Raw genomic sequence first — 57671 nt, 5'->3', positions numbered from 1 at the left:
ACGCGCAGGCCGCTCGCTGCTCAAGAGACGTTTGGCCTGGACAAGGTCATGCACGTAGAAGCTGTTGAGGATCACCAATTCATCAGCAGGCGCCATCGGCTCAGGGCTGTCAGTTGATACGTCGTCAGGCTGAACCGAAACCGCACCGTTGCGAGGCTTGGCGATCGGCCAAATATCCATGTAGGCCAGGTCGGTCTGTGGCAGGGCCCATCCGGCCCATTGCTCCAGGTGCTTGAGCACTTGGGGCAACTGTTCCGCACCCAGGCGCTTGTCTGCCCATTGCGACTGCTCATCAGCCAGGACACGTTTGAGTTCACGTACGCTCTCATCGAAAGTCACGGCACACAAGGCACCGATATCGCCGCTGGCCAACCGGCCTAGCGCCCACGGCAAGGCCGAAACACTCAGGCTCTCAAAGTTGGGTTCACCGGTGGGCCCCAGGGTCAATTGGGCGTAACAGGTAAGGCCGGTTGCCGCCATCTCGCCATCGCGCACCTTGGCCACTTCACTGATCGAAGGGCTGTCGACATAGTCTTCGATCATTCGCGTGACATGAGTGACATCGAAGGGCAGCCAATAGAGCACGCGACGGTGCCCCAGGTATTTATCCCAGAGCCCACTGGCCAACCAGGTCTCGGTCAGCCGCTCGACACTGCGTGATTTACGCGCATCGTCCAGGGGCTTATCCAGGTCGTATGCATTGAAGAATTCGACGCTGTGCCAGAAGTCCAGCACCTGCTCGTGATCGGTCATCGTCATGATGAGAAAGAAATCCTTTAGAAATTCCAGCTCGAAAATACAGTGATGGCAAAGCGCTGTCTAACGCAGCCGCCGGCTCCAGTGAACCCGACACAGTTATCTGATTACGCCGCCTCAACATCAAAAACGACGCCCTGTTGCCCCAGGCAGTTGACGCGCCACGCCCATCTCTATTTATTACTATTTATCCGCATTAATACGATAAATAGCCGCCCATGCTGAAACGCCCCGTTCGCCGCAAACGCCAGAAGCTTTCCGACGTGATTGTCGAGTCGGTGAAGCGTTCCATCGTCACCGATGCCCTACGCCCCGGTGACCGCTTGCCCACCGAGAAGGAGTTGATGGAAAGCTTCCAATGCTCCAAGGGCTCGGCCCGGGAGGCGCTCAAGGCGCTGGAGGTGGAAGGCCTGGTCAATACCCGCACCGGGCCCAACGGCGGCGCCTACCTGAACCAGGCCGGCACCGAGCCGGCCAGCCGCGCGCTGCGCAACTACCTGCACTTCCAGCACATGGACGGCGAGCAGGTCTATCAGTTGCGCAAGGTGATCGAGGTGGAGCTGGCGGTGTCGGTGATCGGGCGTTTGAGCGAGGCGGATTTCAAGGCCCTGCAGGACAATATCGACTTCTGCAGCCACCCCGAGGACAGCGAGGCTGGCCAGCGCGAGCAGCGCATCGCCGAACTGGAGTTCCACAACCTGCTGGGGCGAGCCTGCCCCAACCCGCTGCTGAGTTTCATGGCGCAGTTTCTCAACGATTTGCTGCGCGACCTGGTGGTGCTGAAGAAGGCCTACAAGCCCAAGCGCAAGCAGTTCGACGCCGCCAACCTGGATTACCACAAACGCTTGCTGCTGGCCTTGCGCGCCGAAGATGAACGCGCAGTGCGCCAGTTGATGCACGAACACATGTGCGACGCCGAGCACCACATGACCGCCCTGGAAGGCGAAGTCACCCAGCACTTCCTGCTGGAGTTCGACCACCACCGATAGCGCCCGCCGTCCACCGCTTTGCCAATAACAAGCCTGAACACAGGCTGCTACGTCGATTCGCCATTGCCACTCCTGCCAATAACTAAACCAAGGAGTTACCCCATGCAGCGTCGTACGTTGTTGAAAGCCGGTCTGGCCGTTAGCGGTGCCCTCAGCCTCGGGCTGGGGGTGCGCAACGCCTTTGCCGCCGAACCCTTTACCTTTTACGGTTTGAAGTCGATGTCCGGCGCCTTTGCCAGCTACGGCAAGTTCGCCGACATGGGCTCGCGCCTGGCGGCGGAGCAGTACCCGACCCTGCTGGGGCGACCGCTGCACTACAAGGTGATCGACACCGAGGGCAACGCCGGCAAGGCGGTGCGCCGGGTCCAGGAGGCGATTGCCCAGGACGGCGCGCGGTTCTTCCAGGGCTGCACCCTGTCGTCTTCGGCGCTGGCGGTGGCCAAGGAGGTGGGCAAGGTCGGCGGGGTGTTCATGACCCCGGTGGGCGCCGATGAGGTCACCGGCAAGGACTGCAATGCCTCGACCTTTCGCTGGTCGGTGCCAACCTACGGCGCCATCCGTGAAACCATGGTGCCGCTGATCAAGTTGCTGCCCGAGGCCAAGCGCTGGTACACCATCACCCCGCAATACGTGTTCGGCGAAGCCTTGCTGGAAGGGGCGAAGCAGGTGTGTGCCGAACACGGCATCGAGCACATCGGCAACAGCTACCATTCCTTGCAGGAGCAGGAGTTCTCCGGCTACCTGACCAACGCCATCGCCGCGCGTCCCGATGTGCTGGTGCTGTTGAACTTCGGCAGCCAGTCATCCAACGCCCTGCGCCAGGCGGTGAACTTCGGCATCAAGGAACGCATGAAGGTGCTGCTGGTGTGGTCCGCCGGGCTCGACCAGTTCCAGGAGCTGGGCAGCGACGTGCTGGAAGGCGTCTACCTCGGCGCGCAGTACTGGCATCAGGTGGACACTCCGCTCAATCGCGAACTGGTGAAGCTGACCCAGGCCAAATACGGCATCAACCCCACCTACCCGCTGGCCGCCGACTACATCGGCAGCAAGATCATCCTGGACACCATTGCCGCCACCGGCAGCTTTGACGGCGCTACCGTGGCCAAGGCCATGCAGGGCCTGACCTACCAGGGCCCCACCGGAGAGGAGAGCATCCGCGCCGGCGACCATCAGGTGATCAAGGATTACTACCTGCTGGTGGGCAAAGCCGCCGCCACGATGCGCGACAAGGACGACCTGGCCGAAGTGCTCAGCGCCGGTCGCTCGTTCCCGGATGTCAGCGCCACCGGCTGCGCCCTGGCCTGACGCTCGACACTTCTATCGCTGGCTACAGGCAGCGGGCTCCGTCCAAGGGCTCCCTGCCGAGGGTTCCTGCATGCTTAATGTGTACCTGTTCCAGATCCTCAACGGCCTCGGGCTGGGGATGATCTACTTCCTGATCGCGGTGGGCCTGACGATCATTTTCGGCCTGCTGAACTTCGTCAACTTCGCCCATGGCGCGTTCTTCGTGCTCGGCGCCTACATCTGCTACACCGCCGTCAGCCTGACCGGCAACTTCTGGCTGGCCCTGGTGCTCGCGCCCCTGGTGGTGGCGGCCCTGGCCTGGATCATCGAGCGCCTGTTGATCCAGCGCATCTACCACTTGCCGCACATGTTCCAGATCCTGGTGACCCTGGGCATCGCGCTGATCATCCAGGAAGCCAGCGTGATGATCTGGGGCCCGGTGGGCAAGGCCGTGGCGGTGCCGGAACTGCTGCGCGGGGTGCTGGTGATCGGCGACTTCGTCTACCCCTACTACCGCCTGTTCCTGATCCTGTTCTCGGCCCTGGTGGGGCTGGGCCTGTGGCTGCTGCTGGAGCGCACGCGCTTCGGTGCCCTGGTGCGGGCCGGCAGTGAAAGCACCGAGACCGTGTCGCTGCTGGGCACCAATATCTTTCGCCTGTTTTCCATGACCTTCGCCCTCGGCGTGGCCCTGGCCGGGATCGCCGGGGTGCTGTTCGCGCCCTTGCGCGGCGCCCAGCCCTTTGTCGGCCCGGAGATTCTCGGGGTGGCCTTCGTGGTGGTGGTGATCGGCGGCATGGGCTCGTTCGGCGGCGCCCTGGTGGGCGGTCTGCTGGTGGGGGTGGTGCAAAGCCTGATGACCAGCCTCTGGCCCCAGGGCGCCAGCCTGATGATCTACGGCGCCATGGCGGCAGTCATTCTGGTGCGTCCATACGGCCTGTTCGGGAGAGCATGATCATGAGCGAGAAAAACCCTCTGTCCTTTGCCAAGACTCAATCGCGCGGCCTGCTGTGGCTGGTGATCGCGGTGCTGATCGGCCTGCCCCTGGTGCTGCCGTCGGCGACCCTGGCCAGCGAGATCCTGATCTTCGCCCTAGCCGCACTGGCCTGTAACCTGCTGCTGGGCTACACCGGGCTGCTGTCGTTCGGCCAGGGCATCTTCTTCGGTGCCGGTGCCTACTGCGCCGCCCTGTTGATGATCCATCTGCAACTGGGGCTGTTCAGTGCCCTGCTCGGCGCGGCGCTGGTGGGAGCCTTGCTGGCACTGCTGGTGGGCGCCCTGGCGATCCGCCGCACCGGCATCTACTTCGTCATGCTGACCCTGGCCTTCAGTCAGATGGCCTACTTCATTGCCTACACCCTCAGCGACTGGACCGGCGGCGACAACGGCCTGCTCAGCGTGCCGCGCCCGGAGATTCGTATCGGTGACACGGTGCTGCTGTCCCTGGCCGACGCGCGCTATTTCTACGGGTTTGTCGCGGTGCTGTTCCTGCTGATCTTCATCGGTGCCCGGCGGGTGATCGCCTCGCCGTTCGGCAGCACCCTGATGGCCATCCGCGAGAACGAAACCCGCGCCGCCGCCATCGGCTACGACACCCGGCATTTCAAGATCCTGGTGTTCATGCTCTCCGGCGCGGTCACCGGGATTGCCGGGGCCCTGTACGCCATGCTCCTGCACTTCGTGCCGCTGTCGAACATCGACCTGGCGATGTCGGAAAACATCCTGATCATGACCATCGTCGGCGGCACCGGCTCGCTGTTCGGCTCCCTGCTCGGCGCCGGCGCCATCGTGCTGCTGGGCGAATTCCTCTCCGAGCTGTGGCCACGCTGGCTGATTCTGCTGGGGGTGATCCTGATCCTGGTGGTGGTGTTCATGCGTGGCGGTTTGTGGGGCGGTTTGTCGAGCCTGGTGGAACGACTCAAAGGCTCACGCAAGATGGCCTTGCTGGCCGAGGAGAAACGCTCATGAGCACGCCTGCGCAGTACCTGCTGGAAACCCAGAACCTGGAGCTGGCCTACGGTGCCTTCCACGCGGTCAACGGGGTCAACCTCAAGGTCGAGGCCGGCACCATCCACACCATCATCGGCCCCAACGGCGCCGGCAAGACCAGCCTGTTCCACTGCCTGACCGGCGAACGCCAGGCCACCGCTGGAGCCATCCGCTTCAACGGCCAGAACATCATCAAGAAACCCGCCCACGGCCGGGTCGGCCTGGGCATGGCGCGCTCCTTCCAGCTCACCAGCCTGTTCCAGAACCTCAGCGTGCGGGAGAACCTGCGCCTGGCCGCCCAGGGCCGCGACGGCCTGGGGGCGCTGAACTTCTGGCGCCACGTGGACAGCCGCCGCGAGCACCTGGAGGTGGCCGATCAAGTGCTGGAACGCCTGCAACTCACGGCCCGGGCCCAGACCCTGGCTGGCGAGCTGTCCCACGGCCAGCAACGGGTGCTGGAAGTGGGCATGTCGATCTGTTCGAAACCGCAATTGCTGATGCTCGACGAGCCCACCTCGGGCATGGGCATCGACGACATTCCGATCATGACCCAACTGATCAGCGACCTGGGCCGCGACCACACGGTGCTGCTGATCGAACACAACATGAGCATCGTCATGTCCATCAGCCAGCGCATCACCGTGATGAGCCACGGCCAGATCCTGGTCGAGGGCACGCCGGATGTGGTGCGCGCCGATGAGCGTGTGCGTGTCGCCTACCTGGGAGAAGCCGCCTGATGCTGACTGTCGAGAACATCCATTCCTACTACGACAAGAGCCACGTGCTCGAAGGCGTCTCGCTCAAGGTGGAGGCCGGTGAACTGGTGACGCTGCTGGGGCGCAATGGCGCGGGCAAGACCACCACCTTGCGCAGCATTCTGGGGATCATCTGCCCGCGCCAGGGCCAGATCCACTTCAACGGCCAGCAGCTGGTGGGCCAGAAGATCTTCGAGATCGCCCGCCAGGGCCTGGCCCTGGTGCCGGAACACCGGGGCATCTTTCGCCTGCTCAGCGTCGAGGAAAACCTGCGCATCGCCCAACGCAAGACCAGCCGCTGGCAACTGGACAACGTCTACCGAATGTTTCCGCGGCTCAAGGAGCGCCGCAAGAACGCCGGCCACGCCCTGTCCGGCGGCGAACAGCAGATGCTGGCCATCGCCCGTGCCCTGCTCAATGACCCCAAGCTGCTGATCCTCGACGAACCCACCGAGGGCCTGGCGCCGGTGATCGTCGACGAGCTGGTGAAGATCCTGCGCACCCTCAAGGAAGACGGCCTGCCGGTGCTGCTGGTGGAACAGAACCTGATGGTCTGCGACAAGCTCGCCGACCGTCACTACGTGCTCGAACAGGGCCGTGTGGTCTACCAGGGCAGCGCCGCCGAGTTTCGCGCCGACCCGACCATCAAGAACCGCTACCTGGCCCTGAGCGCCTGACGGGAGAAATGCCATGAACAGTCGACTGGACCCACTGCAGTCCTTGCACAGCAATGCCTCGCTGATCAACCGCGAGCGCCTCTGGCAGTCCTTGATGGACCTGGCCCGACTGGGCGCCACCGCCAAGGGCGGCGTGTGCCGCCTGGCCCTCACCGACCTCGACCGTCAGGCCCGCGACCTGTTCGTGCGCTGGTGCGAAGAGGCCGGCTGCAGCGTCAGCGTGGACGGCATCGGCAATATCTTCGCCCGCCGCGCCGGGCGTGACCCGAACCGAGCCCCGGTGATGACCGGCAGCCATATCGACACCCAGCCCACCGGCGGCAAGTTCGACGGCTGCTACGGGGTGATGGCCGGGCTGGAGGTGATCCGCACCCTGAACGACCTGGGCCTGGAAACCCAGGCGCCGATCGAAGTGGTGGTCTGGACCAACGAGGAAGGCTCACGCTTCCCGCCGTGCATGATGGGTTCGGGGGTGTTCGCCGGCAAGTTCGACCTCGCCGAGACCCTGGCCAAGCAGGATGAACAGGGCCTGTCGGTGGGCGCCGAGTTGCAGCGCATCGGCTATGCCGGTCCGCGTGCGGTACTCGGCCATCCGGTAGGCGCCTATTTCGAAGCGCATATCGAGCAAGGGCCGGTGCTGGAAGACCGCCAGACCACCATTGGCGTGGTCATGGGCTGCCTGGGCCAGAAGTGGTTCGACCTGACCCTGAGCGGGGTCGAGGCCCACGCCGGGCCGACGCCGATGCACCTGCGCAAGGACGCCCTGGTGGGCGCGGCGCAAGTGGTCAGCGCGGTCAATCGCATCGCCCATGCCCATCAGCCCCATGCCTGCGGCACCGTGGGCTGCCTGAGCCTGCACCCGGGCTCGCGCAACGTGATCCCCGGACAGGTGCAGATGACCCTCGACCTGCGCCACCTGCACGCCGACCGCTTGCAAGCCATGGTCGATGAAGTGCGCCAGGTGATCGAAGACAGCTGTCGCCAGCACGGCCTGAGCTTCGAGCTGACCGCCACCGCCGACTTCCCGCCCCTGGACTTCGATCCCGCCTGCGTGGCCGCCGTGCGCCAGGGCGCCGAGCACCTGGGGCTGAGCCACATGGACATCGTCAGCGGCGCCGGGCACGACGCGATCTTTATCGCCGAGCTGGGCCCGGCAGGGATGATCTTCGTGCCCTGCGAGGGCGGCATCAGCCACAACGAAATTGAAAACGCCGCGCCCCAGGACCTGGCCGACGGCTGCGCGGTCCTGCTGCGGGCCATGGTCAATGCCGCTCAAGGAGCTCAATCGCTATGAAGCAAGCCACTGACATCGCCGCCTTGAGCGGCGTCGAACTGCTGCGCCATTACCGTGAAAAGCGCCTGTCACCGGTGGAAGTCACCGAAGACGCCCTGGCGCGTATCGAGCGCTTCAATCCCCTGGTCAACGCCTACTGCCATATCGATCACCAAGGGGCCCTGGACGCGGCACGGGCCTCCGAACAGCGCTGGCTCAAGGGCCAGCCCTGCGGCGCCCTGGACGGCTTGCCAGCGTCGATCAAGGACCTGACCCTGACCCGCGGCATGCCCACCCGCAAGGGCTCGAAAACCACTGCGGCCGCCGGCCCCTGGGAGGTCGACGCGCCCTTCTCCGGCTTCATGCGCGCGGCCGGCGCGGTGCTACTGGGCAAGACCACCACTCCGGAATTCGGCTGGAAAGGCGTGACCGACAACCCGTTGTACGGCATCACCCGCAACCCCTGGGACACCCGCCTGACGGCCGGCGGTTCTTCCGGTGGCGCAGCGGCAGCGGCCTCGCTGAACCTCGGCGTGTTGCATCAGGGCAGCGATGCCGGGGGCTCGATCCGTATTCCCTGCGCCTTCACCGGCACCTTCGGCATCAAGCCGACCTTCGGCTACGTGCCGCAGTGGCCGGCCAGTGCGATGAACATCCTCTCGCACCTGGGGCCGATGACCCGCAGCGTCGATGACGCCGTGCTGATGCTGCAGACCGTGGCCCGTCCGGATGCCCGTGACGGCCTGCTCGGCGCCCCGCGCAGCACGCCCTGGTTACCGGAAAATGCCAGCCTCAAGGGCCTGCGCATCGCCTACAGCCCGGACTTCGGCTACGTCAAGGTCGACCCGCAAGTGGCGCGAGTGGTGGCCCGGGCCGTGGAGCGCCTGGCGCAACTGGGGGCGCAGATCGAGCAGGTCGATCCCGGTTTCAGTGATCCCCTGGAGCTGTTCAATACCCTGTGGTTCTCCGGGGCGGCGCGCCTGACCGCAGCCCTCAGCCCCGCCCAGCGCGCCTTGCTGGACCCGGGCCTGCTGCGCATCGCCGAACAGGGCGAAGGCATCAGCCTCAGCGACTACAGCGCCGCCCTGGAGGCTCGCGCCGCCCTGGTGGCCCACATGGCCGCTTTCCATGAGCGCTACCACCTGCTGCTCTCGCCCATGCTACCCCTGACCGCGTTCGCCGCCGGACACAACGTCCCACCGGGCTCGGGCCTGGGGGAATGGATGGAATGGACGCCCTTCAGCTACCCCTTCAACCTGACCCAGCAACCGGCGGCGTCACTGCCCTGCGGCTTTGCCGACGACGGCCTGCCCGTGGGCTTGCACGTAGTCGGCGCACGCTTTGCCGATGAGCAAGTGCTGCGCTTGTGCCGGGCCTATGAACAAGCGTTCCCCAGCCCCCACCCCCAAGCCCCCGTCCTGCGACACTGACCCGCACAAAACCCCGTAGGAGCCGGCTTGCCGGCGAAGAGGCCCGCGAGCCTTGTGCAAACCCTGAGGCCGCCTTCGCGGGCAAGCCCGCTCCTACAGAACGTCTCGATTGGGTGGGGCCGCCTTCAATCAGGCTGAGGGATACGCCGCTGCCGTGCTCACAAAAACGCAACACCCGGCTGCGTCCTTTGTGGGGGTTGGGCCAGGCGGGAGGCGCTACAGTCGGGTCATCAGCAACCCGACTGACGCCCGACACAAGGATGCGTTCGATGACTGATCTGCACGATCTGTCCACCACCCAGCTGCTGGCGCAATTCGCCAGCCGCCAGCTCTCGCCACTGGACTACTACGAACATTTGCCGACCCATATCCGGCGCTGGGAGCCGCATATCCGTGCGCTCTATGCCTTCGATCCGGAGCAGGTACGCCAGCAGGCCCTTGTTCCACCGAACGTTGGAACAAAGACGCGCCCAATGGCCTGCTGGACGGGATTGCGGTGACGGTCAAGGAACTGATCGCCACCCAGGGCACGCCCATTCCCCTGGGCAGCGCGGCCACCACCCTGAAGCCGGCCCTGCAGGATGCGACGCCCGCCGCGCGGATGCGTGAGGCTGGGGCAATCATCCTGGCCAAGACCACGGTGCCGGATTTCGGCATGTTGTCCTCGGGGCTGTCGAGCTTCCACGGCACTACCCGCAATCCCTGGAACACTGCCTGCAATACCGGTGGTTCCAGTTCCGGCGCCGCGGCCACAGCGGCCGCCGGTGACGGGCCGCTGCACATCGGCATCGACATCGGCGGCTCGGTGCGTCTGCCGGCCGCCTGGTGCGGGTTGGTGGGGTTCAAGCCGACCCTGGGACGGATTCCCATCGATCCGTATTACACCGGGCGCTGCGCCGGGCCCATGACCCGCAGTGTCGAGGATACGCTGCTGCTGATGTGCTACCTGGCCAAGCCCGACGCCCGCGATGCCACCAGCCTGCCACCCTTGACCGTTGACTGGAGCAATGAACCGGTGTCGGTCAACGGCTTGAAGATCGGCCTGATGCTGGAGCCCGGCGCCGGGCGCCGAGCTGTCCGTGGTCGAGGCGGTGCAGGGCTTCAACCAGACGTTAGAGAGGCGCCAACGCGCCGCTCAGGTGTTCAGCGAGTTCGACCTGATGCTGTCGCCGACCAAGCAGATCAACCGCTTTCCCGCCCAGTGGCCGTCGCCGAACAACGACCCGCAGCACCCGTTCGAGCACATCGTCTTCCCCCTGCCCTGGAACATGGGCGAACAACCGGCGCTGTCGATCAACTGCGGTTTCGCCGCCGATGGCCTGCCCATCGGCCTGCAGATGATCGCTCCGCGCTTTGCCGATCAATGGCTGCTGCAAGGTGGCCAAGACCTATGAGAGCTGGCGCGGAGCATTCCACAGTTGGCCGAGTCCGCCGTCTCACTGACACACCGAAACTGCCGCCTTCACCCCAGCACCGGGCTTCGCCGCAAGCACCGGCGCCAGCACGCTGGAAACGCTACTTTCCGACACATGGATGCTGACGTTACCCGCTACCTGGCTCTGGCGGCTGGCGGCTGGCGGCTGGCGGCTGGCGGCTGGCGATCACGTCGCGCACCTGATCGAAGCCGCGCAAGGTCGAGCTGACCTGCTCGGCCAGGCACTCGCCTTCCACTGTCAGGCGGCTGCCCCGCGGGCCGCGCTCGATCAGCGCGGTGCCGAAGAAGTGTTCCAGTTGCTCGATCTGCCGGCTCACGGCGATGGGGGTCACGTACAGCCGCTCCGCCGCCTGGCGCAGGGAGGCATAACGGGCCACCTCATGAAAATAACGCAACGCTCGTAACGGCATGATCGCTCGCCCCATCGCTGAACTGATCCATGAAACACGCAATGACTGCGCCCAAGCGTTTGAAGTCCCCCCGTCGCTCGCTTACAAAACATTGATCTGCGCCCCCGCCGTGCCTACCCTGTTAGACAGCCGATTGCGCAATGGCGCACGAACCACTTCCGGCGCCCCTGCCGGCCTGCTGCCAAGGATTTTCCATGAGTACTCTGCCCCGCACTGCACCGCTTGCCCTACTGCTCGCAGCCCTGACGCTGGTGAGCGCCTGCTCCAGCGTCACCCGCAAGATCAACCCTGAACCCACCATTACCTCCGCCGGCATCCTCGCCTTTCGCGACATCTGCTTGAAATCCGCCCCTTCCTTCGCGGGCGCCGAAACCGCCGCCCGCGCCCACGGCATTGCTGAACTGACCGACGCCGGCTTCGCCAAGATGGGCATGAACCAGGACCAGACTCTGGGGCTCCAGGTCAAGGCCAATCAGGAGTGCGCGATCACCACCCCGAACCAGAACGACAGCTCGCTGACCCAGCAGTTCTTGAACACCGCCGCCAAGTTCTCCAGCACCCCAGTGGCGCAGAACGTGCCTGCGCGGATCACCCTCGACGGGCAAACCTTCATCCTCATGCATGATCGACGTGGCGGCGAAGCCTATGTGATGCTGAAGGCACATTAACAGCCGGCCTTCTTTCACACAGTTGCCCGAGCTGACGCCGAGCCGCTTCCTGCACCATCGATCAGCAGAACAAACGGCGCAAACTTCATACTTGAGCCAAGCCATCAAAGACAGTGCGAAACCCACGGCAAGAAGGTTCTTGGAAGATTGCAAGGCCCTTCTTGCGTGAATCCATTGCTCCTTTTTCTGAACTAACATGCCAACCTCGCAAAGCCTCAGCTTTGCGAGGTTGGCATTGTCTCCCCCGACCTTGCCAAAAACCCTGTTCCCCTGAACGAGTCATAAGGCTATGACCTCCCTAACAAAGACAGTGACCGTCGAGTGACCCATTTTCCGCAACGCCCTCAAGCCGCCCTCCCTTGCGAACCGTCCGAGGGAATCATGAAGAACAAGCGTGTACTGATTGTCGACGACCACCCCATTATCCGCGCCGCCGTTGGCGATCTGCTCAAAGAGCATGGCTACGAGCCCGTTGGTGACGCCTCCGACGGCTTTGAGGCCCTGGAGAAGATCCACAAGCTGCGCCCCGATTACATGCTGCTGGATATCACCCTGGACAACCTGGATGGACTCTCGGTCCTGCAGCGCATCGCCACCGACCTGCTGGAAGTCAAGACCCTGGTATTCACCGCCAACCGCGCCAGCACCTACGGCGTGCGCTGCATGCAGGCCGGGGCCATGGGCTTCATCAACAAGAGCGCCGGCCTGCCGGAGCTGGTCAAGGGCCTGAACGCCCTGGCCGACGGCTATCTGTATTTCCCCAAGGAAGTGCTGGAGATGTACCGGGGAACCAGCAACACACCCAACGAGTTGCTGAGTAACCTGACCAACAAGGAACTGGTGATCCTGCAGTTGCTGGCCAACGGCTACAGCAACCTGGAGATCGCCAGCAAGCTCAACCTGAGCAACAAGACCATCAGCGGGCACAAGATCAATGTGCTGAAGAAGCTTGGGGTGCGTACCACCATCGAGCTGGCCACCATCGCCAGGGAGCTGGACCTGCTGTAACGCAAGCGGGCCTGCGCTATCACTCACTCTGGCAGATCAGCCGCAGCGGCAAGCGACCCATGGCCATGACCTGAAACGGTGTGCAACAACGGCAGGGCAAGGGATGGTAGAACAAGGGCGCGCGTCATGGTCTTGCCAATGAAACCTTTCAACGGTCCTCTGGGCATAACCGGGCTCAGACTGCTGGATTGAGGTAAAGCGCTCGATCAGATGCTGTGCACCGGCCTCCCAGCGATCCTGCCACCGACCCTGCGCATCCTCCTGTTCGCACGCCGCCATGATCAGGCGGCAGCGCTCGGACGACAGCCCCTTGAGCTGGCCATTGGCTGGATAAAGGGTCGACGGCTACGCTGCAACTCATAAAAACAACAAGGGACCTGGCCGTGCGAGCAACCACCCAACACTTTCGCGAGCAGTATCGAGCCGCGGTCAGTCCGCGTTACAACCCCTGGCTGCATGGCGGTTTTGTGTTGGGTTACGGGCTGCTGTGCGTCGCCCTGCTGTACAGCACCCTGGAGCGGGTGCGGCCGCTGGAATGGCTGGCGGTGCCGGTGGCGCTGCTGTTGTTCAACCTGTGCATCTACGGAGTACACCGCTGGCTGGGGCATTACAAGCAGCCATTCGGGCGGTTGTTTTACGCCCGTCACACGGGCGATCACCACAGCTTTTTTGCCCCGGGGCTGATGACCTATGAGCAGCCCAAGGATTGGCGGGTGATTCTGTTTCCGGCCTGGTTGATCGTGGTTCACAGCCTGTTGTTCACCCTGCCCCTGTGGGCGTTGCTGCGCCTGTGGAACGGCAACGTGGCGGCGCTGTTCGCCAGTTGCACAGTGATCGGCTACCTGGCCTATGAAACCTTCCATGCCTGTGAGCACTTGCCCGCCAGCCATCCTCTGGCGCGCCTGCCCTGGGTGCGGCAAATGCGCCGTCTGCACGAGCTGCATCACCGCCGCGAGCTGATGCAGACGCGCAATTTCAATATCGTCCTGCCGCTGATGGACTGGCTGTTCGGCACGTTGTACTGGCCGCCGGAGGAATGCTCAGGCTCGGCTCATGGTCCTGTCAGCTCCACGCCCATGACCCGCATGCAGCATCAGATCGACATTCCCCGCAGCATCGCCGCCACCCTGGCCTACGCCGCCAGTCCACGGCGCTGGCCAGAGTGGCATCCGTCGTCGCTCAAGGTGGTCGGTGACGAGGGGCCGCTGTTCGCCGGCCAGGGTTTCGAGGAAGACATTCATGCCGGTGGGCGCCGCGGCCATCTGAGCTGGCGGGTCGAGGAGTATCTGCCGGGATACCGCTGGCGCGCCAAGGCTCGGGGCGATCATGGCCTGGAGTTGCAACTGACCTATGAGTGCCAGCCCCTGGCGGCCGAGCACACGCGTTTTGTCCGCACGTTGGAGTATCGCTTCGATACATGGTTGATGCGCCTGGGCAATCAGTTGTTATTCAAACGGCGGATAGAACAAGAGTCCGCGGCGTCGTTGCTGGCATTGTGCGAACGGGCCAAGCAAGCCATTGTGCGACCGCTCGCCCATCCGGCACGCGGCCCATCTTGAAACCGAACCCGACAGGAGTCGTTGCATGAATCAGACTGCCCCACGGCGCTCTTCCACCAGCCGGATCATTGCACTGCTGGTACTGGCAATACTGGCGTTCTTACTGCTGGCGCCGACCCAGGTCCAGCCGGTGGCCTGGAACCCGGCACCGGCGCCATCGCTGAGCCAGGGCCCGTTTGCCGAGAATCAGAAACTCAAGGCCGCGCAACCGGTAGGTGCCCGGGATATCGATGGGCCGGAAGCCTTGCTGCTCGAGCATGACCAATTGATCAGCGGCCTGCATGACGGTCGGGTGATCCAGACCCGCCTCGACGGCACCTCCCTCAAGGTGCTGGTCAACACCGGCGGCCGCCCCCTGGGGCTGGCCCGGCATCCTGACGGGCGCCTGATCATCGCCGACGCCATCAAAGGCCTGCTGGCCCTGGACGCGCAAGGTCAATTGCAGACCCTGAGCACCGCCGCCAATGGCCTGAAGTTCGGTTTCACCGACGACGTGGCGGTGGACGCCGCCGGGCGCTATGCCTATTTCAGCGACGCCAGCAGCCGCTGGGGCTATGGCCACGATGGCGAGGCGGTGATCGAGCATGGCGGCGACGGACGCCTGCTGCGCTACGACTTCCAGAACGGCAAGACCGACCTGTTGCTGGAGAACCTGGAGTTCGCCAACGGTGTCGCCCTGGGGCCGGACGAGGCCTTTGTCCTGGTCAATGAAACCGGTGCCTACCGCATCAGCCGCTACTGGCTCAAGGGCGACCAGGCCGGCAGCCATGACCTGTTCATCGATAACCTGCCAGGGCTGCCGGACAACCTCAGCTTCAACGGCCGGGAGCGTTTCTGGGTGGCGCTGTATGCACCGCGCAACCCGCTGCTCGATGGCACGGCGCCCTATCCTTGGGTACGCAAGATACTGGTGCGGGCTATGAAGGTATTGCCCAAACCGGTGGAAAAGCGCGGCTTTGTCCTGGGACTGGACACCCAGGGCCGGGTGATTGCCAATCTGCAAGACAGCAGCAGCGGCAGCTATTCGCCGATTACCACGGTGCGTGAGTATGGCGATGCGTTGTACCTGGGGTCATTGACTGCGCGGCATATGGCGCGCTTGCCGTTACAGGATGCGCTGGCGCCTTGATCGAGCGGCTTGGGGGCCGCGCCATGCGGTGGCGTTGAGGATGGCGCCAACACACGGCGCGGGCCTGCTCCCTCGCCACCGCTCGGGACATCAGGAACGGGCGGTGAGTCTTTGGGAGATTTCGTCCTTGATCAACAGGCGTTTTTCCTTGAGTTTTTTCAGCTCGTCATCCGCTGCAGCGGCGGCTTCGGCCTTGAGCACCTGATCATCGATGCTGGTGTATTTGTCGAACAGCGCATTCAGGTGGGGGTCACTGGCTCGACGCTGTTGAATGTCTTCTTTACTGTGGCTCAGGTCCTGATAAAGGTCGTGTGTCACCGGCATGGAGCACCTCCGTGATTAATCGGCAGCAAGGGCGTCGCAACGCTCCTGCCCGTTATCAGAATGGCCTTAGCGCAGCGGGTCTGTCGACCGCCAATCAGATCAGCGGCAACCGTTCGTCGCGGCAAGCGGGTTGAAGAGCCAACACCAGGCGCACCATCGTCCGCGGCGGCCGGCATGCCCCTCCCCTAGCCTCGCAGCCCGGCCCTCAAACCCCGAGCGACAAGCGCACCATGGCGCTCAGGTCCTCGGGGCCGTAAGGCTTGCTCAACAGATGAGTGTCCGGGCTGAGCTGATGATTGCGCGAGATCATGTCGCGGGTATGTCCGGAGGCGAACAGCACCGCAATCGGCGGCACCTGGGTCTTGGCCCAAGTGGCCAGGTCAATGCTCTTGATCCGTCCGGGCATTACCACATCGGTGAAGATCAGGTCGACCTTGAGCCCGTCCATCAGCAGTTGCATGGCCTCATCGCCATTGGCCGCGCTGTACACCCGGTAGCCCTCGTGGCGCAGCATCTCCACCGTTGCGCTGCGCACATCGGCGTTGTCCTCCACCACCAGAATGCGTTCCTGGCCTCCCGGGGCGCGTCTGCCCATGCGCGATGAGGGCGAGGCCTCAGGGCCGACGCTGCGGGCAAAATACATCTGCACCCGGGTGCCCTGCCCCGGATTGCTGAGGATTTCGATATGCCCGCCACTCTGTTTGACGAAGCCAAACACCATGCTCAAGCCCAACCCGGTGCCGTGGCCGTCGCGTTTGGTGGTGAAAAAAGGCTCAAAGGCCTGCTTGATCACCTCGGCTGACATGCCTGCGCCGCTGTCGGCCACCGTCAAGCGCAAGTACTGGCCGGGGGTGATGTCCTTGCCCGCACAAAACGGCCGCTCCAGCACCAGGTTCTCGGCGCTGATGGTGATGCACCCCTCGCCGCCCATGGCATCGCGGGCATTGATCGCCAGGTTGAGCACGGCATTTTCCAACTGATTGCGGTCCAGGTGGATGCACCAGGGCTCGACGGGTAATTGCACGTCGATACGGATGGTTTCGCCCAAGGTCCGTTGCAGCCATTCACCCAGCCCCTGGTTCAGGTGGCACGGGTTGTAAATCGCCGGCGACAACGGCTGGCGTCGGGCAAAGGCGAGCAATTGGCTCGACAGCTTGGCGCCACGCTCCACGGCCACCAGCGCGGCACCGGTACGCCGCTGCACATTGGCGTTGTCGGCTTCGTGGCGAGCCAGCAAGTGCAGGTTGCCGGAGATCACCTGGAGCAGGTTGTTGAAGTCATGAGCGACCCCGCCAGTGAGTCCGCCAATGGCTTCGAGCTTCTGCGCTTGGCGTAACTGCTCTTCGGCGTTCAGGCGCGCATCGACTTCTTCCAGTACCCGCTGTTCAAGGTCGCGGGTCAGCTGGCGCAGATTACCTTCGGCGGCCTGCCGGCGCTGCTCGGAAATCACATGAGCGGTGGTGTCGACCACGATGGCGATGACCCCGGCCGGCGCCTGATCGTCCCCCGCCACCGGGCTGTAATACAGGTCCAGCCAGACGCTCTCCGGCTCACCGTGTCGCAGCAGCACCAGTTCCTTATTGCGATAGGACAAAGTGCCGCCACTGAGGCAGGTCTGCATCACTTCACGGTTGAACTCGGCCACTTCCGGCCAAGCCAGTTCCACAGCGCAACCCAGCAAATAGGGATGACGCCCGCCGGCGAACACCGCGTAGGCATCGTTGTAGATCATGTAGCCCAAGGGCCCCCAGAGCAGGGCCATCGGCACCGGAGAGGCGAGCAGCAGTTGCACCGTGCTGCACAGGCTGGGGCTCCAACGCGGCAAAGCGCCAAGGCTGGTGCGGGACCAGTCGAAGGCGCGGATACGCTCGGCCATTTCACCTTGCCACCCCTGACACCCGTGATGATCTGATAAGAACGACATGAACCGACCCGACGAAAAACGTGATACAGCATGGATTTGCACGAGACCGCCACGCAGCCTGCAGAGTCTTTGAGCATGGCCGGTGCGAATGGTTTCAAGGTTTTGGCACATTGCCAGCAACCGCGGTACACCTAAGGCGCAGCTCACGCACAACCGGGGTAGACAATGGCGGCCGGTTCAGGCGCACGCTCACCCGCGGCGCCTGGCAAAGGGCGGATTGCCCGCCCTCATAGACCTCAGTCGGTGCCGTATTTCGGCGAGCGCGGACCGTACAGCAGGCCGGTGCGTTGCCCGGCCGACAGCAGGCGCTGGCTGGTGATGCCGGCGATCGGGTGCCCGGCGTCGGTGGTGGTGTTGATGATCTGCTTCACCGCGGCGGTGATCAGCATGCCCACCAGGCCACCGCTGTTGCCGCTGTTGCCTTCCTCGCTGGAGGCGCGAGCGCTGCCGGTCCACAGGGTGGTGCCGGTCTTGAGATCGACCAGGGTGGCGCTGGCGGTGACCACGGTCTCGCTGCTGATCAGCATGTAGCTGGTGCCGTATTCCTTGACCGTGATGTACAGCCCGGCGTCGGCGCCGAAGATCTCGTTGAGCTTGGCCGGCGACAGACCATGGATGTCTGCCGGGTTGCTCAGGCCGTTGTGGCGGAAGGTTTCATCCACCACGGCAATCGGCATCACGTAGTAACCGGCTTCGGCCAGGGGAAAGGTCACCTGGGACAGCATGCTGTAGGTGGCCTTGACGTCCGGCGACTCATTGAGCGGCGGCAGCACCAGGATCGACTTCGGCCGGGCCTGCTTGTAGGCCGAGTAGTCCACGGTCTTGGGCGCGGCGCAGCCCACCAGCAGGCTGACGCTCAACAGGCCCAAGAGGTTGCGCAAGGTGGTGAAGTTCATTGGGCGGCTCCCTGCTTGGCGTTCTTCAACAGAAAGTCCATGTACGGCGCCGACTCGGGGAACAGCGCTTTCTCGGTGTTGAACTGCTGCACCATCTGGTCATCCTTGCCCAGGCCCGCATAGAGCATGCCCAGGTGTGCGTGGTAACCCGGCGGTACCGCCTTGCCGGTGGACTTGATCTTCTGCAGGTCGCGCTCCAGCGCCTCGACCTGGGCCTCGCGGGCTTCCTCGCCCTTGAAGTATTCGTAGGTCTGGGCCTGATAGGTTTCCCACTGGTACAGCGTCTTCGGCCCGCTGCAACCGGTCAGCAAAACGCTGGCCAACAAGGCGCCGGCCAGCAGTGGCCGCGCGGTGATGGTCTTGAACATGCTTACGTCTCCCTGTTAGCAGTGCTGATCAGCGGCCGGGTTTCCAGGCGCCAGTGTCGATGGCCTCGACCATGCGGTTGACCGCCTCGCGCATGGCCAGGTCCAGGACCTTGCCGTTGAGAGTCGAGTCGTAGGAAGCGGTGCCGCCAAAGCCGATCACTTCACGGTTGGACAAGGCGTACTCGCCGGCGCCCTGGGTCGAATAGACCACTTCGGAGGTGCTGATATTGACGATGTTCAACGCCACCTTGGCGTAGGCCACCTGGGTCTTGCCGCGGCCGAGAATGCCAAACAGCTGGTGGTCGCCGGTTTCCTTGCGGCCGAACTCGGTGACGTCACCGGTGACCACAAAGTCGGCGCCCTTGAGCTTCTGCGCCTGGCCCTTGATTGCCGCTTCCTGCTGGATCTCACCCATGTTGTCGCGGTCCAGCACGTTGAAACGGTTGGTCTGCTGCAGATGGGTGATGAGGATGGTCTTGGCCTGGCCGCCGAGGCGGTCGACGCCGTCGGAGAAAATCCCGCGCATGTAGCTGGAGCGGTTATCGAACTTGCCCACCGCCATTGGCACCCGGGCTCCGGTCCACACCTGGCTGGCGCTCTGGACCTTTTCCACCGGCAAGGCGCGGGAGCTTTCAGTGGCGCAACCGCTCATGCCCGCCAGCACTGCCAGTGCTGCGCCGGACAACATCAACTTCGAGATCGCTCTCACTCTAGGTTCCTTTTTGAGTATCCATTTAGATGCACCGTCTAGATGCACTTTCGCCCTGCCGTAAGCTTCTGGCCCCAGTCTGTGCGGGCTCGAAAAGCATCGGCGGGACGTTCTGAAACTTGATGCAGGGGGCATCATCGGCGGCGATTATGCCAAAGCGCCATCAGGCCGAAAAGGAATAAAAAATCAATAGCGTCCACCTGTGATCGCTCGCAAAACCCCGGGGCGGGATCTGTGTAGCCGCTGCCGCAGGCTGCGAACGGCTTGGGCGGCATTCCGACGCAGGAGACGCAAAGTCCTGAGACTGCTAGAGACTCGGCGGCAGTCAGCGAAAGTCCCGACTGCGCACGCTGATGCCATCCAGCAACGGGCTCAGATCCGTCAGGCGCCCGGCAATCAGGTGGCGCACTTCACCCACGGTTTCCAGGGTGCCGTCGACCTTGAGCAACTGCGAACCCACCAGTATCCGACGCTGGCGCTCGGCCAGGTCGCGCCAGACCACCACATTGACGTTGCCGAACTCGTCTTCCAGGGTGACGAAGGTCACCCCGCTGGCGGTGCCCGGGCGCTGGCGTCCGGTGACTAGCCCGGCCACGCTCACCGAACGCCCGTGCTCCACCTCCAGCAGTTCCCGGGAACTGCGGCAGCGCCGGGCCTTGAGCTGCGCGCGCAGCAGCGCCAAAGGATGGGGCCCCAGGGTGGTGCCGAGGCTGTGGTAATCGGCCTGCAAGTCTTCGCCGACGCTGGGTCGGGGCAGGTTCACCGGGGCTTCCTCCTGGCGTGGCAGCTCGGCGAACAGCCCCAGTTGCTTCTCCACCCCGGCCACTTCCCAGCGCGCCCGATAGCGATCCCCGGCCAGCGCCCGCAGGGCGCCGGCATCCGCCAGCAGCTCCTGGGCGCGGACATCCAGCCGGGCGCGTTCGGCCAGGTCGGCAATATCGACAAAGGCCCGCTGCCGGCGGGCGCTTTCGATGCGCTGGCCGTCCTCCTGGCGAAAGCCCTTGATCATGCGCAGCCCCAGGCGCAAGGCCGGCTGCCCGGACAGGCCCTTTTCAGCGCGTCCGGGTTGGACAGGAAGCGGCTCCAGGCTGCAGTCCCAGTCACTGGCGCTCACCTCCACCGGCAAAATCTGCAAACCGTGGCGCCGGGCGTCCTGGAGGATCTGGTCCGGGCTGTAGAAGCCCATGGGCCAGCTGTTGATCAGGGCGCAGGCGAAGGCCGCCGGTTCGTGGCACTTGAGCCAGCAACTGGCGTAGGTCAGCAAGGCAAAGCTGGCGGCATGGGATTCGGGAAAGCCGTAGCTGCCAAAGCCCTTGATCTGCTCGAAGATCTGCGCCGCGAACTCATCGCTATAGCCGTTCTTGCGCATGCCCTGGCGCAGCCGTTCGCGGTGCGGCTCCAGGCCGCCGTGGCGCTTCCAGGCGGCCATGGAACGGCGCAACTGGTCAGCCTCGCCCGGGGTGTAGTCGGCGGCGACAATGGCGATCTGCATCACCTGCTCCTGAAACAGCGGCACGCCCAGAGTTCGCTTGAGCACCGCTTCCAACTTCGGCGACGGATAGGTCTCCGGCTCTTCACGGTTACGCCGGCGCAGGTAGGGATGGACCATGCCGCCCTGGATCGGCCCTGGCCGCACGATGGCCACCTCGATCACCAGGTCATAGAAGTTCTGCGGCTTGAGCCGGGGCAGCATCGACATCTGCGCCCGGGACTCGATCTGGAACACGCCGATGGTGTCGGCGCGGCCGATCATCTGGTAAGTGGCCGGGTCTTCGGCCGGAATGCTGGTGAGGCTGTAGCGCTGGCCGCGGTAGCCGTGGATCAGGTCGAAGCAACGGCGGATGGCGCTGAGCATGCCCAGGGCCAGGATGTCCACCTTGAGCAGGCCGACCATGTCCAGGTCGTCCTTGTCCCACTGGATCACCGTGCGCTCGGCCATCGTCGCGTTTTCCACTGGCACCAGATGGTCCAGGGGCTGCTGGGAAATCACGAAGCCGCCGGGGTGCTGGGACAGGTGCCGGGGAAAGCCGATCAACTGCCCGGTCAGGCTCAGGACCCGGCGCAGCACCGGGCTCTCGGGGTCGAAGCCGGCTTCCTGCAGGCGCTCGACACTGGGCGGGGTGTCGCTCCAGTGGCCGCAGCAGTTGGCCAGGGCGTTGACCTGATCCGGCGGCAGGCCCAGGGCCTTGGCCACATCGCGCACCGCCCCGGCGCCGTGGTAGGTGCTGACCACCGCGGTCAGCGCCGCGCGATGCCGGCCGTAACGCTGGAACACGTACTGCAGCACCTCTTCGCGGCGCTCGTGTTCGAAGTCGACGTCGATGTCCGGCGGCTCGTTGCGTTCCCGCGACAGAAAGCGCTCGAACAGCAGGGTCGAGCGATCCGGATCGATCTCGGTGATGCCGAGGACGAAACACACCACCGAGTTGGCCGCCGAACCCCGGCCCTGGCAGAGAATGTGCTGGCGCCGGGCAAAATCGACGATGTCGTGCACGGTAAGAAAGTAGCTCTCGTAGCCCAGGTCGCCAATCAGCGTGAGCTCCTTGTCGATCTGCTGCAGCACCTCGGCCCGAGCCCCGGCCGGCCAGCGCCGCAGAATGCCGCGCTGGGTCAGCACCCGCAGCCAGGACCCGGCGTCGTGCCCCTCGGGCACCAGCTCCCGGGGGTATTGGTAGCGCAGTTGGCCGAGATCGAAAGCGCAACGCCCGGCGATGGTCAGCGACTCGTCGAGCAGGGTCTGGGGATACAGCCCTTGCAGCACTTCGATGGGCCGCAGGTGACGCTCGCCATTGGCGAACAGCCGCTGCCCGGCCTCGGCCACCGGCAGGTGATGGCGGATCGCAGTCATGGTGTCCTGCAGCGCCCGGCGCCCGCGCACATGCATGTGCACATCGCCACAAGCCACGGCCGGCAGCCCCCACTGCGCGGCCAGGGCCAGCCGATCCTGCAGGCGCCGGGCATCGTCCTGGCCGCAATGCAGTTCCAGCGCCAGCCATAGGCGCTCGGGGAATATCTGGCGCAGCCAGTGGCCGTGGTCCGTCGCCAGGCCATCGTCCGCCAGCCACAGGGCCAGCAGCCCCGGCAGCGGTTCGGCAAAGTCTTCGCGCAGCAGGCGATAGCTGCCCTTCTCGGCCCGACGCCGGGCCCGGGTGATCAACCGGCACAGGCCCTGGTAACCCGCCAGGTCTTCCACCAGCAGCACCAGGCGCGGGCCGTCCTCGACCTGCATCTCGCTGCCGATGATCAGCTTGAGGCCAGTATCGCGTGAGGCCTGCCAGGCCCGGACAATCCCCGCCAGGGTGCATTCATCAGTGATCGCCAGGGCCTGATAGTCCAGGGCTTTGGCGCGCTGGAACAGTTCCTGGGCACTGGAAGCACCACGCTGGAAACTGAAGTTGGACAGGCAGTGCAGCTCGGCGTAAGCGCTCATGCGAACCAGCCTTGCAGCAGCAAGGGCCCGGGCTCGCCGACCTGACGATAGGCCCAGCCCTGCTGGCCGGCGCAGGTTTCGATCAGGTAGTAGTCGCGGCGCACATCGGCACCGTCCCACCAGCCGGACTCGATGCGCTCCGGGCCCATGAGAATCCGTACGCTGCCTTCGTTCAGGGCCTGGGGTTCAGTGAACAGCCAGCCAGGACGGCGCAATCCGGGGGTGGCCGGACAGGGTCGCGGATCAGTCTGGGTCTGCCAACTGCGCTCCGGTCGGTGATCGGCGCGGTGCCCCAGGCCCTGCACCGCGTCATCCCCCAGGCGTGCCCGCAGACGTTCGCGCAACTGCTCCCAGGGCAGGTTCTGCTGCGGGCGCTCGTCGAACAGTTCAGTGTGCTGGGGCACGAACAGCGGCAGGTCCTCGGCCACCAGCCGCAGGTTGCGCACCGGCGCCGGCACCTGGATCTGCTCCAGGCGCCCGCGGGCCAGTTCAAACAGCATCGCCGGATCGCGCTCGGCACTGAGCAGCCCCACCGGGATCAGGGTGTCGGCGCCTTCGGCATGCTCCAGGTGCAGGGCGAAACGCTGCACCCCGCTGTCGCGGCCACAGAGAAAAGCCGCCAGGTCGGCGGTCAGCCGGCGCAAGGGGAACAGCAGCGCCTGATGGGACAGCACATCGAAATTCAGCTCGATGCGCAGGTCGAAGCGATCTGGCGGCTGATAGAACGCCAGCCCCAGCGGACGCTCGCCGAGCAAGGTGTCCAGGTGCTTGAGCAAGCGGCCGTCAAAACGCCGGGCCAGGCTGGGCCGGGGCAGATCCCGTAGCTGCTCGAAGCTGCGTACCCCCATGCGCGACAGGGCCGTGGCCTGCTCCGGGGCCAGCCCCAGGCGCTCGATGGGCATCGCTCCCAGAGCCTGAGCCAGGGCCGCGCCGTCGGCCACCGCCAAGCCGTCATAGGCATTGGCCAGGACCCGGGCCGCCGCCGGGTTGGGGGCGGCGACGATGCGATGACGAAAACCCAGGGCCTGCAACTCCCGGCGCAGGCGCGCCTCCAACTGCGGCCAGGGGCCGAACAGGCCCAGGCTGGACTCGATCTCCAGCACCAAGGTACGAGGGTAGGCAACGCTGACCTGGGAGCTGAAACCGTAGGCCCAGGCGGCCAGAAACTGCTGCCAGTGCTCGATCTGCCGGGGGTCGTATTCGGCGCTGGCAAAGGCCTTGGTCAGGGCCTGGGCGGCGGTCAGCGATTGCCCGGGGCGCAGGCCCAGCTCGCGGGCGGCGCCGTTCACCGCCTGAATCACCCGGCGCTGCGGGGTGCCACTGAGCAGCGCCAGGGGCGCCTCGGGTTCGGCGCGCTGACGCAGCACCGCGTCCAGCGCCAATTGCGGGAACAAGATACACACCCAGCGCATGCCAACCTCAGTGCCCGGAATACAGGGCAATCGGCGCCGGATGGGCCAGCCCGCCCCGGCACTTGAGCACCCGCAACTGCGAGGGACGACCTTGCACGGCAATCCTCAGGGCCGCCGGCGACGGGTTGTGCGCGGCGTCCAGGGGGCGGTAGGCGAAGGCCAGGGTCTGGCCGCTTTCCGCCGCCACCTGCAAGCGCCGCAGGGCGCGGTCGTCGACTTGTTGCGGCCAGCACAGCACCGCGCCGCAACTGCCGGAACGCAGGCACTGCTCGGCGGCCCACAAAGCATCGCGCTCCCCGGCCTGAATGATCGACAGCTGGCGCACATCCACCCCGGCGTTCTGCCAGGCCTGGGGATAGGGCACGAACGGTGGCGCCACCAGCACCACCCGCTCCCCCGCCGCGCTCAGCCGCGCCAGGCTCGGCCACAGCAACTGCAGCTCGCCCAGGCCCTGGGCGGCGATGAGGATTTCCGTCAACGCCGCCTCCGGCCAGCCGCCGGTGGGCAGCACCGCATCCAGAGCGGCATGCCCCGTAGGCTGCAGGCTGACCGGCGCAGCCGCCGGGCGGCCTTTCCATACCTGTCCGCCATTGAACAGGGTATCCAGTGCGACCACGGCGCCCATCAGCCTGGCCTCACCAGGCCGCAGAACACGCCTTCGATAAACAGTTCGTGGTCGTCGGTAACCTCGATCGGCTGATAGGCCGGGTTGCGCGGCAGCAGGCGGATGCTCTGGCCCTTGCGCTCGAAACGCTTGATGGTGACCTCGCCGTCGAGACGGGCGATCACCGTCTGGCCGTTGCGCACCTCGCTGCTGCGGCGCACCGCCACCAGATCGCCGTCGAGGATGCCGTCATCGATCATCGAATCGCCCTGGACCCGCAGCAAATAATCCGGAGTGCGGGAGAACATCCCCGGGTCCAGCCACAACTGGCCGTGTATGTCGGCATCGACGCCAATCGGCGCACCGGCGGCCACCCGCCCCAGCACCGGGATCTCCAGCAGCTCCGGGCGCCGCGGCTGATTGAGCAGGCGAATGCCCCGGGCCTGATGGGGGTTGACCTCGATGAACCCGGCCTCGGTCAGCGCCAGCACATGCTTGCGCGCCACGCTGCGCGAGGCGAAACCAAAAGCCTCGCTGATTTCAGCGAGGCTCGGGGGCTGGCCGTGATCGGCGATGCGTTCGCGGATAAAGGTCAGGATGGCACTGCGGCGGGGAGATAAAGTCGTCATGGAGTACATTTGTACTCCTCTCGGATTTATCTGACAAGAACCGCCAATCAGTCCTGCCAGAAAACCAGCGTAGAAGTCGATGAACGCCCGCAGCCACCGGTCGTCAAGCGCCCTTCAAGACTGAATCCGACCGCCAGTTGGCATAATGCCAACGCCCTTCCTCACACGCCCAGCCCAGGAGCACGGCATGCCAACGCGAAACGTTGTCCTCACCGCCCACCAAGAGCAGCTCATCAACAACCTGGTCAAATCCGGTCGCTATCAGAACGCCAGCGAGGTCATGCGCGAAGGTTTGCGTCTGCTGGAACAACGGGTTGCCGAGGACGCAGCGAAAATCGAGGCGTTGCGCCAAGCCACTGCGATCGGTATCGCGAACCAGCAACAAGGACGCTTCAGCCAGGTGCGGGAAGAAAACCTGCAGCAATACCTGGATGAGCTGGGACGGGAAGCGGTCGCCACGGATCAAGAGCAACACTGAGAGGGTCCAGTAGCGGATCTCCCATGCAGCCCGAAGCGACATCGTCGACGCACTGCGGTTTTCCCCAAGACACTTTGGCGAAGCGGCCCGGGCCCGCTATCAGCGCCTTGATCCTGCGAGCCCTGCACGATCTCGCCAACAACCCCGGCACGTTGGCAGCCAAAAGCGTGACGACATCGCACCGGGCCTTCGCAGCTACCACCTGTTTATCCCCGCCAACACTCCCGGCACCCTCAAGCCCAGGTCAAGAAACCACGACATGTCCTGTTTTATCGAGTGATCGATGAGAGCCTGATCGAAGTGGTCAGGTTGCTGCATGACGCCATGGACGTTCAGTTGCACCTGCCGGTCCAATGATCGCCGCCCCCGCAAAGCCGGCTTGCCGGCGAAGCGGCCCGAAAGGCGAACGCCTCGGGATCAGCCGCGCTGCAGAATCTGGTCCATCACCCAATCGGTCTTCAGCGCCTCGCTGGCCAGGGCCGGGTGCCGGATCTGGCCACGGATATGGGCGTTCATGCCCTGCACGTGATGCCACTGGATGTGCACGGGGTTGTCGATGACCAGGCTCAGAGTCTCTTCGGCTTCAAGTTGCAGCGGATGCTCGTCGAACACGGAAAAGCCGATGCGCCCCTGGCTGCCGATGATCTCCACCCGGTCCACCCGGCGGTCGGCGACGAAGTTCCATGCGCCGCTGCCCAGCGCTCCGCAGGCGAAGCGCCAGTTGGCGCTGACCGCGTCCTCGGCGGCATACAACCCGGCCTGGCGAGAGCTGATGCCGGCCACTTCGACGATGTCCCCCAGCAAATACTGGAACAGGTCCAGGCCATGACTGGCCAGGTCGGCGAAATAACCGCCACCGGCAATCCGTGGGTCGGTCCGCCAGTTGTCCGCGCCGCTGCGGTCAGCCTCGGAAGCGGCCTTGCTCAGGCTCCAGTGCAGGTGCCGGACCTCACCGATGCGCCCGTCCGCCAGCCATTGCCGCACCTGCCGGAAACGCGGCAAGGAACGCCGGTAATAAGCCACGAATAGGTGCAGCCCAGCCTGCTCGAAGGCCTGCTGCATGGCCAGGCTTTGCCCGGCATGCAGGGCCATGGGCTTTTCCACGCAGCAATGCTTGCCGGCGGCAGCCACTTGCAAGCTGTAGGCGTAATGGCTGTCGGGGGGCGTGGCGATGTACACCGCGTCCACCTCGGGGTCGTCGATCAGGGCCTGGGCATCGCTGTACCAGCGGGCAATGCCGTGGCGCCGGGCATAGTCGCGCACCGCTTCGGCGCGGCGGCCCATCACCGCCACCAGCGCCGAGCCTGGAACCTTGTAGAAGGCCGGGCCGCTCTTGTGCTCGGTAACGCTGCCGCAACCGATCATGCCCCAGCGCACGGTGCGCAGCGGCCCGGCCTCGGTGTTCATTTCGCCACTTGCAGCGCCCGCAGATCGAGCTGGCCGTTGTGCAGCGGCGGGCACCAGTAGTAGCCGCCAGTAATCGGTCGGCTCATGCGGTACAGGCCATCGGTGATGCCGTCTTCCAGGCCGCTCATGCGCCGCAGCTGGACTTCGAAGGCGTTCAGGCTGTGACCGAAGGCGAGGAACATCAGGCCGCCCTTGTCACCTTCGATCCAGGGCATGGAGCGGCGCACCATGAAGGCCTCCGGGGTGAAGCTTTCCTGGGCGGTGCGCTTGACGTGGGCCGAGGCCGGCGCGTCGTCCAGTTCTTCGTTATCGCTCAGGCGCCGGCCAATGATGTGGTCGCGCTCTTGCTGCTGCATGGCGGCAAAGCCCTTGAAGTCGTGCTGCCACTGCTGGATCGCGGCAAAACTGCCACCGCGCAGGCCGTCTTCACCCTCGGCCAGCGCCGCAGCCACGGCGGCCTCTTCATGAGGGTTCTCGGTGCCATCTTCATAACCGGTGAGGTCGTGTCCGCTCTTATGGCGGAAGGCTTCCTGCATGCCGACCAGACGAAAGGCCGGGGCCAGCGCGGCCTCCAGCTCGTTGCTGCGGTGCATCAGCTCACCGCGCTCGTCACCGTGCAGCCAGACCCACAGCGCGTGCTGGGTCGAGGGGTTGTCGACGCCAACCCCGGCCAGGGCCGGGAAAGCTTTGAGGCCCGTCACGCGCGCACCGAGGGCCTTGACCAGCGACACACCAAAACCGGCCACCGCCAAGGCGCCATCGACCCGCGCCAGCAACTGGTCGAGGGCCTGGGGCAACGCCTCGATGGACTCAAGGGCAAAGAACAGGTGACGGGCCTGGGACGGAACGGGGGCAGCGAGGATGCCGGGTTGGTAGTAACTCATGGGAACTCCTGAATAAAGGCGGGGGGGAGTTTACCGCTCGGCGTCGCTGGCGTCAGCGTTGACGCGCAATGGCCGGGAACCTTTGCCCAAGGTTGGTGGCCCGCCCCAGCCATCAGAACGGATCACAACAGCCCTCCTGCGCCAGGGGCGGACCACCGGGCAGGCCGCCTCGGCGAGCCCCGGTCTTATTGGATCCGGTAGTGAAAGGTGTTGCGCACCGCCGGCACCGTTACCGCCCGGCCGTTGATCAGCCGCGGCTGATACCGAAAGGTCGCCACCGCCGCCAGGGACGGGCGCATGAACAACGGATGGCAGCCGTCGATGACCTTGGGCTTCTCCACCCGGCCCTGGGGGTTGACGCTGTATTCCACGGTGCAGTCGCCTTCCAGGTGCTTGTCCAGGGCCCGCTGCGGGTAGTCCGGAGCCTCCTTGCTCAGGGGCTGGTACTGGCGGCTGTCGGCGGCGGCCTGGGCCGCTTGCTGACGCGCGCGCTCGGCGGCCAGCCGCGCCTGCTCGGCGCGCTGGGCCTGGGCTTGCTCCTGGGCCAGGCGTTGCTCGGCGTCGCGCTGGCGCTGTTCGGCGTCCAGGCGCTCGCGCTGCCGGCGTTGCTGCGCCTGCTCACGCTGCTGGTCTTCCACACGCTTGCGCGCCAGGGCCGCCTGTTCCAGCTTCTGCGCCTGCGCCTGGGGATCCACCCGGGGCTTGGGAGGCTCCAGCGCAGCCGCGGGCGGTGCTGCGGGCACTGGTGGCGCCGGTGGTGCCACTTCGGCCAGTGCTGGCAGCGGTTCCGCGGGGGCCACAGCTGGCGCCAGCATCACCAGTTGAGTGGTCAGCACCGCCGGTGCCTCGACCTTCGGTTTGTCCACCGGCCAGCCCAGCACCAGCGCCGCCAGCACCCCGGCGTGCAGGGCCAGGGCCAGGGTCGCCGCCAGGCTGTTGCGCCAGAAGCCGGACGCCGTCGGTGTCATGGGCATCACTGTGGGGCTGTGGATGATCATTGCCGTCATTGCGGGGCCTCGGTCACCAGCCCCAGGTTGTGCACCCCGCCCTGCTGCAACGCGGCCATGGCCGCCACCACGCTGGCGTAGGCGGCGTCCTGGTCGGCGCGGATGTACACCTGGGTGTCGCCGCGCTGGGCAATCACCTGGGCCACCTTGGCGCGCATCTGCTCCAGGTCCACGGCGCTGTCGGTCTGGTGCCGGGTATCGAGTTCGCTGCCCAGGCTCCAGTAGTAACCGCCCTCGGCTTTCACCGACAAAGTGAGGATCTGCTGGCGGCTGTCGGTGGCCAGGGCCTCGCTGGCGACCTTGGGCAATTCGATCTTCACCCCCTGGGTGAGCATCGGCGCGGTGACCATGAAGATCACCAGCAGCACCAGCATCACGTCGATGTAGGGCACCACGTTCATTTCCGCCTTGGGTCCGTGCTTGCGTTGCGGCCTGACTAACATCGGTTTGCTCCTTCTCTCAGGCCGCCACGGCCAGGTGGCTCGGGGTGCCCTGCAAGGTGCGGTGCAGCCGCACTTGCAGCTCATTGCCAAAGGCGTAGTAGCGGGTCAGCAGGGTCTGGCTGCGGGCCGAGAAACGGTTGTAGGCGATCACCGCGGGAATCGCCGCGAACAGGCCGATGGCGGTGGCGATCAGTGCCTCGGCAATGCCCGGGGCCACGGTGGACAGGGTCGCCTGCTGCACCTGGGACAGGCCGAGGAAGGAATTCATGATCCCCCACACGGTGCCGAACAGACCGATATAGGGACTGACCGAACCCACGGTGGCGAGAAACTGCAGGCCCTTTTCCAGGCGGGTTTCCTGCTCGCTGATGGCCACGTACAGGGCCCGCTCCACGCCCTCCAGCACGCCTTCAGCGGCGCCACCGGCCGCGCCGCGCAGGTGGTCGAATTCCTCATGGCCGGCGACAAAGATCGGTTCCACGCCGCCCTCGCCATCGGCCTTATGGGCCACTTCGCGGTACAGCGGCAGCAGCTCGGGGGCGGCGCGAAAACGCTGGATGAACGCGTTGCAACGACGCTCACGGCCGCGCAGCACGGCGCCGCGCTGGATAATCAGGTACCAGCTGAGCAGGGATGCCAGGAGCAGGGTCAGCATCACCGCCTTGACCAACAGGCTGGCATCGCTGATCAGCCCCCAGATGCTCATGTGTTCGAGTGTGGCTTGCATGGTGAAACTCCTTCTCGGGTGCCCGCCGGGGCCTGAGCCGTGCCGACGGGGTTATTCGATGAAATACCGATGACCGGGTGATGACAGCGCGGCTCAGGGCAGCTTCAGGGCCCGGGTGACCTCCGCCCAGGGCACGAACTTGAAGTTCTGGGTTTGTTCGGGCATGCGCTTGCGCCCGTCCTGGACCACCAGCAGGCCCTGGCTCCAGGGCCCGCCGAGGTTGGCCGAGGTGACTTCCAGGCCGTCGGTTTCCGAGGCGCCGTCGATCCCCGCCGCGGCGTTGAGGCCAATCCGGAAGGCACCGTGGGAAGCGAACGGCGGCTCGGCGTCGAGCACCAGGTAGCTGTCGTTGCCTTGGCTGGAAATCACCAGGTAGTCGCGGGCGTTGCTCTGGTACAAGGCCAGGCCCTCGACATCGGCCTGCAACAGGCCACCGACCTTGATCACCCTGTGCAGGGTCGCCGGTTGTTCGGGGCGGGCGTCCAGGGCCCAGACCCCGACGTCCTCTTCACCCAGGAACAGGCGCTGGCGCTGGTCGTCGGCGACGCAACCCTCGGGCTGGCTGGCCACCTTGAACTGGCGCACCAGTTCGCCCTGGGCACTGCCGGACGGCGCACTCAGGCGGTACTGGACGAAGGTGCCGTCCTTGTCGTTGGCAATCGCATAGATCTCGCCGCTGGCGGGCTGGAACAGGCACAGGCCGTAGATGGCCTTGAGCGGCGTGGGGATCTCCCCCGCCTCGCGCAGCTCGCCGCTGGTACGGTCGATGGCGAACAGACTGAGGCTGTTGCGGTCGCGGTTGCTGGCCACGGCCAGGTCCACGGTCTGCTGGCCGAGCTTGAAGTTGGGGCGCACGTCGACGTTGTTCAGGCGCCCCACCGCCAGTTCCTGCAACAGCTTGCCCTGCAGGTCGTAGGCCAGCAGGCCGTGCTTCTTGTTGGTGCCCAGCACCCGGCTCAGGGACGGCTGCTGCGGGTGGACCCAGATTGCCGGGTCATCGGCGGCATCGCCCTGACGCCCCACCGGTTCGCTCTGCACCATCGCCTGCACATTGGGCAATACCGGCGGCAGCGCCGGCGCGTGGGCCTGCCAGTCCAGCTGGCCCTGGTACAGGCGGCCATCCTCGTCATCGCGCAGCAACACTTGCAGGCCCTTGGCGCTGGCGCGCAGGGCGATGTTTTCCGCCTCCTTGAGGCCGCTCAGGGGCAAGGTGGCCTGGGCCGACCAGCCCTGCTCCTGCTGCTGATAGAGATGCAATTGCGCGGCGTTCGGGTCCAGGCCCAGCACCCCGCCCGGCACCAGGGCCATGGCCCCGGCGCTGTTCTTGATGTCGCCGAAGGGCGCGCGCAGGGCCACCGGCTGGCGCGCGGTGTCGGCTTCGGCATGGGCCGGGTAGGCCCACCAGCCGACATTCTGTTCATTGACCAGCAGTTGCTGGGCGGCGTCGTCCACCTGGCAGAACTTGGCCTCCGGCGGCAGCGGCAGGCCACGCACCCGTCGCGGCTCGGCGCTCAGTTGCGTGCCGTGGCCCACCAGCCACTGCTCGCCCTTGCCCTCCTCGCCCACCAGGAACAGGAACAGGTTGCTGGCCTCGTCGCGGTACAGGCACAAGCCGTTGACCGGGAAGTCGCGAGGCGGCAGGTACAGCGGCTGGCCCCAATGCCGGGCCTTCGGGTCGAGGCTCAGCAGCAGTGCCTGCTGGCGCTGGTTGTCGAGGCTGGCCACCAGCAGTTGCTGGCCGGCGGCGCGGCTGTCCAGGCCGTTGAACGAGCCCTTGAAGCGGGCCAGCTGGCGGCCCCGTTCATCCAGCAGCAACAGGCCTTCGCGCTCGCTGGCCAGCAGCCGGTCGGCGCCTGTGCCGGCGGGCACGAAGCCCAGCCCGGTGACGCCCGGGGTCTGCTCGGCCCAGGGTTCGAGGGTCAGGCCCGGCACGCCGGGGGCGGCCTGGTCAGCGCTGCTGGCCAGGGCGGTGCCACTGGTCAGGACGGCACCACTGGCCAGGCCTATGCACAGCGCCAGCAGGGTAGTTTTCGCGGTCGATACAGTGCTCATCACAATCCTTGGAGGTGCAGTCGGGCAACGGCCCGGTACTTAGAAATGGGTGAAGGTCAGGCCGAGCGTGTAGGTCGGGCCGTATTCCTCGTACTGGGCGTTGTAGGAGCGGTTGCCGGTGTAGACGAAGTACGCCTGGTCGGTGAGGTTCTGCGCCTCGAAGCTCAGTTGCAGGTTCTTGCTCAGGGAATACTTGGCGCTGAAATCGACGAAGGTCTGGGCATCCACGTGCAGGTCGTGGGCCTTGTCACTGATCGAGGCCAGCTCATAGAGGTAAGCCGACTTGTAGTTGGCCGACAGGCGCAGGCTGAGCGTGTCGTCTTCCCAGCCGAGCATCAGGTTGCCCACGGTGTCCGACTGGTTGGGCAGGTCGATGTCGCGCTTGCGGTTGACCCCGGCCTTCTGGTCGAAGCCTTCGATGCTCGCGCTGGAGCGGCTGAAGGTGCTGTTGGCGCCCAGCAGCAGGCCGTTCCACGGCGCCGGCAGCCAGTCGAACTTCTGCGAGTAGGCCAGCTCCAGGCCATACAGCTTGGCGCTGTCGCCGTTGGCGAAGGTGTGCGCCTCGGAGAACCCGCTCCAGGCGCCGGTGCCGGCCAGGTCGGTGTTGTAGACGAAATTCTGGATGTCCTTGTAAAACACGAAGGCCGAGACGCTGCCGGCGCGGCCCATGTAGTGCTCGATGCCCAGATCCAGGTTGCTTGACTCCAGGGGCTTGAGGTTCGGGTTGCCGAAGCTCGCCTCGTCGCCGTCGATGACAAAGCCTGGGGCCAGTTGGCCGAAGGTCGGGCGCACCACGCTCTTGGTCCAGGCCGCGCGCAGCTGGGTGTTCTTGTCCAACTGGTAGCGCGCATGCAGCCCCGGCAGCCAGTGCTGGTAGCGGCGCTGGGTATCGCTGGCGGTGAAGGCGCCGTCGGTGACCCCGGTGCCCTTGGCCTCGAACTCGGTGCCCTCGTAGCGCAGGCCGGCAATGAAGCGCCAGTCGTCGATATCCAGGGTGTTCATGAAGTAGCCGGCGTTGATGTCTTCGCGGATCGTGAAGTCGTTGACCCGGGATTCTTCCTCGTCGTAGAAGGCCGCCGGATTCAGGCCGCCGATCAGTTGCTTGATGGCGCCGCCACTGATGCCCGGGCCGAAGCGGCCCAGGGAATAGTCCACGCTGCCCTTCTGGAACTGCCCAAGGTTGAGCTGCTGGTCGGTGAAGCCCAGGGTATCGAAGTCCTTGTAGACCCAGGCTTCCAGGTCGTTGTCCTTGTTGCGCCGGCTGACTTTGCCGCCGAACTTGAACTGCGCGGCGTAGCCACTGAGGTCATAGTCCCGGGCCAGGTCCAGACGCAGGTTCTTCTCGGTGTCGGTGGTGTTCTGCTGTTCCCAGTCGACCTTGTCCAGGGTGTAGTTGGCCGGGTTGTAGAAGCCCGCCCCCATCACCGGGCGCGGCTTGCCGTTGTCATGGAAACCACTGTCGGAAAAATCGCTGTTGCCCTTGAAGGTGGCCCCGGCGATATGCGCCGGGCTGTCTTCGCTGGAGCGGCTGTAGCCGGTCTGGCCGCTGAGGGTCCACAGGCCCAGCAGGCGCTCGCCGCCGAACACGTAGGACTGGATCTCCTGGGTTTCCTCGCGCTGCTTGAGCTTGCGCTTGGCCTCGGCGGCGCCGCGCTCCCCGGCGGCCAAGGGGTCGGCGAACTCGATGCTGGCGGAGTTGCGCGTCTCGCTGTCCTTGTAGCGGCTGTAGAGGGTGCGCAGGTAGTAACGGCTGCCGTCGTCGGGCTGGTAGTCGAAGTTCAGGCCGCCGCCGGCACGCTCGCGGCTAATGGCATAGTCGCGCTGCTCGAAAGACTGCAACCTGGCGCCCCGCTCGAAGTCCCAGGCGCCGCCGGTCTCGACGTTGTCGGAACCGAAATCGCGCTTCTGCCAACTCAGGGCTGCGGCCACGCCGAAGTTGTCGATGCCGTCGCCGAGGCTGAAGCGGTTGCTCGCCGCGCCGGAGAATTTCGGGCTGGTCTGGCGGGTGTTCTGGTCGTAGCTGGCCTCGCTGCTGCCGCTGTAGAACAGGCCCTTGTGGTCGAAGGCCGAGAGGCTTTTCACATCCACGGTGCCGCCCAGGGAGTTGGCGTCCATGTCCGGGGTCAGGGTCTTGATCACCGACAGCGACTGCACCAGCTCCGAGGGCAATACGTCCAGGGCCACGGCCCGGCGTTTGCTCTCCGGGGACGGCACCAGGGTGCCGTTGATGGTCACGCTGTTGAGGTCCGGGCCCAGGCCGCGGACGCTAACGAAGCGCCCCTCGCCCTGATCGCGTTCGATGCTGATGCCCGGCAGGCGCTGCACCGCTTCGGCCACGTTCTGGTCCGGCAACTGGGCCACGCCGTCGGCGTGCACCACGCTTTCGATGCTGTCCGAACGCCGTTGCTCCTTGAGCGCCTGATCGATGCTGGCGGCCTGCCCCACCACTTGAACGTGCTCGGTGGCAGCCGTTTCGGCGGCGCTCAAGCGTTCACTGGCGATGGCCATGGCCACCGCGGTCAAGGTAAAGCTGACAAGCCCGGGACTGCTGCGCCTGTACATGATGGTCCTCCCCCAAGAGTCCGCTAACGCCGGGCAAGGGGCCCGGCAACTGGGAGGGCACGCTAGGGTCGGCCAATGACGGTTCTGTGACAGGCCTCGGCTGCAGCGGGCACAAACGTGCCCGGGCCAGGGGGTCGAGGCTCGGAATGAGCTGAAATGACCTGCCATGCAAGGCCTTGGCGTAGCGCTAGAACCTGCCTGCGCCTGTTTGCACAGCGGCTACAACCGCTGAATCGCGGGGTGTGTCGCACACCCCGCATGAACCGGTTCGCGCACGCCAGTGCAAGCCCGCCGCCGGGGCGCAACCTCCGGGCTCGCCGGGCCCGGCGCCGCCAGGATCATGGCCGCCCCCGTACCGCGACCGGCTGGAGCACCCAGAAAAAAACCGCCACCGGCGTGAGCTGATTCGACCTCCGGCAGGTTTTTTCCGTCGTCACCCGGCTGTCATCAACATCTGCTGTGCTGGCGCCCTCTCACTCCTGGCAAAAGGATCGCGGCCATGTTCTGCGTGCTCAAACCCCATCGCTGGAAACTCGCCGCGCTGTTGCTGGCGGCCAATGCCGGGCTGTTGCTGCATCTGGCTTGCGGCACGCTGAAACCGGTCAACGAGTGGCAGTGGCTGGACATCATCGGTGAAGGCGGTTCGGCGCTGCTGGCCCTGGTCTGGCTCGCGCTGGTACTCAAGAGCCGCCCCGCCGGACGGGTCACCCACTACCTGGCCCTGGGCCTGAGCTGCATTTTCTTTTCCTGGTGGATCGACAGCCTCGACGAGTTCATCCGCCTGCCCGCCAGCATCACCTGGGACCACTGGCTGGAGTCCGGGCCAATGCCCATCGGCATGATCCTGCTGACCATTGGCATCTACCACTGGCACCGCGAACAGTTGGCCATCAGCGCGCAGATGGAAAAGAAGGAACGGCTGTTTCGCGAGCACCGCCAGTTCGACAAGCTCACGCCGCTGGCCGGCGCCGAGTACCTCAAACGCGAGCTGGCCGTTGGTCTGGAAGACAGCCGCCGTCAGCAACAGCCGCTGTCGCTGCTGGCCCTGGACCTGGACCGCTTTGCGGCGATCAACCAGAACTATGGCCACGCCGAGGGCGATGCGGTATTGCAGGCCCTGAGCCATGTGCTGCTGCTCAACCTGCGGCGCCAGGACCTGCTGTGCCGGCTGGCCGGCGACCGCTTCGTGGTGCTGCTGCCCAACACCGGGGAGCGTCAGGCGCAGCTATTGGCCCTGGAGCTGCAACAAGCCGTGCAGGCCCTGGCCCACAAGACCCGGCAACACGGCGAGCGCCTGCACCTGGCGGCCAGCAGCGCGGTGGTGATGGCCCTGGAGGAAACCCCGGAAGGTCTGCTCAAGCGCCTCAATCTGGCCCTGGCCCGGGCCAAGCAGCCCTTGGCGAAAACCGCCTGAGGCGCCGTCATGACCGTGAAAACCACCTGGTACGAAGCCGATACCCGCTTCATCCCCGGGCACTATCAACCGGCGGCGCTGATCGACCTGGCGTTGTCCCGGAACATCGACAGCCATCGCCTGCTGCGCGGCACCGGGCTGTTCCACGAGGACATCCTCGCCGGCCAGACCCGCCTCAGCCCCCAGCAGTTCCTGGCGCTGATCGGCAACAGCCGACGCCTGCTGGACGCCGACGACAGCAGCTTCCTGTTCGGCCAGCGCCTGCTGCCCGGGCATTACGGCGCCGCCAGTCACGCCCTGCGCCATGCACAGAACCTGCATCAGGCGCTGGATGCCCTGGTGCAGCAACAGGCCCTGCTCAGCCCGCTGGCCAGCCCGCGCCTGGTGCTGGATGAGCACCACGCCTATTGCTACTGGCTGGACAACTGCGGAGCCGGCGAGCACTGGCGCTTTGTGCTGGAGGCCAGCATGACCTCGCTGGCGGCCATGAGTCAGTGGCTCGGCGGCCAGCGGCTGCCCTGGGAATGCAGCTTCAGCCACGCCGAACCGCGTTACGTCGAGCAGTACTGGGTGCACCTGGGCGAGCAGACCCAGTTCAACCGCCCCCTGGACCTGATGCGCCTTCCCCGGGAGTTCCTGACCCGGCCCTGGCCCAGGGCTTCAGCCACCGCCGGCCAGGTAGCGCGCCTGGAAGCCAATGAGCACCTGCGCCAGTTGGGCTTTGCAACGAGCTTTCTCGATGCGCTGTACTGCTACCTGCAAACCCACGTGCGCCGTGCACCAAGCCTGGAGCAGACGGCCCTGGCCTTCGCCATGAGCCCGGCGACCCTCAAACGCAAGTTGAGCAAGCACCGCAGCGGCTATCAGCAACAAGTGGATCAGGTGCGCAAACACGTGGCCCTGTACCTGTACCAGATGCGCGGCTGGAGCAACGAAGCGGTGGCCGACTACCTGAACTTCAATGATCCGGCCAATTTCCGCCGCTCATTCAAACGCTGGACCGGCAGCACACCGTCTCTGATCCGCCAGTTGCTGGGCAGCCGCTGAAACGTTTAACCTCAAACCATGAGCGTTTGCGCGCCGACCGCACAAAGCACTAAAGCCTAGGGCCATTGAGGCGTATAAACCTTGGAGCGATGCCGCAGTCAGTCATCCGCGCCGGAGCCATTTCCAACACGGGGTAGAGTCATGACCACAACCAATGTCCTCAACAACCTGTTTCCCGCTGCCGCCGACATCCCCGAACCCTATCGCCTGCCCGACCCGGTTGAACAAACGGAGTACCTGGTGGACGGTGAACTGCGCACTTGGAGCGGCCCGGTGGCCCAGGTCAGAAGCCCGATCTACCTGAGCGGGGCCGACGGTGAGCAACAAGCGATCCTGGGCAGTACGCCGCTGCTGGACGCCGACACCGCCCTCACCGCCCTGGACGCCGCGGTGTGCGCCTATGACCGGGGCCGGGGCGCCTGGCCAACGATGCGCGTGGCCGAACGCATTCAGCACGTCGAGGCGTTTTTGCAGCGCATGCGCGAACAGCGCTCGGCGGTGGTCAAGCTGCTGATGTGGGAGATCGGCAAAAACCTCAAGGACTCGGAAAAAGAGTTCGACCGCACCTGCGACTACATCGTCGACACCATCGAGGCGCTCAAGGAACTGGACCGGCGCTCCAGCCGCTTCGAACTGGAGCAGGACACCCTCGGCCAGATCCGCCGCGTGCCCCTGGGCGTGGCCCTGTGCATGGGCCCTTACAACTACCCGCTGAACGAAACCTTCACCACCCTGATCCCGGCGCTGATCATGGGCAACACCGTGGTGTTCAAGCCGGCCAAGCTCGGTGTGCTGCTGATCCGCCCGTTGCTGGAAGCCTTCCGCGACAGCTTCCCGGCCGGGGTGATCAACGTCATCTACGGCAGCGGCCGCGAGACCGTCAGTGCGCTGATGGCCAGCGGCAAGATCGACATCTTCGCCTTCATCGGCACCAACAAGGCCGCCAGCGCCCTGAAGAAACTCCACCCCAAGCCGCACCGCCTGCGCTCAGCCCTGGGCCTGGACGCGAAGAACCCCGGGATCGTGCTGCCCGATGCCGACCTGGACAACGCAGTCAGCGAAGCCCTCACCGGTTCGTTGTCATTCAATGGCCAGCGCTGCACCGCGCTGAAGATCCTGTTCGTCCATGAAAGCGTGGTGCAGCGCTTCATCGAGCAGTTCAACGCCAAGCTGCAGAGCCTCAAACCGGGCATGCCCTGGGAGCCTGGGGTGGCCCTGACGCCACTGCCAGAGCACGGCAAGGTCGACTACCTGCACGCCCTGGTGGCCGATGCCCAGGCCCATGGCGCGCGCGTGGTGAACCCTGACGGCGGCACTTCCCGGGCGTCGTTCTTCTACCCGGCGGTGCTGTACCCGGTGACCCCGCAGATGCGCGTCTACCACGAGGAACAGTTCGGCCCGGTGGTGCCCATCGTGCCCTACCGCGACCTGGACACAGTGATCGACTACGTCCTGGAATCGGATTTCGGCCAGCAACTGAGCCTGTTCGGCAGCGACCCGGCGGTGATCGGCCGGCTGGTGGACACCTTCGCCAACCAGGTCGGGCGGATCAACCTCAACGCCCAATGCCAGCGCGGCCCGGACACCTTCCCCTTCAACGGTCGCAAGAACTCCGCCGAGGGCACGCTGTCGGTGCATGATGCGTTGCGCACCTTCTCGATCCGCACCCTGGTAGCGACCAAGTTCCAGGAGCGCAACAAAGAACTGATCAGTGACATCATCCGCAATCGCGACTCCAGCTTCCTGACCACCGACTACATTTTCTGAACCACCATGCCGGGGCTCGCCACGCGCCGAGTCCCGGCCACGCTTTCAGCCACTCATGCCACTGGGAGAAACCAGCCTGGGCCCGTTCAAGTTCCTGCCAAGCATCACCCTGCCCCCCTTGCTGCGCCGCCTGCTGCGTCCCGCGCTGGACCCGTACCGGCGCTAGCGTCACGCCCGGCTGATCCACGCGGTGCGGGTCGCCCTCGGCCTGATCGCCACCATCTTGCTGACCATCGGCCTCAACCTGCCCCACGGCGAATGGGCCTCGATGACCATGCTGGTGGTGATCGGCGGTCTGCAGCATCACGGCAACATCGGCAAAAAAGCCGCCGAGCGGGCCATCGACCCCCTGGAGATCCTCGGCAATACCCGCCGCGACGCCAGTGATCCGCAGACCATGGTGCAGATGCAACTGGCGCTCAAGGCCGAGTACCGGCCGATCCGCGTACTGCTGATCGGCATGGCCCGGGCCCTGCAAACGGGGGTTACCCAGCGCCTGGAAAAACCTATGGAAGGCAGCCCCGAGAACGCCCTGGAAGCGCCGGTGTATTCGGCCCTGGACGGCTACCGGTTGCTGACCCGGCAGTTGGCGGCGACCCTGGGCGAGATGCGCCAGCGCCTGGGCAAGAGCGCCCGGTACTGGCGCATCTCGCCCCGCCATGACAGGACGCAAGCCCTCTCGATCAGCCGCATCAATCGGCCATTCAACACACCTGATTGGACGTACCGGCCAGACAATGAGATGGTTTGCGCCCGCCACTCCACCGTGCCCTGAACCATGCCCGTCACCCGCCCCGTCGCCCCTGCCGCTCAGCCCTGCTCGATCCTGTTGCTGGCGGGCGGGCGCGGGGCACGCATGGGTGGACGGGACAAAGGCTTGCTGCTCTGGCGGGGCGCGCCGTTGATTGCCCATGTGCAGGCTGTGGTTCGTCCCTTCAGCGATGACCTGATCATTTCCTGCAACCGCAACGCCGAGCGCTACCGTGCCTACGCCGACCAGTGGGTGAGCGATGCGCAGCAAGGCTTCCCCGGTCCCCTGGCGGGCGTGCTGGCTGGCTTGGCGGTGGCCCGCCATCCCTGGCTGCTGGTCCTGGCCTGCGATGCGCCGAAGATCGATGCCACGCTGATCCAGGCCCTGCTGGATGCCCGCAAGGCCTGCGATCAACCCGTGATGGTGCAACAGGCCGGGCACTGGCAGCCGATGTTCAGCCTGCTGCCCACGGCGCTGCTGGAACCTTTGCGTCAGGCCTGGGACCACGGAGAACGCAGTCTGCTGCGAGCCCTTGACCCGCGCCGACTGAACGCCGTGCACTGTGCCGAAGACGACCCGCGACTGAGTAATTTCAACACCCCTGAGCTACTGTCTGAGACAGACCCCAGGCCCCTGGCCTGACACCTGCGCCGACACAGCCCCGGACGCGTTTAACAGCAGGTGCCATTACTGAATGCATTGAGGTACCGTCATGGTTTGCCCGATCGAACAGCCGGATCAACTGCCCGAGGCCAACGCGCCGGCACCGGCGCCACAGCGCGTGGCCTATCGCGAATACAGCCCCGAAGGCGGGGTGAACGAAGCGCCGCTGGCCGCCGAAATCGCCCTGGCCATCACCTACAACGGCCTGAGCCAGGCGGTGATGATGGTGTCTCCCGGCAATCTGGAAGACTTCATTCGCGGCTTCAGCATCACCAACGACATCGTCAGCGACCTTGGCGAAATCTACGACATCCGCCTCAGCCACTTTCCCCAGGCCTGCCAGGCCGAGGTGCAGATTTCCAGCCGGGCGTTCTGGGCCCTCAAGGACCATCGCCGACAAATGGCCGGGACCAGCGGCTGCGGGCTGTGCGGCGTGGAGGCCCTGGAACAGGCGCTGCCGCAACTGCAGATACTCGAACCTTCGCCCCTGCCCCCCGCCGAACACCTGCTGGGCCTGCGTGAGCGCATCGAACAGGCCCAGCACATGGCCCGCAGCAGCGGTGCGCTGCATGCCGCGCTGTATTTGGACGCGCAGGGCGAGGTACGCCTGTGCCAGGAAGACATTGGCCGCCACAACGCCCTGGACAAGCTGATCGGCGCCCTGCTGAACGCCGGGATCGACGCCCGCCGAGGCTTCACCGTGGTCACCAGCCGCTGCAGCCTGGAGTTGATCCACAAAGCAGTGCGCGCCCGTCTCGGAACCCTGGTCAGCCTTTCGGCCCCCACGGCACTGACCGTGCAATGGGCCAACAAGCACCGCCTCAATCTGATCCACGTGCCCCATCGCAGCGCCCCGCGGATCTACAGCCCGGTGTAAGGCGGGAGCCGATCACGGCAAAACACCACGCCGATGCTGTCCTGGCCCCTTCCTCGCGCCGGCCGCCGGCGCTCGGCCGAGCCGAGCCGCACCGACGCCACGCCACGCCAGACAAACCAACAACATTCATGATTGTGCATTAAAAGCTGCAAAAATCGCCGATAGGCCGCCAATTCCACGCACTGAATAGCCCGCAGACTCGCCCTCTTTGTCAGGGTTCGAAACACCACAAGCAAGTACACCTGAATGACACTGGAACACCCGACCTAGAGGCGTTTCCTGCATCATTGCGACGAGTCCATCTACAACATTTCAAGAATATTCCTACAAAACTTAAGACGTTTCCTAAAATTATTCCGTCGGCTTTTTGGCGTCATTTTCAGTGATACCCTGCGAAACCTCTGACCACCCCACTAGCACATTGCCGCTCCACCCAAGGAAGCCGCCTGTTGCTGTGCGCCAAATCCTGTCAAAAAGCCGAGTAGCCCAAAACGATGCCGACCCGCGTCCAGATAGCCGATGACCATCCCCTGACCCTGATCGGGATACACACCCTGCTGGATAAACGCGCCGACCTCCAGGTTGTCGCCCAAGCCCACAGCGTGGAAACCCTGTTGGAGAACCTGCAGCGCCAGCCCTGCGACCTACTGCTGACCGACCTGATGATGCCCGGCGGCGATCAGGTGGATGGGATTCGTCTGATCAGACGCCTGCGCTCACGCTACCCGGAGTTGGCCATCGTGGTCATCACCATGCTCGACAACACGGCACTGATCAGTAGCGTGCTCAAGCTCGGCATCCAGGGCCTGGTGAGCAAGCGCGGCCTGCTCAACGACCTGCCCAAGGCGGTCGCGGCCAACCCGCGCGCGCCCTTCGTGTCACCGTCGATCCAGCACCTGCTCGACACCAGCACCGCCCTGCATGGCAAGCCGCTGCTGCAGCCCGAACAGTTGTCGGCCAGAGAGATCGAAGTGCTGCGCCTGTATGGCACCGGCATGAGCATCGGCGCCATTGCCCAGCACCTGTGCCGCAGCAAACAGACCATCAGCACACAAAAGAGCAGCGCCATGCGCAAGCTTGGCCTGGACACCTCAGCCAGTCTTTTTCTGTACATCCAGGAACACGGTCTTTCCTGAGTCGCGAACGCGGCAAAACCCGGAGCCTCCCCCCTATGCCCCTGATTTCGCTTTCCTTCGTGCGCCGGAGGATGCAGCGCTGTTGCTTGCTGCTGATCCCCCTGTTCGGCCTGGGCGCCCTGGTACCAGCCAGCGCCGATAACCGTTACGCAGTCCTAACGGATAACAATCTGCCGTTGAGCAAGCTGCTGGCACTGCGTGACAGCCTACCGTGCAAGACCCTGAAAGTGGCACGCATCGTCCCCCCCGAGCGGCCCCTGGAAAGCGCCGGCAATCAGGTACTGAAGTCGATCTCCGACGAGTATCTGAAGCTGATTGGCGACCAGTTGGACCTGCACTTCCAACAAGTCGAAGTGCCATCGCCGCAAGCCGCGGTGGAGGCGCTGCTGGAACACCGAGTTGATTTGCTGGCCCGCGCCACCGAGTTCGAAGCCGCCAACCCGAGCCTGCGCCTGAGCCTGCCGTATCTGAACAATCAGCCAATCATCGTTGGCCGCGCCAGCGATCAAAGCCTGCCTCTGGACCTGTGGGGCAAGCGCGTACTGGTGCTGAAAAATTACCTGCGAACAGACAAGGTGCTACAGGCCTACCCCAAGGCAGAAATACAGACCGTGCGCACCACTGCCCTGGCCTTGGAACAACTGGCCCAGGGCAAAGCGGATGCATTCATCGGCGATCAATTTCGCGCCGGGCTGTACCTGCAGGCCCGCCCAGACCTGGATCTGCAAAACAAACTGGCCGCGCATTTGCCCAATGTCGGCTTCGCCTTCGCCGTGCGCGACGACCAGTCGACCCTGCTGGCCCTGATCAACCATGTGTTGCAGGGCATCCCCGGCCCGTTGAAGTCAAAGGTTCAAGAACAGGCCAGTTACGGACCGTTCCCCTATTCCCCCACCGACGCATTGATGCTCAACCCCCAGGAACTGGCGTGGCTGAAGCGGCATGAGCAGATCAACCTGCTGGCCGAGGAAACACCGCCCTACCTGTACCGCACCAGCGATGGTCAATGGGCCGGACTGGGCATCGATCTGTTACAGACCCTGGCCGATTCGTTTCGCCTGAAACTGAACATCCAGCCCAGCCTGTCGCGGGCCGACGACCTGCAACAACTGACCCTGGGCGGCGCGAATCTGGCAAGCCGCGCGATGGGCGTCGGCGACACCGCCAAAGGGCTGCGTTTGAGTCAGCCCTACGGCACCCGCAACTGGAGTTTCATCATTCGCCAGGGCGACAGTTCCCCCAGCTCGCTGGAAGCCTTGGAGGGCCGCCAACTCTCGCTCTCGCGTTATCACCCTCTACACGAATACCTGCGCCTGCGTTACCCGAAAATCCAGCTACTGCTCACCGAAAACTACCAGCAGTCCCTGGAGCTGGTGCGCCAGCGGCGGGTCGACGCCACCCTCGACAGCCCCGGCGCCAAGCAGGTACAACCCGGACCAGGACTGCAGTACGGCCTGTCGATCAAAGCCACGCCCAGGCCCCATCAATTTGCCGTGGGTGCCGATTCCGCCGAGTTGCTGAGCATCCTCAACAAACTGCTGGACTCGCTGTCGCGCTCGCCGCAAAGCGATATCCAGGTGATCGCCGAACGCCCCCAGAACAATGTCTGGGAATGGGCCGTCGAGCAGGCTTGGCATGTCGGTATCGTGGTACTGGTGGTTTTCGTCCTGTCCCTGCTGTGGAACTGGCGGTTGAAGATCCAAGTCAAGGAGCGCCTCAGCGCCCAAACGCTCTTGCAGGATAAGCTGGCGTTTCAGTTCTCCCTGCTCAACGGCTTGCCGACCCCGCTGTACGTGTGCGACCTGCACGGGCGCTTGAACACCTGCAACCGTGCCTATGAGGAGTTTTTCGCCACCAGCGAGGCCCAGGTCAAAGGCTGCCTGCCCACCGAACAGATAAACATGCCCGCAGACTTTGCCCACGCGCTGCAGGACGAACATCAGCAACTGCTGCACAACCACCGGCCGCGCTTTCTCGACACCAGCCTGACGATCAAGGGCGAGCAACGTTACCTGTATCAGTGGCTGGTGCCGTTCTACAACGCCCGCGGTCAACTGCAGGGACTGCTGGGAGGCTGGCTGGATATCTCCGAGCGCAAGCACCTGGAGATCAAACTACGCGAAGCCAAACAAGTGGCACTCAAGGCCAGCGCCGCCAAAAGTGAGTTCCTGGCCTCCATGAGCCACGAGTTGCGCACCCCGCTCAACGCTCTGGTGGGGCTACTGGAACTTGAAACCAGCGGCCGCAATACCCCCTCGCACAACCTGCGGGTCGCCCAACAATCGGCGACCTCGATGATCGACCTGATCGGCAACATCCTCGACCTGGACAAGATCGAGAGTGGCCTGATGCAACTGGCGCCCCATCCCACGGCCCTGGAACCACTGTTGAACAACAGCCTCAGCCTGTTCGCCGCCCAGGCTCGGGAGAAGAACCTGCAGTTGCGCTTCGACTACCAGGCCGATCCGCAGCGCCTGTATTGGATTGACTCGCTGCGCCTGCAGCAGATTTTCCACAACCTGATCAGCAACGCGCTGAAGTTCACCGACCAGGGCCACATCACCGTGCGCGTCACGGAAAGCCCGTTGCACGAGGGCGTCAGCCGCTTGACCCTGAGTGTGTGCGACAGCGGTATCGGCATCCCCCTGGCCCTGCAACCGTTGATCTTCGAGCCCTATCGCCAGGCCAGCGCGCGCACCGCGCACCTCTACGGCGGCTCAGGCCTGGGCTTGAGCATCTGCCACCAACTGACGCAATTGATGGAGGGCCATATCTGGCTGGAAAGCCAGCCGGACCAAGGTTGCAGCGTACACGTGCAATTGCCTTTGAACTGGCAGCGGAGCCAGCCCCCCGCCCCCGAACCCCAGACAGCAGAGCAACACGCCACCCGACCGCTGCGGGTGCTGGTGGTGGACGATGTCTCCACCAACGGCCTGGTGCTGACCTTGCAACTGGAGCGCCTGGGGCATCAGGCCGAGCATGTGTGCAGTGGTGAAGAGGCCTTGCTGGCCCTGAGCGAAAAAACCTACGACGTATTGATCAGTGACTGCAACATGCCGGACATGGACGGCTACGCCTTGACCCGCGCAGTGCGCGAAGACGAACAGCGACGCCGCATGTCGCCGCGCCTGATCATTGGCTACACCGCCAGCGCCCTGAGCAACGAAGCCACCCAATGCTCCAACGCCGGGATGAACGACCTGATGATCAAACCCGTGACCCTGGCGCGCCTGCAGGAAGTCCTCGGCAGCCACACGCCAGTCGACGAAGCGCCCGGGCACACCCGCTGGTTCAGCCTCGAGCACCTGGACGAGCATGGCCGCAACAGCTCGATCCTGCGGCGCCGTATTCTTCTGGAACTGACCAAGAACCTGCAGCAGGAAATTCAGTCTCTGCGCGAGATCGACCTGAGCAGTCTCGCCCATACCATTGGCGACCTGAGCCATCGACTGACCGGCGTGGCCTGCCTGATCGACGCCAGAGAAATGGCCTGTGCCTGCCAGGCCCTGCGCCAAGCCGACCCACAGCAGCCGGATGCGATTCGCCGCTGCCAGGCCGATCTGCTGAATGCCATGGAACGAATCTTCGAACAGGCCAAGAGCGATCTGGCAGCCTTGCGCCAACCGCTCAAGCCGTGGTCACGGGGCATCGCCCGCGCGCCCTTCGTGCATTCTCGTACTCGTCAGACATAAGCCCGGTTCCGCCCTTCCCTCGTGTGGCGCCTGATTTCAGAGGCGCCAGCGAGGGCCACCGTGGAGAACCTTCCAGCGTTGCAACACAGCACCCGCCTCCCCCTGAAGCTGGCGCTAACTCTCGTACTCGTACCATGGTCCGCCACGCACCCGCCACGTAGCCTTTCACTGCTCTCGGGGGGTGCTGGCACGGACGCCAACCGCTCTATCAAACCGGTCCCCAATCACATCCCCGAGCCCATGAACCTCTCACTACTTAATTGTTGAAGGCGTTATCCATGAAGTATTCCACCCGAGCCCGCTCGTTCCTTAAACTTCCTCTGGTCCTGGCCATGAGCGCTGCCGGTCTTGCTGCTCAGCAGGCGTCCGCGCACGGTTACATCGAAACTCCGAAAGCCCGCTCTTTCATGTGCAGCAGCGCTGGCGGCAACCTCAATGCCAACTGCGGCGCCATCACCTACGAACCACAGAGCGTGGAATACATCGGGCGCCCGGGCGGCGGCTCGCACTTCCCAAGCAACGCCCAGGCGTGCACCGGTGACTTTACCCAATGCGGCCCAGCCAACGGCACCATCGCCGCAGGCGGCCTGGATCGCTTCTCCGAGCTCAATGAGCAGTCGGCCACCCGCTGGGCCAAGAACACCATCAAGCCAGGTCCGCAAACCTTCACCTGGAAATACACCGCCGGTCACGCCACTCGCTACTGGCAGTTCTACATCACCAAAAAAGACTGGAACCCGAACCAGCCGCTGACCCGCGATTCGTTCGAGCTCAAGCCGCTGCTGGATCAGCCATGGCCTTCCCTGAACACCCCGGCACCCGCCCAGGGCACCACCCAGCACACCGTGAACATCCCGTCTGACCGCAGCGGCTACCACGTCCTGCTGGCCACTTGGAAAGTCCACGACACCGACGCCACCTTCTACAGCGTGGTCGACCTGAACATCGACAACGGTGCCACCATTCCATCGTCCTGGAACACCGTCGGCGCCGTACAACCTGAAGCCCTGAGCCTGGGTGACAAGGTCAAGACTCGCGTGTTCAACGCCCAGAACGAACTGAGCGCCAAGCAAGTGGTACTGAACATCGATTCCGCCGAACTGGCCAAGGCCGACGTGTGGCCCCATGCACTGGCCAAGATGGTCAACAACGCCAAGCTGGGCTACCAGATGGGCGTGCTCAACGACAAAGACGAAGTCGTGCCGAACTACGGCCGCAACGAAATCCTGGTCAAGAAAGGCAGCGACATCGTCAACGTGATGATCGACAAGGAGCAGGCGGCCAAGCCGGGCGAACTGTCCATCACCGGCATGCAACCTGAATACACCCTGAAAGACGGCAAGGTTGATTTGCACTTCAACGCCATCGCCAAGGGCGGCGACTACACGATCAAAGCCACGGTGTTCAACGCCAAGGGTGAAAGTGTGGCCTTCCAGCAAGCGCCAGCCGGCAACACCCCGCACTTCTCCATGACCCTCAACGGTCAAGCTCCGGGCAAGTACGACCTGACCGTGGTGGCCACTTCCAAGAAAGGCGAACTGTTGCAACAGAGCGCCAGCTTCATCCTGAAACAGGAAGAAAGCACTGGCGGTGGTGACGGCGGCGGTAATGGTGAAGGCGGCGGCGAGAACAGTGGCCAATATGACCACGTGTTCCCACAAGGCCTGAGCAGCTACAAAGCTGGCACCGTGGTCCTGCAACCTAAAGACGGCAACACCTACAAGTGCAAGCCATTCCCGTACAGCGGCTACTGCATCCAGTGGAAATCCGGTGCGACTCATTACGAGCCGGGCACTGGCAGCCACTGGACCATGGCCTGGGATCGCCAATAACAACTAGCACCAGGATTTGACCTTGAGCGTGGCACTGATGTGCCACGTTTTTTTTTGCCTGCCGATCACCTCTAGTACTCGTCCCATGTCCCCTCAAGGCCCTGCCACGTAGCCTGTAATTGCTCCCGGAGTTGTGTAATTCAACCACCCGGTGGTCACCAGCCACGGCTCCGAGCGCCTTTGCATTCCATTTTTTCTGCTTAAGGCTTTAACAATGATCAATTCCAACCGAGCTCGTTCATTCCTCAAACTACCCTTGGTACTGGCCATGGGTGCTGCCGGTCTTGCCGCTCAACAGGCGTCCGCTCACGGTTACATCGAATCGCCTAAGTCGCGCTCCATGTTGTGTGGCCAACCAGGCGGCTACATCAATACCAACTGCGGCAACATCGCCTATGAACCGCAAAGCGCCGAGTACATCGGACGCCCGAACGAAGGCGGCATCAAGCACTTCCCAAGTGATGCTCAGGCCTGCACCGGCGACTTCACCCAATGCGGCCCGGCCAACGGCACCATCGCCGCAGGCGGTCTGATGCGCTTCTCCGAAATCAACGAACAGTCGGCTACCCGCTGGGTCAAGAACACCATCAAGCCAGGTCCGCAAACCTTCACCTGGAAATACACCGCCGGTCACGCCACTCGCTACTGGCAGTTCTACATCACCAAAAAAGACTGGAACCCGAACCAGCCGCTGACCCGCGATTCGTTCGAGCTCAAGCCGCTGCTGGATCAGCCATGGCCCGCCCTGGATACTCCGGCGCCTGCCCAAGGCACCACCCAGCACACGGTGAACATCCCGTCTGACCGCAGCGGCTACCACGTCCTGCTGGCCACCTGGAAAGTCCACGACACCGACGCCACCTTCTACAGCGTGATCGACCTGAACATCGACAACGGCACGACCATTCCATCGTCCTGGAACACCGTCGGCGCCGTACAACCTGAAGCCCTGAGCCTGGGTGACAAGGTCAAGACTCGCGTGTTCAACGCCCAGAACGAACTGAGCGCCAAGCAAGTGGTCCTGAACATCGATTCCGCCGAGCTGACCAAGGCCGACGTCTGGCCCCATGCCCTGGCCAAGATGGTCAACAACGCCAAGCTGGGCTACCAGATGGGCGTGCTCAACGACAAGGACGAAGTCGTGCCGAACTACGGCCGCAACGAAATCCTGGTCAAGAAAGGCAGCGACATCGTCAACGTGATCATCGACAAGGAGCAGGCGGCCAAGCCAGGCGAACTGTCCATCACCGGCATGCAGCCTGAATACACCCTGAAAGATGGCAAGGTTGATCTGCACTTCAACGCCATCGCCAAGGGCGGCGACTACACCATCAAAGCCACGGTGTTCAACGCCAAGGGCGAAAGCGTGGCCTTCCAGCAGGCACCTGCCGGCAACACCCCGCACTTCTCCATGACCCTCAACGGTCAAGCTCCGGGCAAGTACGACCTGACCGTGGTAGCCACTTCGAAAAAAGGTGAACTGCTGCAACAGAGCGCCAGCTTCACCCTCAAGCAGGAAGAAAGCAGCGGCGGTGGTGAAACCCCGGGCAACTACGACTACGTGTTCCCACAGGGTCTGAAAAGCTACAAGGGCGGCACCGTGGTCCTGCAGCCTAAAGACGGCAACACCTACACCTGCAAGACCGGCGCGGTTGCCGGCTGGTGCACTCAGTGGACTGCCGGCTCCAACGCCTATGAGCCAGGCGTAGGTCACGCATGGCAAGCGGCTTGGGATCGCAACTAAATCACACCTTCGCTAACCCCTGGCGTGGCGCTTCGGTGCCACGCCTCTTTTTGCCAGTTATGCCCCCTATGTCTACCTGCAACTACTCAAAACCCCACGTACTGCTGCACTGGACCTTCGCCATCATCATTATCTGGGCGACGATCAGCGGCTTCAGTAACGCCTTGTTCACACTGCCCGCCGCGATAGCCGACAGCATCAACTTCATCAACGTGTCGTTGACCTTCATGCTGATCCCGTTGTTTGGTCTGCGAATTCTCTGTGCCCTGGACCATCAGGAACCGGCATCCCCCAATCGAGTCGCCCGCTTGCTGGCCAAGGCTGGCCACTTGGCGCTCTATGTCATGACGGGTCTGGTATTGGTCACTGGTGTGCTGATGATGGATCGCCCCATCAATCTGTTCGGCCTGCTGTACCTGCAACAACCGCTGCATGAACAACTGCTCACCGACTTTTTCAACGTCGTGCATAAATATTGCTGCATCGCCCTGGCCCTGTTGGTGATCGGGCACGTGGCCGCAGTGGCAGTGCATCACTGGCGCGGTGAAAAGCTGTTGCGGCGCATGTCTTTATGAAGTCACTGCGTTTTTGTCCACGCCTCGTCCTGCGGGTCGGCGCGGTGGCGTTGCTGCTGGGCTGGCTGACCTGGCTTAGCCATGACAGCTGGCGATGGCTGCAGGGCCTGGACCAGAACGGTCATCCGCCGCCCCCCGAAGTGGTGGTGGCACCGAGTCTGCCACCGGACACGGCAGCTATTGCCCGGTTGTTCGGTGTGCTACCCCAGGAAGCGGCTGGCAACCAGCCCCAAGTGCCGCTGAAGCTGCTGGCGAGCCTGGTGGAAAGCCGCCCGGAGCTGTCTCGGGCGCTGATCGAATCCCCCGAGGGCAGCCGTTTCTACCGTATCGGCGAACCCTTGCCCGGCGGCGGAAGCCTGCGTGAAATCGGCACCGAGCAGGTGCGTGTACAACGTTTTGGCGAGGACCAGGCCCTGTTCCTGACGAGCCACGCCACCCCCTTGCTGATCCCTCTGCCTGCGCCTCAAGCGCCGCCGTCCAGCACCGCCGCGCGGGCAGCCGACAGTTATGTTCAACCTTCTTTGTGACCCCCCAAACACCATGAAACTAGCTTTTATCGCAGGCTCCCTGCTGACCCTTGGCACCTTGATCGGTCCTCTGCACGCCGCTGAAAAAAACCCTCACGCGCAACAGTGGACCCTGAACATGAAGGACGCGGAACTGCGCGACCTGGTCAACGAAGTCGGGCAAATCACCGGCAAGACGATGATTCTCGACCCGCGTCTGAATGGTAAAGTCACCGTGCAATCCAGCACCGCCATGGACCAGACAGGCATCTACTCGCTGTTTCTCACAGCCTTGCGCAGCCAGGGGTATGTGGCAATGGACCAAGGGGATCGGGTGCTGATCCTGCCGGTGGCCGAAGCCAAGACCAAGGCCCATGTCGAGCCCAGCGGCGCCAGCGATGAATTCATCACCAATGTCATCGAGCTGAACAACAGCAATGCCAGCGAAGTGGCCGCCGCCGTACGCCCACTGGTGGCGGCGGACGCTTACATGGCGCCGTCCACCACGTCCAACTCGCTGATCGTCTCCGACAGCGCCAACAATGTGCAGCGCATCCGCCAAGTCGTGAGCGAACTGGATAACGCTGGCGGCCGCCAGTTCAACATCCTCCAGCTCAAGCACGCCTGGGCCGGCGACGTGGCCAAGACCCTGACCGACAGCCTGACCGACAGCGGTGGTGCCATCACCAGTGCCAAAGCCATTGGCGATGCCCGCAGCAACCGCCTGATCCTGGTGGGCCCGGCGCCGATTCGCCAGCAGATGCAACGCCTGGCGCAAAGCCTGGATGTACCGAATAACGCCAGCGAAAACGCCCGAGTGCGCCGCATCAACCATGGCGATGCGAAGAAGCTTGAAGAGCTGCTCAGCGGCATCGGCAAACGCATGGAGTCCGGCAATCGCGGCGACGGCCAGAAACAGGACAACCCGGTGTTGGTAAGCGCCGATGAAAGCCAGAACGCGTTGGTACTGATGGCCTCGCCAGCACAATTGGCGACCTTTGAAAGCATCATCGACGAGCTCGACCAGCCCCGCGCCCAAGTGCTAGTAGAAGCTGCGATCGTCGAGGTCAGCGGCGACATCAACCAGGCCCTTGGCGTGCAGTGGGCCGGTGGCCGGGGCAAATGGGGCGCCGTCAGCAACTTCAACAGCGCCGGCCTGAGCATCGGCACCCTGCTGGGCAACCTGGAAAACGGCAAGAGCCCGACCCTGCCGGACGGTGCCATCATCGGCCTGGGCAGCAGCAACTTCGGCGCGCTGATCACCGCCCTGTCCAGCGACTCCAACAACAACCTGCTGTCGACCCCGAGCCTGCTGACTCTGGACAACGAGCAGGCGGAAATCCTTGTGGGCCAGAACGTGCCGTTCCAGACCGGCTCCTACACCACCGACACCGCCGGGGCCAGCAACCCCTTCACCACGGTGGAGCGCAAAGATGTCGGGATTACCCTGAAAGTCACCCCGCACATTAACGAAGGCAACTTCCTGCGCCTGCAGGTCGAACAGGAAAGCTCGGAGCTGGCCGCCGCACCGCCGGGCATCAGCACCAGCGACGTCATCACCAACAAGCGCTCGGTGAAAAGCACCATCCTGGCCAACGACGGGCAAATCATCGTTCTCGGTGGCCTGATCAAGGACAACGTCAAGGTCCAGGTCAGCAAAGTGCCGTTGCTGGGAGATATTCCGTGGGTCGGTCGGCTGTTCAGCAGCCACAAGGAAGTCAACGAAAAGACCAACCTGATGGTGTTCCTGCGCCCTACCCTGCTGCGTAGCAGCGCCAATGCCGACCAACTCAGCAGCCAGAAGTACAACAACCTACGCTCGCTGCGCACCCTGGATGGCAAGACCCGCGGTCAGTTGCCGCCGAACCCGCACCAGTTGTTCGATGCCAACAGCGCTGGAGACCAGGGCTTGATCGACATGCGCGCCAACGAGGCTGCACGAAAACCATGATCACACCCAACCAAAGTCCGCGCCTGGCCTTTGCCTACGCCCGCCGCCATGGCGTGGTCCTGGAGCATCAGGCCCAGGGCGCCGTGCTCTATTGCCGGGCCAATACGCCGTGGTCGGTGATCGCCGAAGTGCGCCGCTTCAACGGCGGCCCGCTGCGCAGTGAAGTGCTCGATGAACCGGCTTTCGCCCAGCGCATGGCCGCCCACTACCGCGACGGGCAGAACGACGCCAAGCACGTAGCCGATGGCCTGGGCGAGCAGTTCGATGAAGAGTTCGACCTTTCCAGCCTCGCCGAGCAACTGCCGAAAACCACCGACCTGATGGAGCAGGAAGACGACGCGCCGATCATCCGCCTGATCAACGCAATCCTCAGCGAAGCGGTCAAGAGCAAGGCCTCCGACGTGCATCTGGAAGCCTTTGAAGAACACCTCTCAGTGCGCCTGCGGGTCGACGGCCTGCTGCGTGAAGTCCTGCGCCCGCGGCGTGAACTGGCCACCTTGCTGGTGTCGCGGATCAAGGTCATGGCCAAGCTCGACATCGCTGAAAAACGCATCCCTCAGGACGGCCGCATTGCCTTGCGCATTGCCGGACACGAGGTGGACGTGCGGGTCTCGACCTTGCCCTCCAGCCACGGCGAACGGGTGGTGATGCGTTTGCTGGACAAACAGGCCGGACGCCTGGACCTGGGCCACCTGGGCATGAACGAGAGGGTGCGCCAGCGCCTGGAAAACGCCCTGCATAAACCCCACGGCATTCTGTTGGTCACCGGCCCTACCGGCTCCGGCAAGACCACCACGCTGTACGCCGGGCTGGCCAGCCTCAACAGCCTGGAGCGCAACATCCTGACCATCGAGGACCCGGTGGAGTATCACCTGACCGGGATCGGCCAGACCCAGGTCAACGCCAAGGTCGACATGACCTTTGCCCGGGGCTTGCGGGCCATCCTGCGCCAGGACCCGGACGTGGTGATGGTGGGCGAGATCCGCGACCGCGAAACCGCGGAAATCGCCGTGCAGGCTTCCCTCACCGGGCACCTGGTGCTCTCGACCTTGCACACCAACAGCGCCATCGGTGCGGTGACCCGCCTGGTGGACATGGGCATCGAGTCGTTTTTGCTTTGCACGTCGTTGTTGGGGGTGCTCGCCCAGCGTCTGGTGCGCGTGCTGTGCCCCGAGTGCAAGGAGCCGTACCACGCCGATGCCGCGGCCTGTGAACGCCTGGGCCTGGAGCTCGACGCCGCGCCACCGCTGTATCGCCCCGTGGGTTGCGCGCACTGCCAGCAGTCGGGCTATCGCGGCCGGCGGGGGATTTACGAACTGGTGCTGTTCGACGACACCCTGCGCCAGTTGATCCACACCGGCGCGGGCGAACATGAACTGGTGAGCCACGCCCGGCAGCACAGCCCAAGCCTGTTCGACGACGGTCAGGCCATGGTGCTGCAAGGGCAGACCAGCCTGGAAGAGTTGCTGCGGGTTACCCAGAGGGACTGAAGATGGCCGCCTACGAATACCTGGCGATGTGCGCCGCTGGAAAAAAAAACACGGGCGTACTGGAAGCCGACAGCCCACGACAGGCTCGGCAAATGCTGCGCGAACGGCAACTGATCGCCCTGAAGGTCAGCGCCAGCACTGGCAAGCGCGGCAACGGCGCGGGCAGCGTCAAAGTCTCAGGCGGCGGCCTGAGCAGCGCGGAACTGGCGCTGCTGACCCGCCAGTTGGCCACCCTGGTACAAGCCTCGCTGCCCCTGGAAGAAGTGCTCGCCGCCGTGGCCGCGCAGTGCGAAAAACAACGCCTGAAAAGCATGCTGCTGGCCATACGCGCCCGAGTCCTGGAGGGCTACAGCCTGGCGGTGGCCCTGAGCGGCTACCCCAAGGCCTTTCCCGATCTCTACCGGGCCACGGTGGCGGCCGGCGAACGTTCCGGACACCTGGATCAGGTGCTGATCAACCTCGCCGACTACACCGAAGCCAGTCAGGCCGCGCGCCAGCAGATCCAGCTGGCCATGCTCTACCCGAGCATCCTGATGGTGGCGGCCATCAGCATCGTCGGTTTTCTCTTGGGCTTCGTGGTGCCGGATGTGATCAAGGTGTTTATCGACAGTGGCCAGGAATTGCCGCTGCTGACCCGTGGCCTGATCGCCACCAGCGCCGTGCTGCGTGACTATGGCCTGCCACTGCTGATCCTGATCGGCGCCGGGATCACCCTAGGGCGAATCGCTCTGCGCAAGCCGGGCAACCGCGAACGCTGGCACGCCCTGGTGCTGCGCCTGCCGCTGATCGGCGGCCTGGTGCGGGCCAGCAACTGCACGCGGTTTGTCAGCACCCTGGCGATTCTCGGACGCAGTGGCGTACCGCTGCTGGACGCCCTGGCGATCGCCAGCGAGGTGGTGGCCAATCAGAAAATTCGTACGGGTCTGAAAGACATCGTCCGGGGAGTACGCGAAGGTATCAGCCTGACCCGGACCCTGGAACTCAACGGCAGTTTCCCGCCGATGATGCTCTACATGATCGCCAGCGGTGAGCGCTCCGGCGAGTTGGACAGCATGCTCGAACGCGCCGCCAAACAGCAGGAAGCGCAACTGGCCAACCGCATCGCCCTACTGGTCGGCCTGTTCGAGCCGGCGATGCTGGTGTTCATGGGTGCCTCGGTGCTGGTCATCGTACTGGCGATCCTGATGCCAATCCTTAGCTTGAACCAATTGATTACCTGAAACTGGAAAGCCCCCAACGTGCAGACGAAAAACACCCAACGCGGTTTTACCCTGATTGAAATCATGGTGGTGGTCGTGATCCTCGGCGTCCTCGCCGCCCTGGTGGTACCGCAGATCATGAGCCGCCCCGATCAGGCCAAGGCCGCCGCCGCCCAGAGCGACATCAAAGCCATCGCCATGGCCCTGGACATCTACAAGCTCGACAACCACCAATACCCCAGCAGCCAGCAAGGCCTGCAGGCCCTGGTGAGCAAACCCAGCGGCAACCCGGCGGCACGCAACTGGAACCCCGACGGCTACCTCAAGCGTCTACCGATCGATCCCTGGGGCAACGGCTACCAGTACCGGGTGCCCGGCACCCAGGGTGGGGCCTACGACCTGTTCTCCTTCGGCGCCGATGGCAAGATCGGTGGCGAAGGCCTGAACGCCGAGATCGGCAACTGGGACCGTTAAGTGCTGCCACGACGCCACGCCCGGGGCTTCACCCTGCTGGAGTTGTTAGTGGTGATTCTGCTGATCGCCCTGACTGCCGGCCTGGTGGGCCTGGTCAATACCGACTCGGGCCCGCGCCAGGCGCGCCACGAAGCCCAGCGTCTGCAGGAGCTGTTGCAACTCCTGCGTCAGGAAGCGCTGCTCCGCTACCGCGACTACGGCCTGCGCATCGAGCCGGAACGCTATTGGGTGGTGCACCTGGATGCCCAGGGGCATTGGGTGACCGACCACGAATTTCGTGCCCATCGCCTGCCCGACCACCTGCGCCTGCGCCTGGAGGTACCCGAGGCCGGCCCGATCCTGGGCACCCGTAGCCGCCGCAACGACTTGCCGCAACTGCTGGTGCTCTCCAGCGACGAAACCAGCGCCTACACGGTGTGGATCGAGTACCGCAATCGGGCGCTGCTGAGCCTTTCCAGTGACGGTCTACAGGATGCACAACTTGAAACCCACGACTGAACAGGGCTTCACCTTGCTGGAAGTGATGGTGGCCCTGGCGATTTTCGCCACCCTGTCCATCGCCCTGTTCAGCGCGGTGCAGCACATCGCTATCAACAGCGCCAACCTCGCCGAACGCACCCAGGCCGCGTGGATCGCCGACAACCGCATGAATGAACTGCGAGCCGCACTGCGTACCGCCACGACAGGCCGCGACGAGGAACGCATCGAGTTTGGCGGCCGCCGTTGGTGGCTGTTCAGTACCGTGGAAGCCGCGGCCGACGCGCGCCTGCTACAGGTCGAACTGCGGGTGTCCGCCGAAACCGACCCGCAACGAGCCCGACAATACAGCCGGGCGCGGCTGTTGGGCTACATCGAGGCCACACCGTGAAACAACGTGGATTTACCTTACTCGAGGTGGTGATCGCCATCGCCATCTTCAGCCTGTTGGGGCTAGCCACCTATCAACTGCTCGACCGAGTGCTGCGCAGCGACCAACGCATCGGCCTGCATGAACAACAACTGCGCCAACTGCAACGGGCGATGAGCCTTTTGGAGCGCGACCTGATCCAGGCCCGCCGCCAACCGCTGACGGATGACCCCAGCCACAGCCAGGCGCTGATCAGCCAGCCCGATGGCATCCGCCTGGTTCGGGGCGGCTGGAGCAATCCACTGGACTACCCCCGCAGCGACCTGCTGCAAGTCAGCCATCGCTGGCACGACGGCCTGTGGCTACGCGAAACCCGCGCCCTGTCACACCCCATGAGTGCGGCCGATGCCCCGCAACGCCCTACTGGCCCGAGCAGCCAGCGCCAGCAACTGCTCGCGGACGTACGACTGACCCGCCTGCGGTTCATCGAC

The 57671-nt window shown here is 64.5% G+C and carries 49 protein-coding genes and 3 pseudogenes (2 of these 52 running past the window's edge); 34 read left to right on the top strand and 18 right to left on the bottom strand.

Annotated features, from left to right (window positions below; translation table 11 throughout):
* A protein-coding gene (locus PLD_RS12210) for a DEAD/DEAH box helicase (protein ID WP_218575856.1) crosses the window boundary here: on the bottom strand, positions 1-759 show its beginning. It extends 2403 nt beyond the left edge of the window; the window shows 759 of its 3162 coding nt (coding positions 1-759); the start codon lies at positions 757-759; its stop codon lies off the left edge, out of view.
* 215 nt (positions 760-974) lie between these two features.
* Between PLD_RS12210 and PLD_RS12205 the strand changes: the two genes are divergently transcribed.
* The 9 genes and pseudogenes from PLD_RS12205 to PLD_RS12165 all read left to right on the top strand — a co-directional run bounded on the left by PLD_RS12205 (position 975) and on the right by PLD_RS12165 (position 10593).
* Positions 975-1745: a FadR/GntR family transcriptional regulator gene (locus PLD_RS12205; protein WP_011061949.1), complete on the top strand. Its 771-nt coding sequence runs from the start codon at positions 975-977 to the stop codon at positions 1743-1745.
* Positions 1746-1847: 102 nt separating this feature from the next.
* Positions 1848-3050 (top strand): ABC transporter substrate-binding protein, encoded by a 1203-nt coding sequence (locus PLD_RS12200; RefSeq protein WP_159892917.1) that lies wholly within the window; start codon positions 1848-1850, stop codon positions 3048-3050.
* Between the two features lie 70 nt (positions 3051-3120).
* Positions 3121-3981, top strand: coding sequence for a branched-chain amino acid ABC transporter permease (locus PLD_RS12195; protein ID WP_159892915.1), 861 nt, complete (start codon positions 3121-3123; stop codon positions 3979-3981).
* A gap of 2 nt (positions 3982-3983) precedes the next feature.
* Positions 3984-4994, top strand: a complete 1011-nt coding sequence (locus PLD_RS12190) for a branched-chain amino acid ABC transporter permease (protein WP_159892913.1) — start codon at positions 3984-3986, stop codon at positions 4992-4994.
* Complete coding sequence (locus tag PLD_RS12185; RefSeq protein ID WP_159892911.1) at positions 4991-5752, top strand: ABC transporter ATP-binding protein; 762 nt, start codon at positions 4991-4993, stop codon at positions 5750-5752. Before PLD_RS12190 ends, PLD_RS12185 begins: the two co-directional genes overlap by 4 nt.
* Positions 5752-6447: an ABC transporter ATP-binding protein gene (locus tag PLD_RS12180; protein ID WP_159892909.1), complete on the top strand. Its 696-nt coding sequence runs from the start codon at positions 5752-5754 to the stop codon at positions 6445-6447. Before PLD_RS12185 ends, PLD_RS12180 begins: the two co-directional genes overlap by 1 nt.
* A 13-nt stretch (positions 6448-6460) precedes the next feature.
* Positions 6461-7741: a Zn-dependent hydrolase gene (locus PLD_RS12175; protein ID WP_159892907.1), complete on the top strand. Its 1281-nt coding sequence runs from the start codon at positions 6461-6463 to the stop codon at positions 7739-7741.
* The gene (locus PLD_RS12170; RefSeq protein WP_159892905.1) at positions 7738-9150 is read left to right on the top strand and encodes an amidase; all 1413 of its coding nucleotides are present in this window, start codon (positions 7738-7740) and stop codon (positions 9148-9150) included. Before PLD_RS12175 ends, PLD_RS12170 begins: the two co-directional genes overlap by 4 nt.
* A gap of 269 nt (positions 9151-9419) precedes the next feature.
* Positions 9420-10593, top strand: a pseudogene (locus PLD_RS12165) (amidase family protein).
* Positions 10594-10692: 99 nt separating this feature from the next.
* Here PLD_RS12165 and PLD_RS12160 read toward each other — a convergent pair.
* Positions 10693-10995: a LysR family transcriptional regulator gene (locus tag PLD_RS12160; RefSeq protein WP_256674598.1), complete on the bottom strand. Its 303-nt coding sequence runs from the start codon at positions 10993-10995 to the stop codon at positions 10693-10695.
* Between the two features lie 194 nt (positions 10996-11189).
* Between PLD_RS12160 and PLD_RS12155 the strand changes: the two genes are divergently transcribed.
* The 4 genes from PLD_RS12155 (at position 11190) to PLD_RS12140 (ending at position 15359) form a co-directional block, all read left to right on the top strand.
* Positions 11190-11663 (top strand): hypothetical protein, encoded by a 474-nt coding sequence (locus tag PLD_RS12155; RefSeq protein ID WP_159892903.1) that lies wholly within the window; start codon positions 11190-11192, stop codon positions 11661-11663.
* A gap of 381 nt (positions 11664-12044) precedes the next feature.
* Entirely contained in the window at positions 12045-12671 is a 627-nt protein-coding gene (locus PLD_RS12150) for a response regulator transcription factor (RefSeq protein WP_159892901.1), read from the top strand.
* A gap of 383 nt (positions 12672-13054) precedes the next feature.
* Positions 13055-14230 (top strand): SRPBCC family protein, encoded by a 1176-nt coding sequence (locus tag PLD_RS12145; RefSeq protein WP_159892899.1) that lies wholly within the window; start codon positions 13055-13057, stop codon positions 14228-14230.
* A gap of 25 nt (positions 14231-14255) precedes the next feature.
* Complete coding sequence (locus tag PLD_RS12140) at positions 14256-15359, top strand: SMP-30/gluconolactonase/LRE family protein (RefSeq protein WP_159892897.1); 1104 nt, start codon at positions 14256-14258, stop codon at positions 15357-15359.
* Positions 15360-15449: 90 nt separating this feature from the next.
* On the opposite strand, the gene PLD_RS12135 is transcribed toward PLD_RS12140, so the two are convergent.
* The 9 genes from PLD_RS12135 to lexA all read right to left on the bottom strand — a co-directional run bounded on the left by PLD_RS12135 (position 15450) and on the right by lexA (position 25664).
* Positions 15450-15683: a DUF465 domain-containing protein gene (locus PLD_RS12135; RefSeq protein ID WP_159892895.1), complete on the bottom strand. Its 234-nt coding sequence runs from the start codon at positions 15681-15683 to the stop codon at positions 15450-15452.
* 205 nt (positions 15684-15888) lie between these two features.
* Positions 15889-17607, bottom strand: coding sequence for an ATP-binding protein (locus PLD_RS12130; protein WP_159892893.1), 1719 nt, complete (start codon positions 17605-17607; stop codon positions 15889-15891).
* Positions 17608-17843: 236 nt separating this feature from the next.
* Complete coding sequence (locus PLD_RS12125) at positions 17844-18503, bottom strand: DUF799 domain-containing protein (RefSeq protein WP_159892891.1); 660 nt, start codon at positions 18501-18503, stop codon at positions 17844-17846.
* Entirely contained in the window at positions 18500-18871 is a 372-nt protein-coding gene (locus tag PLD_RS12120; RefSeq protein WP_159892889.1) for a DUF4810 domain-containing protein, read from the bottom strand. The genes PLD_RS12125 and PLD_RS12120 overlap by 4 nt, the downstream gene beginning before the upstream one ends.
* 28 nt (positions 18872-18899) lie before the next feature.
* Positions 18900-19559, bottom strand: coding sequence for a CsgG/HfaB family protein (locus PLD_RS12115; protein ID WP_178116172.1), 660 nt, complete (start codon positions 19557-19559; stop codon positions 18900-18902).
* A 346-nt stretch (positions 19560-19905) separates the two neighbouring features.
* Positions 19906-23010, bottom strand: a complete 3105-nt coding sequence (locus PLD_RS12110) for an error-prone DNA polymerase (RefSeq protein WP_159892885.1) — start codon at positions 23008-23010, stop codon at positions 19906-19908.
* Positions 23007-24422: a DNA polymerase Y family protein gene (locus PLD_RS12105; protein WP_159892883.1), complete on the bottom strand. Its 1416-nt coding sequence runs from the start codon at positions 24420-24422 to the stop codon at positions 23007-23009. Before PLD_RS12105 ends, PLD_RS12110 begins: the two co-directional genes overlap by 4 nt.
* A gap of 7 nt (positions 24423-24429) precedes the next feature.
* Positions 24430-25047: a translesion DNA synthesis-associated protein ImuA gene (gene imuA, locus PLD_RS12100; RefSeq protein ID WP_159892881.1), complete on the bottom strand. Its 618-nt coding sequence runs from the start codon at positions 25045-25047 to the stop codon at positions 24430-24432.
* Complete coding sequence (lexA, locus tag PLD_RS12095) at positions 25047-25664, bottom strand: transcriptional repressor LexA (protein ID WP_159892879.1); 618 nt, start codon at positions 25662-25664, stop codon at positions 25047-25049. Before lexA ends, imuA begins: the two co-directional genes overlap by 1 nt.
* Before the next feature lie 178 nt (positions 25665-25842).
* Here lexA and PLD_RS12090 point away from each other — a divergent pair, with 178 nt between their 5' ends.
* Positions 25843-26133, top strand: coding sequence for a type II toxin-antitoxin system ParD family antitoxin (locus PLD_RS12090; RefSeq protein WP_159892877.1), 291 nt, complete (start codon positions 25843-25845; stop codon positions 26131-26133).
* Between the two features lie 16 nt (positions 26134-26149).
* Positions 26150-26490: pseudogene (locus tag PLD_RS31095) on the top strand (type II toxin-antitoxin system RelE/ParE family toxin).
* 60 nt (positions 26491-26550) lie between these two features.
* On the opposite strand, the gene PLD_RS12080 reads toward PLD_RS31095, so the two are convergent.
* From PLD_RS12080 to PLD_RS12050, 7 genes are all read right to left on the bottom strand, one after another.
* Entirely contained in the window at positions 26551-27519 is a 969-nt protein-coding gene (locus PLD_RS12080; protein ID WP_178116171.1) for a Gfo/Idh/MocA family protein, read from the bottom strand.
* A gap of 17 nt (positions 27520-27536) precedes the next feature.
* The gene (locus tag PLD_RS12075) at positions 27537-28424 is read right to left on the bottom strand and encodes a Dyp-type peroxidase (RefSeq protein ID WP_159892873.1); all 888 of its coding nucleotides are present in this window, start codon (positions 28422-28424) and stop codon (positions 27537-27539) included.
* Positions 28425-28609: 185 nt separating this feature from the next.
* On the bottom strand, positions 28610-29431 hold the full coding sequence (locus PLD_RS12070) for an energy transducer TonB (protein ID WP_159892871.1): 822 nt from the start codon (positions 29429-29431) through the stop codon (positions 28610-28612).
* Positions 29428-29874 (bottom strand): protein TolR, encoded by a 447-nt coding sequence (gene tolR / locus PLD_RS12065; protein WP_159892870.1) that lies wholly within the window; start codon positions 29872-29874, stop codon positions 29428-29430. The genes PLD_RS12070 and tolR overlap by 4 nt, the downstream gene beginning before the upstream one ends.
* Positions 29875-29890: 16 nt before the next feature.
* Complete coding sequence (tolQ, locus tag PLD_RS12060) at positions 29891-30601, bottom strand: protein TolQ (protein ID WP_159892868.1); 711 nt, start codon at positions 30599-30601, stop codon at positions 29891-29893.
* A gap of 93 nt (positions 30602-30694) precedes the next feature.
* The gene (locus PLD_RS12055; RefSeq protein WP_159892866.1) at positions 30695-32653 is read right to left on the bottom strand and encodes a phytase; all 1959 of its coding nucleotides are present in this window, start codon (positions 32651-32653) and stop codon (positions 30695-30697) included.
* Positions 32654-32692: 39 nt separating this feature from the next.
* A complete protein-coding gene (locus tag PLD_RS12050) occupies positions 32693-35215 on the bottom strand; it encodes a TonB-dependent receptor (protein ID WP_159892864.1) in 2523 nt (840 codons plus the stop codon).
* 499 nt (positions 35216-35714) lie between these two features.
* Between PLD_RS12050 and PLD_RS12045 the strand changes: the two genes are divergently transcribed.
* From PLD_RS12045 to gspJ, 19 genes and pseudogenes are all read left to right on the top strand, one after another.
* Positions 35715-36629: a GGDEF domain-containing protein gene (locus tag PLD_RS12045; RefSeq protein ID WP_159892862.1), complete on the top strand. Its 915-nt coding sequence runs from the start codon at positions 35715-35717 to the stop codon at positions 36627-36629.
* A gap of 9 nt (positions 36630-36638) precedes the next feature.
* The gene (locus PLD_RS12040) at positions 36639-37676 is read left to right on the top strand and encodes an AraC family transcriptional regulator (protein WP_159892860.1); all 1038 of its coding nucleotides are present in this window, start codon (positions 36639-36641) and stop codon (positions 37674-37676) included.
* A gap of 141 nt (positions 37677-37817) precedes the next feature.
* Positions 37818-39443, top strand: a complete 1626-nt coding sequence (locus PLD_RS12035) for an NADP-dependent glyceraldehyde-3-phosphate dehydrogenase (protein WP_159892858.1) — start codon at positions 37818-37820, stop codon at positions 39441-39443.
* Between the two features lie 178 nt (positions 39444-39621).
* Positions 39622-40092, top strand: a pseudogene (locus PLD_RS12030) (hypothetical protein); the annotation flags it as partial.
* A gap of 129 nt (positions 40093-40221) precedes the next feature.
* On the top strand, positions 40222-40836 hold the full coding sequence (mobA, locus tag PLD_RS12025; RefSeq protein WP_159892856.1) for a molybdenum cofactor guanylyltransferase MobA: 615 nt from the start codon (positions 40222-40224) through the stop codon (positions 40834-40836).
* 70 nt (positions 40837-40906) lie between these two features.
* A complete protein-coding gene (gene fdhD / locus PLD_RS12020) occupies positions 40907-41734 on the top strand; it encodes a formate dehydrogenase accessory sulfurtransferase FdhD (RefSeq protein WP_159892853.1) in 828 nt (275 codons plus the stop codon).
* 494 nt (positions 41735-42228) lie between these two features.
* Entirely contained in the window at positions 42229-42870 is a 642-nt protein-coding gene (locus tag PLD_RS12015; protein WP_159892851.1) for a response regulator transcription factor, read from the top strand.
* A gap of 35 nt (positions 42871-42905) precedes the next feature.
* Positions 42906-46562, top strand: a complete 3657-nt coding sequence (locus PLD_RS12010; RefSeq protein WP_159892849.1) for an ATP-binding protein — start codon at positions 42906-42908, stop codon at positions 46560-46562.
* 278 nt (positions 46563-46840) lie between these two features.
* Positions 46841-48394, top strand: a complete 1554-nt coding sequence (gene gbpA / locus PLD_RS12005) for an N-acetylglucosamine-binding protein GbpA (RefSeq protein WP_159892847.1) — start codon at positions 46841-46843, stop codon at positions 48392-48394.
* A gap of 214 nt (positions 48395-48608) precedes the next feature.
* Positions 48609-50138: an N-acetylglucosamine-binding protein GbpA gene (gene gbpA, locus PLD_RS12000; RefSeq protein WP_159892845.1), complete on the top strand. Its 1530-nt coding sequence runs from the start codon at positions 48609-48611 to the stop codon at positions 50136-50138.
* A gap of 68 nt (positions 50139-50206) precedes the next feature.
* Entirely contained in the window at positions 50207-50713 is a 507-nt protein-coding gene (locus tag PLD_RS11995) for a cytochrome b (protein WP_159892843.1), read from the top strand.
* Positions 50710-51240, top strand: a complete 531-nt coding sequence (locus PLD_RS11990) for a type II secretion system protein N (RefSeq protein ID WP_159892841.1) — start codon at positions 50710-50712, stop codon at positions 51238-51240. The genes PLD_RS11995 and PLD_RS11990 overlap by 4 nt, the downstream gene beginning before the upstream one ends.
* A 13-nt stretch (positions 51241-51253) precedes the next feature.
* Entirely contained in the window at positions 51254-53170 is a 1917-nt protein-coding gene (gspD, locus tag PLD_RS11985; protein ID WP_159892839.1) for a type II secretion system secretin GspD, read from the top strand.
* On the top strand, positions 53167-54660 hold the full coding sequence (gspE, locus tag PLD_RS11980) for a type II secretion system ATPase GspE (protein WP_159892837.1): 1494 nt from the start codon (positions 53167-53169) through the stop codon (positions 54658-54660). Before gspD ends, gspE begins: the two co-directional genes overlap by 4 nt.
* A gap of 2 nt (positions 54661-54662) precedes the next feature.
* The gene (gene gspF, locus PLD_RS11975; protein WP_159892835.1) at positions 54663-55880 is read left to right on the top strand and encodes a type II secretion system inner membrane protein GspF; all 1218 of its coding nucleotides are present in this window, start codon (positions 54663-54665) and stop codon (positions 55878-55880) included.
* 18 nt (positions 55881-55898) lie between these two features.
* A complete protein-coding gene (gene gspG / locus PLD_RS11970) occupies positions 55899-56333 on the top strand; it encodes a type II secretion system major pseudopilin GspG (RefSeq protein WP_159892833.1) in 435 nt (144 codons plus the stop codon).
* Positions 56334-56831: a prepilin-type N-terminal cleavage/methylation domain-containing protein gene (locus tag PLD_RS11965; RefSeq protein ID WP_306110121.1), complete on the top strand. Its 498-nt coding sequence runs from the start codon at positions 56334-56336 to the stop codon at positions 56829-56831.
* A complete protein-coding gene (gene gspI, locus PLD_RS11960; protein ID WP_256674597.1) occupies positions 56815-57201 on the top strand; it encodes a type II secretion system minor pseudopilin GspI in 387 nt (128 codons plus the stop codon). Before PLD_RS11965 ends, gspI begins: the two co-directional genes overlap by 17 nt.
* A protein-coding gene (gene gspJ, locus PLD_RS11955; protein ID WP_159892829.1) for a type II secretion system minor pseudopilin GspJ crosses the window boundary here: on the top strand, positions 57198-57671 show its 5' portion. Its footprint extends 162 nt past the window's final position; only the first 474 of its 636 coding nucleotides appear in the window; its start codon is at positions 57198-57200; its stop codon lies off the right edge, out of view. Before gspI ends, gspJ begins: the two co-directional genes overlap by 4 nt.

Origin of the sequence: Pseudomonas sp. LD120 (assembly GCF_009861525.1) — a bacterium.
Taxonomy (GTDB): domain Bacteria; phylum Pseudomonadota; class Gammaproteobacteria; order Pseudomonadales; family Pseudomonadaceae; genus Aquipseudomonas.
The sequence above is the reverse complement of the archived record's forward strand: the minus strand, read 5'-3'. Positions and strand labels throughout refer to the sequence as shown.

What these genes read in the sequence shown, in the direction of transcription:
- PLD_RS12170 (WP_159892905.1), top strand. Translation starts at nt 7,738, where the DNA reads ATGAAGCAAGCCACTGACATCGCCGCCTTGAGCGGCGTCGAACTGCTG.
- PLD_RS12160 (WP_256674598.1), bottom strand. Translation starts at nt 10,995, where the DNA reads ATGCCGTTACGAGCGTTGCGTTATTTTCATGAGGTGGCCCGTTATGCC.
- PLD_RS12050 (WP_159892864.1), bottom strand. Translation starts at nt 35,215, where the DNA reads ATGTACAGGCGCAGCAGTCCCGGGCTTGTCAGCTTTACCTTGACCGCG.
- gspF (WP_159892835.1), top strand. Translation starts at nt 54,663, where the DNA reads ATGGCCGCCTACGAATACCTGGCGATGTGCGCCGCTGGAAAAAAAAAC.
- PLD_RS12185 (WP_159892911.1), top strand. Translation starts at nt 4,991, where the DNA reads ATGAGCACGCCTGCGCAGTACCTGCTGGAAACCCAGAACCTGGAGCTG.
- PLD_RS12035 (WP_159892858.1), top strand. Translation starts at nt 37,818, where the DNA reads ATGACCACAACCAATGTCCTCAACAACCTGTTTCCCGCTGCCGCCGAC.
- PLD_RS12140 (WP_159892897.1), top strand. Translation starts at nt 14,256, where the DNA reads ATGAATCAGACTGCCCCACGGCGCTCTTCCACCAGCCGGATCATTGCA.
- PLD_RS12125 (WP_159892891.1), bottom strand. Translation starts at nt 18,503, where the DNA reads ATGAACTTCACCACCTTGCGCAACCTCTTGGGCCTGTTGAGCGTCAGC.
- tolR (WP_159892870.1), bottom strand. Translation starts at nt 29,874, where the DNA reads ATGTTAGTCAGGCCGCAACGCAAGCACGGACCCAAGGCGGAAATGAAC.
- PLD_RS12150 (WP_159892901.1), top strand. Translation starts at nt 12,045, where the DNA reads ATGAAGAACAAGCGTGTACTGATTGTCGACGACCACCCCATTATCCGC.
- PLD_RS12015 (WP_159892851.1), top strand. Translation starts at nt 42,229, where the DNA reads ATGCCGACCCGCGTCCAGATAGCCGATGACCATCCCCTGACCCTGATC.
- tolQ (WP_159892868.1), bottom strand. Translation starts at nt 30,601, where the DNA reads ATGCAAGCCACACTCGAACACATGAGCATCTGGGGGCTGATCAGCGAT.
- PLD_RS12205 (WP_011061949.1), top strand. Translation starts at nt 975, where the DNA reads ATGCTGAAACGCCCCGTTCGCCGCAAACGCCAGAAGCTTTCCGACGTG.
- imuA (WP_159892881.1), bottom strand. Translation starts at nt 25,047, where the DNA reads ATGGGCGCCGTGGTCGCACTGGATACCCTGTTCAATGGCGGACAGGTA.
- gspE (WP_159892837.1), top strand. Translation starts at nt 53,167, where the DNA reads ATGATCACACCCAACCAAAGTCCGCGCCTGGCCTTTGCCTACGCCCGC.
- PLD_RS11995 (WP_159892843.1), top strand. Translation starts at nt 50,207, where the DNA reads ATGTCTACCTGCAACTACTCAAAACCCCACGTACTGCTGCACTGGACC.
- PLD_RS12180 (WP_159892909.1), top strand. Translation starts at nt 5,752, where the DNA reads ATGCTGACTGTCGAGAACATCCATTCCTACTACGACAAGAGCCACGTG.
- PLD_RS12105 (WP_159892883.1), bottom strand. Translation starts at nt 24,422, where the DNA reads ATGCGCTGGGTGTGTATCTTGTTCCCGCAATTGGCGCTGGACGCGGTG.
- PLD_RS12075 (WP_159892873.1), bottom strand. Translation starts at nt 28,424, where the DNA reads ATGAGTTACTACCAACCCGGCATCCTCGCTGCCCCCGTTCCGTCCCAG.
- gspD (WP_159892839.1), top strand. Translation starts at nt 51,254, where the DNA reads ATGAAACTAGCTTTTATCGCAGGCTCCCTGCTGACCCTTGGCACCTTG.
- PLD_RS12120 (WP_159892889.1), bottom strand. Translation starts at nt 18,871, where the DNA reads ATGTTCAAGACCATCACCGCGCGGCCACTGCTGGCCGGCGCCTTGTTG.
- mobA (WP_159892856.1), top strand. Translation starts at nt 40,222, where the DNA reads ATGCCCGTCACCCGCCCCGTCGCCCCTGCCGCTCAGCCCTGCTCGATC.
- PLD_RS12010 (WP_159892849.1), top strand. Translation starts at nt 42,906, where the DNA reads ATGCCCCTGATTTCGCTTTCCTTCGTGCGCCGGAGGATGCAGCGCTGT.
- lexA (WP_159892879.1), bottom strand. Translation starts at nt 25,664, where the DNA reads ATGTACTCCATGACGACTTTATCTCCCCGCCGCAGTGCCATCCTGACC.
- PLD_RS12070 (WP_159892871.1), bottom strand. Translation starts at nt 29,431, where the DNA reads ATGACGGCAATGATCATCCACAGCCCCACAGTGATGCCCATGACACCG.
- PLD_RS12155 (WP_159892903.1), top strand. Translation starts at nt 11,190, where the DNA reads ATGAGTACTCTGCCCCGCACTGCACCGCTTGCCCTACTGCTCGCAGCC.
- PLD_RS12115 (WP_178116172.1), bottom strand. Translation starts at nt 19,559, where the DNA reads ATGTTGTCCGGCGCAGCACTGGCAGTGCTGGCGGGCATGAGCGGTTGC.
- PLD_RS12190 (WP_159892913.1), top strand. Translation starts at nt 3,984, where the DNA reads ATGAGCGAGAAAAACCCTCTGTCCTTTGCCAAGACTCAATCGCGCGGC.
- PLD_RS12175 (WP_159892907.1), top strand. Translation starts at nt 6,461, where the DNA reads ATGAACAGTCGACTGGACCCACTGCAGTCCTTGCACAGCAATGCCTCG.
- PLD_RS12045 (WP_159892862.1), top strand. Translation starts at nt 35,715, where the DNA reads ATGTTCTGCGTGCTCAAACCCCATCGCTGGAAACTCGCCGCGCTGTTG.
- PLD_RS12130 (WP_159892893.1), bottom strand. Translation starts at nt 17,607, where the DNA reads ATGTCGTTCTTATCAGATCATCACGGGTGTCAGGGGTGGCAAGGTGAA.
- PLD_RS12195 (WP_159892915.1), top strand. Translation starts at nt 3,121, where the DNA reads ATGCTTAATGTGTACCTGTTCCAGATCCTCAACGGCCTCGGGCTGGGG.
- gbpA (WP_159892845.1), top strand. Translation starts at nt 48,609, where the DNA reads ATGATCAATTCCAACCGAGCTCGTTCATTCCTCAAACTACCCTTGGTA.
- PLD_RS12110 (WP_159892885.1), bottom strand. Translation starts at nt 23,010, where the DNA reads ATGAGCGCTTACGCCGAGCTGCACTGCCTGTCCAACTTCAGTTTCCAG.
- gbpA (WP_159892847.1), top strand. Translation starts at nt 46,841, where the DNA reads ATGAAGTATTCCACCCGAGCCCGCTCGTTCCTTAAACTTCCTCTGGTC.
- fdhD (WP_159892853.1), top strand. Translation starts at nt 40,907, where the DNA reads ATGGTTTGCCCGATCGAACAGCCGGATCAACTGCCCGAGGCCAACGCG.
- PLD_RS12055 (WP_159892866.1), bottom strand. Translation starts at nt 32,653, where the DNA reads ATGAGCACTGTATCGACCGCGAAAACTACCCTGCTGGCGCTGTGCATA.
- PLD_RS12135 (WP_159892895.1), bottom strand. Translation starts at nt 15,683, where the DNA reads ATGCCGGTGACACACGACCTTTATCAGGACCTGAGCCACAGTAAAGAA.
- PLD_RS12200 (WP_159892917.1), top strand. Translation starts at nt 1,848, where the DNA reads ATGCAGCGTCGTACGTTGTTGAAAGCCGGTCTGGCCGTTAGCGGTGCC.
- PLD_RS12040 (WP_159892860.1), top strand. Translation starts at nt 36,639, where the DNA reads ATGACCGTGAAAACCACCTGGTACGAAGCCGATACCCGCTTCATCCCC.
- PLD_RS12090 (WP_159892877.1), top strand. Translation starts at nt 25,843, where the DNA reads ATGCCAACGCGAAACGTTGTCCTCACCGCCCACCAAGAGCAGCTCATC.
- PLD_RS11990 (WP_159892841.1), top strand. Translation starts at nt 50,710, where the DNA reads ATGAAGTCACTGCGTTTTTGTCCACGCCTCGTCCTGCGGGTCGGCGCG.